This window comes from [Pseudopropionibacterium] massiliense, from assembly GCF_900607225.1.
GTDB classification, from domain to species: Bacteria; Actinomycetota; Actinomycetes; order Propionibacteriales; family Propionibacteriaceae; genus Arachnia; species Arachnia massiliensis.
The window spans coordinates 280,483-338,153 of sequence record NZ_LR027842.1 but is presented as its reverse complement, the minus strand read 5'-3'; the positions used below and the strand labels follow the sequence as shown (position 1 = coordinate 338,153).

Annotated in this window: 51 protein-coding genes, 1 pseudogene and 1 CRISPR repeat array (2 of these 53 only partly in view); of the genes and pseudogenes, 23 read left to right on the top strand and 29 right to left on the bottom strand. The window is 65.5% G+C overall.

The window, feature by feature from the left end:
• A protein-coding gene (locus E0E39_RS01410) for a glycoside hydrolase family 6 protein (protein WP_130873151.1) crosses the window boundary here: on the bottom strand, window positions 1-882 show its 5' portion. 630 nt of this gene lie to the left of the window's left edge; only the first 882 of its 1,512 coding nucleotides appear in the window; it begins with the start codon at window positions 880-882; its stop codon lies beyond the left edge, outside the window.
• Window positions 883-1,113: 231 nt separating this feature from the next.
• On the opposite strand from E0E39_RS01410, the gene E0E39_RS16715 reads away from it, so the two are divergent.
• The 3 genes and pseudogenes from E0E39_RS16715 to E0E39_RS01380 all read left to right on the top strand — a co-directional run bounded on the left by E0E39_RS16715 (window position 1,114) and on the right by E0E39_RS01380 (window position 3,537).
• On the top strand, window positions 1,114-1,326 hold the full coding sequence (locus tag E0E39_RS16715; protein ID WP_425470581.1) for a DUF6301 family protein: 213 nt from the start codon (window positions 1,114-1,116) through the stop codon (window positions 1,324-1,326).
• 277 nt (window positions 1,327-1,603) lie between these two features.
• Window positions 1,604-2,668: pseudogene (locus tag E0E39_RS16225) on the top strand (IS256 family transposase); the annotation flags it as partial.
• Between the two features lie 359 nt (window positions 2,669-3,027).
• Window positions 3,028-3,537: a hypothetical protein gene (locus E0E39_RS01380; protein ID WP_130873147.1), complete on the top strand. Its 510-nt coding sequence runs from the start codon at window positions 3,028-3,030 to the stop codon at window positions 3,535-3,537.
• Window positions 3,538-3,621: 84 nt separating this feature from the next.
• On the opposite strand, the gene E0E39_RS01375 is transcribed toward E0E39_RS01380, so the two are convergent.
• Genes E0E39_RS01375 through E0E39_RS01365 form a run of 3 tightly spaced genes read right to left on the bottom strand, consistent with a single transcriptional unit; the run spans window position 3,622 to window position 6,705 of the window.
• Entirely contained in the window at window positions 3,622-4,749 is a 1,128-nt protein-coding gene (locus E0E39_RS01375; protein WP_130873146.1) for a hypothetical protein, read from the bottom strand.
• 52 nt (window positions 4,750-4,801) lie between these two features.
• On the bottom strand, window positions 4,802-5,548 hold the full coding sequence (locus E0E39_RS01370) for a hypothetical protein (RefSeq protein WP_130873145.1): 747 nt from the start codon (window positions 5,546-5,548) through the stop codon (window positions 4,802-4,804).
• A gap of 56 nt (window positions 5,549-5,604) precedes the next feature.
• Window positions 5,605-6,705 carry a lipocalin-like domain-containing protein gene (locus tag E0E39_RS01365; protein ID WP_130873144.1) on the bottom strand — a complete coding sequence of 367 codons (1,101 nt, stop codon included), beginning with the start codon at window positions 6,703-6,705 and terminating at the stop codon, window positions 5,605-5,607.
• A gap of 132 nt (window positions 6,706-6,837) precedes the next feature.
• Between E0E39_RS01365 and E0E39_RS01360 the strand changes: the two genes are divergently transcribed.
• Window positions 6,838-7,452 (top strand): TetR/AcrR family transcriptional regulator, encoded by a 615-nt coding sequence (locus E0E39_RS01360; RefSeq protein WP_130873143.1) that lies wholly within the window; start codon window positions 6,838-6,840, stop codon window positions 7,450-7,452.
• A gap of 99 nt (window positions 7,453-7,551) precedes the next feature.
• Here the strand turns inward: E0E39_RS01360 and E0E39_RS01355 are convergent, their stop codons facing one another.
• A complete protein-coding gene (locus tag E0E39_RS01355) occupies window positions 7,552-8,511 on the bottom strand; it encodes a bile acid:sodium symporter family protein (protein WP_130873142.1) in 960 nt (319 codons plus the stop codon).
• Between the two features lie 195 nt (window positions 8,512-8,706).
• On the opposite strand from E0E39_RS01355, the gene E0E39_RS01350 reads away from it, so the two are divergent.
• Window positions 8,707-9,561 (top strand): fructosamine kinase family protein, encoded by an 855-nt coding sequence (locus E0E39_RS01350; protein WP_130873141.1) that lies wholly within the window; start codon window positions 8,707-8,709, stop codon window positions 9,559-9,561.
• 274 nt (window positions 9,562-9,835) lie between these two features.
• Window positions 9,836-11,425 (top strand): glycoside hydrolase family 32 protein, encoded by a 1,590-nt coding sequence (locus tag E0E39_RS01345; RefSeq protein ID WP_130873140.1) that lies wholly within the window; start codon window positions 9,836-9,838, stop codon window positions 11,423-11,425.
• A 151-nt stretch (window positions 11,426-11,576) separates the two neighbouring features.
• Here E0E39_RS01345 and E0E39_RS01340 read toward each other — a convergent pair whose 3' ends face one another.
• The 4 genes from E0E39_RS01340 to argS all read right to left on the bottom strand — a co-directional run bounded on the left by E0E39_RS01340 (window position 11,577) and on the right by argS (window position 17,194).
• Window positions 11,577-12,206, bottom strand: coding sequence for an ABC transporter ATP-binding protein (locus E0E39_RS01340; RefSeq protein WP_130873139.1), 630 nt, complete (start codon window positions 12,204-12,206; stop codon window positions 11,577-11,579).
• Window positions 12,207-12,216: 10 nt separating this feature from the next.
• Window positions 12,217-13,461 carry an ABC transporter permease gene (locus tag E0E39_RS01335; RefSeq protein WP_130873138.1) on the bottom strand — a complete coding sequence of 415 codons (1,245 nt, stop codon included), beginning with the start codon at window positions 13,459-13,461 and terminating at the stop codon, window positions 12,217-12,219.
• A gap of 10 nt (window positions 13,462-13,471) precedes the next feature.
• A complete protein-coding gene (locus tag E0E39_RS01330) occupies window positions 13,472-14,794 on the bottom strand; it encodes an FtsX-like permease family protein (RefSeq protein WP_342770207.1) in 1,323 nt (440 codons plus the stop codon).
• A gap of 765 nt (window positions 14,795-15,559) precedes the next feature.
• The gene (gene argS, locus E0E39_RS01325) at window positions 15,560-17,194 is read right to left on the bottom strand and encodes an arginine--tRNA ligase (protein ID WP_130873136.1); all 1,635 of its coding nucleotides are present in this window, start codon (window positions 17,192-17,194) and stop codon (window positions 15,560-15,562) included.
• A gap of 69 nt (window positions 17,195-17,263) precedes the next feature.
• Between argS and E0E39_RS01320 the strand changes: the two genes are divergently transcribed.
• The 3 genes from E0E39_RS01320 (at window position 17,264) to E0E39_RS01310 (ending at window position 19,980) form a co-directional block, all read left to right on the top strand.
• Window positions 17,264-18,094, top strand: coding sequence for an aldo/keto reductase (locus E0E39_RS01320; RefSeq protein WP_130873135.1), 831 nt, complete (start codon window positions 17,264-17,266; stop codon window positions 18,092-18,094).
• Between the two features lie 152 nt (window positions 18,095-18,246).
• Entirely contained in the window at window positions 18,247-19,587 is a 1,341-nt protein-coding gene (locus E0E39_RS01315) for a UDP-glucose dehydrogenase family protein (RefSeq protein ID WP_130873134.1), read from the top strand.
• Between the two features lie 123 nt (window positions 19,588-19,710).
• Complete coding sequence (locus E0E39_RS01310; RefSeq protein WP_130873133.1) at window positions 19,711-19,980, top strand: HU family DNA-binding protein; 270 nt, start codon at window positions 19,711-19,713, stop codon at window positions 19,978-19,980.
• A gap of 134 nt (window positions 19,981-20,114) precedes the next feature.
• Here E0E39_RS01310 and E0E39_RS01305 read toward each other — a convergent pair whose 3' ends face one another.
• The 6 genes from E0E39_RS01305 to E0E39_RS01280 form a co-directional block, all read right to left on the bottom strand.
• On the bottom strand, window positions 20,115-20,849 hold the full coding sequence (locus E0E39_RS01305) for a glycosyltransferase family 2 protein (protein WP_130873132.1): 735 nt from the start codon (window positions 20,847-20,849) through the stop codon (window positions 20,115-20,117).
• Window positions 20,842-21,282, bottom strand: coding sequence for a GtrA family protein (locus tag E0E39_RS01300; RefSeq protein ID WP_165444589.1), 441 nt, complete (start codon window positions 21,280-21,282; stop codon window positions 20,842-20,844). Before E0E39_RS01300 ends, E0E39_RS01305 begins: the two co-directional genes overlap by 8 nt.
• Before the next feature lie 93 nt (window positions 21,283-21,375).
• Window positions 21,376-22,917, bottom strand: a complete 1,542-nt coding sequence (locus E0E39_RS01295) for a DUF6056 family protein (RefSeq protein ID WP_130873130.1) — start codon at window positions 22,915-22,917, stop codon at window positions 21,376-21,378.
• Window positions 22,904-23,893: a Gfo/Idh/MocA family protein gene (locus E0E39_RS01290; RefSeq protein WP_130873129.1), complete on the bottom strand. Its 990-nt coding sequence runs from the start codon at window positions 23,891-23,893 to the stop codon at window positions 22,904-22,906. The genes E0E39_RS01295 and E0E39_RS01290 overlap by 14 nt, the downstream gene beginning before the upstream one ends.
• Window positions 23,893-24,984 carry a DegT/DnrJ/EryC1/StrS family aminotransferase gene (locus tag E0E39_RS01285; protein WP_130873128.1) on the bottom strand — a complete coding sequence of 364 codons (1,092 nt, stop codon included), beginning with the start codon at window positions 24,982-24,984 and terminating at the stop codon, window positions 23,893-23,895. The genes E0E39_RS01290 and E0E39_RS01285 overlap by 1 nt, the downstream gene beginning before the upstream one ends.
• The gene (locus E0E39_RS01280) at window positions 24,981-25,586 is read right to left on the bottom strand and encodes an acyltransferase (RefSeq protein ID WP_130873127.1); all 606 of its coding nucleotides are present in this window, start codon (window positions 25,584-25,586) and stop codon (window positions 24,981-24,983) included. The genes E0E39_RS01285 and E0E39_RS01280 overlap by 4 nt, the downstream gene beginning before the upstream one ends.
• Window positions 25,587-25,812: 226 nt before the next feature.
• Between E0E39_RS01280 and E0E39_RS01275 the strand changes: the two genes are divergently transcribed.
• The 9 genes from E0E39_RS01275 to pknB all read left to right on the top strand — a co-directional run bounded on the left by E0E39_RS01275 (window position 25,813) and on the right by pknB (window position 36,782).
• Window positions 25,813-27,000 carry a type III PLP-dependent enzyme domain-containing protein gene (locus E0E39_RS01275; protein ID WP_130873126.1) on the top strand — a complete coding sequence of 396 codons (1,188 nt, stop codon included), beginning with the start codon at window positions 25,813-25,815 and terminating at the stop codon, window positions 26,998-27,000.
• 30 nt (window positions 27,001-27,030) lie between these two features.
• On the top strand, window positions 27,031-28,011 hold the full coding sequence (locus tag E0E39_RS01270) for an ATP-grasp domain-containing protein (RefSeq protein WP_130873125.1): 981 nt from the start codon (window positions 27,031-27,033) through the stop codon (window positions 28,009-28,011).
• A 50-nt stretch (window positions 28,012-28,061) separates the two neighbouring features.
• Window positions 28,062-29,081 carry a methylmalonyl Co-A mutase-associated GTPase MeaB gene (meaB, locus tag E0E39_RS01265; protein WP_130873124.1) on the top strand — a complete coding sequence of 340 codons (1,020 nt, stop codon included), beginning with the start codon at window positions 28,062-28,064 and terminating at the stop codon, window positions 29,079-29,081.
• A gap of 197 nt (window positions 29,082-29,278) precedes the next feature.
• On the top strand, window positions 29,279-29,986 hold the full coding sequence (locus tag E0E39_RS01260; protein ID WP_130873123.1) for an FHA domain-containing protein: 708 nt from the start codon (window positions 29,279-29,281) through the stop codon (window positions 29,984-29,986).
• A 4-nt stretch (window positions 29,987-29,990) separates the two neighbouring features.
• Window positions 29,991-30,452: an FHA domain-containing protein FhaB/FipA gene (locus tag E0E39_RS01255; RefSeq protein ID WP_130873122.1), complete on the top strand. Its 462-nt coding sequence runs from the start codon at window positions 29,991-29,993 to the stop codon at window positions 30,450-30,452.
• A 5-nt stretch (window positions 30,453-30,457) separates the two neighbouring features.
• Entirely contained in the window at window positions 30,458-31,861 is a 1,404-nt protein-coding gene (locus tag E0E39_RS01250) for a PP2C family protein-serine/threonine phosphatase (RefSeq protein WP_130873121.1), read from the top strand.
• Entirely contained in the window at window positions 31,861-33,249 is a 1,389-nt protein-coding gene (locus E0E39_RS01245) for an FtsW/RodA/SpoVE family cell cycle protein (RefSeq protein WP_245988161.1), read from the top strand. The genes E0E39_RS01250 and E0E39_RS01245 overlap by 1 nt, the downstream gene beginning before the upstream one ends.
• Window positions 33,246-34,673: a peptidoglycan D,D-transpeptidase FtsI family protein gene (locus E0E39_RS01240; RefSeq protein WP_130873119.1), complete on the top strand. Its 1,428-nt coding sequence runs from the start codon at window positions 33,246-33,248 to the stop codon at window positions 34,671-34,673. The genes E0E39_RS01245 and E0E39_RS01240 overlap by 4 nt, the downstream gene beginning before the upstream one ends.
• 63 nt (window positions 34,674-34,736) lie before the next feature.
• Window positions 34,737-36,782, top strand: coding sequence for a Stk1 family PASTA domain-containing Ser/Thr kinase (gene pknB, locus E0E39_RS01235; RefSeq protein WP_245988160.1), 2,046 nt, complete (start codon window positions 34,737-34,739; stop codon window positions 36,780-36,782).
• Window positions 36,783-36,919: 137 nt separating this feature from the next.
• Here the strand turns inward: pknB and E0E39_RS01230 are convergent, their stop codons facing one another.
• The 7 genes from E0E39_RS01230 to E0E39_RS01200 form a co-directional block, all read right to left on the bottom strand.
• Window positions 36,920-37,561 (bottom strand): aminodeoxychorismate/anthranilate synthase component II, encoded by a 642-nt coding sequence (locus E0E39_RS01230; RefSeq protein WP_130873118.1) that lies wholly within the window; start codon window positions 37,559-37,561, stop codon window positions 36,920-36,922.
• A 117-nt stretch (window positions 37,562-37,678) separates the two neighbouring features.
• The gene (locus E0E39_RS01225) at window positions 37,679-38,329 is read right to left on the bottom strand and encodes a hypothetical protein (RefSeq protein ID WP_130873117.1); all 651 of its coding nucleotides are present in this window, start codon (window positions 38,327-38,329) and stop codon (window positions 37,679-37,681) included.
• A gap of 1 nt (window position 38,330) precedes the next feature.
• Window positions 38,331-38,627, bottom strand: coding sequence for a hypothetical protein (locus E0E39_RS01220; RefSeq protein ID WP_130873116.1), 297 nt, complete (start codon window positions 38,625-38,627; stop codon window positions 38,331-38,333).
• A gap of 53 nt (window positions 38,628-38,680) precedes the next feature.
• Entirely contained in the window at window positions 38,681-39,247 is a 567-nt protein-coding gene (locus E0E39_RS01215; protein WP_130873115.1) for a hypothetical protein, read from the bottom strand.
• A gap of 9 nt (window positions 39,248-39,256) precedes the next feature.
• Window positions 39,257-39,514, bottom strand: a complete 258-nt coding sequence (locus tag E0E39_RS01210) for an SGNH/GDSL hydrolase family protein (protein ID WP_130873114.1) — start codon at window positions 39,512-39,514, stop codon at window positions 39,257-39,259.
• A 636-nt stretch (window positions 39,515-40,150) separates the two neighbouring features.
• A complete protein-coding gene (locus E0E39_RS01205; protein WP_130873113.1) occupies window positions 40,151-40,603 on the bottom strand; it encodes a hypothetical protein in 453 nt (150 codons plus the stop codon).
• Between the two features lie 170 nt (window positions 40,604-40,773).
• On the bottom strand, window positions 40,774-41,541 hold the full coding sequence (locus E0E39_RS01200; RefSeq protein ID WP_245988159.1) for a DUF881 domain-containing protein: 768 nt from the start codon (window positions 41,539-41,541) through the stop codon (window positions 40,774-40,776).
• Between the two features lie 90 nt (window positions 41,542-41,631).
• On the opposite strand from E0E39_RS01200, the gene E0E39_RS01195 reads away from it, so the two are divergent.
• The 3 genes from E0E39_RS01195 to lysS are packed head-to-tail and all read left to right on the top strand — an operon-like array spanning window position 41,632 to window position 44,171.
• Window positions 41,632-41,928, top strand: coding sequence for a cell division protein CrgA (locus E0E39_RS01195; protein ID WP_130873112.1), 297 nt, complete (start codon window positions 41,632-41,634; stop codon window positions 41,926-41,928).
• Window positions 41,929-41,931: 3 nt separating this feature from the next.
• Complete coding sequence (locus E0E39_RS01190; protein WP_130873111.1) at window positions 41,932-42,609, top strand: HAD-IA family hydrolase; 678 nt, start codon at window positions 41,932-41,934, stop codon at window positions 42,607-42,609.
• Between the two features lie 41 nt (window positions 42,610-42,650).
• Window positions 42,651-44,171: a lysine--tRNA ligase gene (gene lysS, locus E0E39_RS01185; protein ID WP_130873110.1), complete on the top strand. Its 1,521-nt coding sequence runs from the start codon at window positions 42,651-42,653 to the stop codon at window positions 44,169-44,171.
• A 13-nt stretch (window positions 44,172-44,184) separates the two neighbouring features.
• Here lysS and E0E39_RS01180 read toward each other — a convergent pair whose 3' ends face one another.
• The 4 genes from E0E39_RS01180 to E0E39_RS01165 all read right to left on the bottom strand — a co-directional run bounded on the left by E0E39_RS01180 (window position 44,185) and on the right by E0E39_RS01165 (window position 46,448).
• The gene (locus E0E39_RS01180; protein ID WP_130873109.1) at window positions 44,185-44,649 is read right to left on the bottom strand and encodes a transcriptional accessory protein; all 465 of its coding nucleotides are present in this window, start codon (window positions 44,647-44,649) and stop codon (window positions 44,185-44,187) included.
• 68 nt (window positions 44,650-44,717) lie between these two features.
• Window positions 44,718-45,182, bottom strand: a complete 465-nt coding sequence (locus E0E39_RS01175; protein WP_130873108.1) for a hypothetical protein — start codon at window positions 45,180-45,182, stop codon at window positions 44,718-44,720.
• A gap of 68 nt (window positions 45,183-45,250) precedes the next feature.
• Window positions 45,251-45,667, bottom strand: a complete 417-nt coding sequence (locus E0E39_RS01170) for a cupin domain-containing protein (protein ID WP_207302377.1) — start codon at window positions 45,665-45,667, stop codon at window positions 45,251-45,253.
• Between the two features lie 16 nt (window positions 45,668-45,683).
• A complete protein-coding gene (locus E0E39_RS01165) occupies window positions 45,684-46,448 on the bottom strand; it encodes a Rossmann-like domain-containing protein (RefSeq protein WP_130873107.1) in 765 nt (254 codons plus the stop codon).
• A gap of 107 nt (window positions 46,449-46,555) precedes the next feature.
• Between E0E39_RS01165 and E0E39_RS01160 the strand changes: the two genes are divergently transcribed.
• Window positions 46,556-46,900, top strand: coding sequence for an ArsR/SmtB family transcription factor (locus tag E0E39_RS01160; protein WP_041696745.1), 345 nt, complete (start codon window positions 46,556-46,558; stop codon window positions 46,898-46,900).
• Entirely contained in the window at window positions 46,897-47,907 is a 1,011-nt protein-coding gene (locus tag E0E39_RS01155; RefSeq protein WP_207302376.1) for a cation diffusion facilitator family transporter, read from the top strand. The genes E0E39_RS01160 and E0E39_RS01155 overlap by 4 nt, the downstream gene beginning before the upstream one ends.
• An 854-nt stretch (window positions 47,908-48,761) precedes the next feature.
• On the opposite strand, the gene cas2 is transcribed toward E0E39_RS01155, so the two are convergent.
• Genes cas2 through csb2 form a run of 3 tightly spaced genes read right to left on the bottom strand, consistent with a single transcriptional unit; the run spans window position 48,762 to window position 51,529 of the window.
• On the bottom strand, window positions 48,762-49,046 hold the full coding sequence (gene cas2 / locus E0E39_RS01150) for a CRISPR-associated endonuclease Cas2 (protein ID WP_130873105.1): 285 nt from the start codon (window positions 49,044-49,046) through the stop codon (window positions 48,762-48,764).
• 3 nt (window positions 49,047-49,049) lie between these two features.
• The gene (gene cas4g/cas1g / locus E0E39_RS01145) at window positions 49,050-50,714 is read right to left on the bottom strand and encodes a CRISPR-associated endonuclease Cas4g/Cas1g (RefSeq protein WP_130873104.1); all 1,665 of its coding nucleotides are present in this window, start codon (window positions 50,712-50,714) and stop codon (window positions 49,050-49,052) included.
• 2 nt (window positions 50,715-50,716) lie between these two features.
• Window positions 50,717-51,529: a type I-G CRISPR-associated protein Csb2 gene (gene csb2, locus E0E39_RS01140; protein WP_130873103.1), complete on the bottom strand. Its 813-nt coding sequence runs from the start codon at window positions 51,527-51,529 to the stop codon at window positions 50,717-50,719.
• A 256-nt stretch (window positions 51,530-51,785) separates the two neighbouring features.
• Window positions 51,786-57,671: direct repeats of the CRISPR family, unit length 28 nt; unit sequence GGATCATCCCCGCTCTCGCGGGGAATAC; it runs 860 nt beyond the window's last position.

Here is a 57,671-nt window from a genome sequence, read left to right as displayed (position 1 = left end):
GTCGATCCACGCCTTGTAACTCTCAGCGTTCTTGTGACCACCGGCCGAGAGAGAGCCGCAGTCGCGTTGGGGAATGCCGTACAGGGCGATCTGGGCAACCTGGTTGGCTTCCTTGGCCTTGGCCAGCGTGTTCTTGAGTCGTGTGTCTGCATCTGATGACACACCGTCATACCACACCACGCTGGGGGTGTAACCGATGTTGTAGAAGGCGCGTTTTTTCGCCGAGTCAGTCTCGGACCCATACGCCCAGTAGGCCGCGGTACTGGTCGGCAGATAAGGGGTGCCGGTCGCTGCGGCGGGCTTCCCGTCGCTGGGGGCAGCCGGTGCGCTGGGCACATTCCAGCGAATGGCTGCATTGCCCCACACTGCGCCGGTCGTCGTTGAGGTGTTCGCGCCGTCGGTCGCGGTCTCCCATGTATTACCGGCATCCACGATGGCGTTCTTGATGGTCAAGTCGACACCATTCCCGCCGCTGACCGACTGAACCCACAGGTTCCGGTCTCCGGTCTGGTTCATGGCGTCATTGCCGAAGAACAGGTCAACACTGTCGGTGCTCTTCAGGTCTGCCGTCAGTGAAACCTCGTAAACGGTGTAGTCGGTCGAGTTGACCGTGAAACGGCCTTGGTCGACGCCGTTGACCCTCACTTGGAAATCGGGGCCTGCACCATCGCTGAGAGTTGCTTTCGCAGTCACGCTGAGGGTGGGGGCGGCAGTTGCGGTCGGGGTGAAGACCGGCAGCGCCATGGACACCGTTGAGGAGCCAACCACCGCAACGGCAAGACTGGTTTTTCTGAGGTGTGAAACAGTCATGATGCCATCATGCCTCACGAAGGGTTCATGAAAGTTACTCGACATGCCATGGATGATGAATGGCGAGGTCACACCCCGAAAATTTGGGCACCCAGACGGATGCAACGGGACCGTTGGTGTTGCTGGGGCGGAGGCAGCATAGATTAGAGAGTTCTCATGATTGCCTGTTATCGATCGGCGCCGCGCGGTCGATCGGCCTCCAGCATGGGACAAGTTGGAGGAAATTGATAATTTCACCAAGGAGATCACGGACGGGGCCGTGAGCGGTTGCAGGAACGTGATACCGTCAGCTGGGGAGGTTTGGTGTCAAGTGGTGCTGCCGAGTTGAATGATCATCTCGTGTCCTGCGTGACGGCCGGGAAGAAAGCCTGGGGAGAGCCATTCCTACTGGAGGCCGGGGATGGCCCCGGCGTAACGTGGAGATTCCCCGGAGACATGTTCACCCAAGTAACGAGCGGGAGATGGAGTGTCTTGTCTCAGTTCTTCACACCGGAGGGGCGGAGGCAGTTCCTCTAGAAGACTCGAGTTTCACAAGAGCGCGAGACTCTGGGGTTTGATCGGAATCAGTAACCGACCCCACCGAAATCGCTGCTTCACGTTTTGATGCGATCTACACGTAAAGGAGTTTCACGAACATGACATGGGATGATTTTGAAAAGAAACCGTTTTCGAGGGTGTCGGATGGTTTGCGTAAAAGGGGTTGGGCTGATCTGAAGGAGATTGGCTGTGGCCAAGCCTACTGGGAGCAGTGAGTCGTTCAGCCGGGCGGGTGAGCTGGGGCGGGAGCTGATTGATGATCGGCTGCTGGGGTGAGTTGTTGGCTTCGGCCAGTGAGCGGGGGATCGCTTTGACCGGGGAGGGTGGGTTGTTTCCCGAGCTGGTCAAGGCGGTGCAGGGTACGCGGGATGCAGGCCTGGGTTGACCGAGCACCTGGGCTATGAGAAACACGACCCGGCCGGGCGGGGTTCGGGAATGCTTCCGTAACGGTACCGTGCCGAAGCGGATTGATACCGAGGTGGGGCTGGTCGGGTTGGATCGACCCAGGGACCGTAATGGCTCGTTCACCTCGCGGTTGGTGCCCACCGGTGAGCGGAGGCTGGGTGGTCTTGATGACATTGTCATCAGCCTTTATGCGGGCCGGTGTGACGATCCGTGAGATCCAGCATCACCTCGCCGCGACACTGGGCACTGAGTTGTCCCACGAGAGCATCAGCAACATCACCGAGGCCGTGATGGGCGAGGTCACTCAATGGCAGGACCGGCCTGTGGAGGTGTTCTACCCGGTGATCTTTCTGGGCGCTCTGGTGGTGAAGGTCCGGGACCAGAGCCGAGACGGTGAACCGCCACGCCCACACTGCGGTCGAAGTCGATACCGAGGGTGTCAAACACGTGCTCGGGATCCGGGTCCAGGCCGCTGAGGGTGCGAAGTTTGGGGCCAGCATGTGCTCAGCTGGCCAACCGCGGTCTCAAGGATGTGTTGATCGTCTGCTGTGACGGGTTGACCGGTTTCCCCGAAGCGATCGAGGCCGACCTGGCCCGGATCCCTGGTCCAAACCTGCGTGGTGCATCTGATCCGGGCTTCCATGCGCTACGTCGCCTACACCGACCGGAAAGCCGCCACAGCGGCGTTGAAACCGAACTGGAACGGCTGTTGACGCTGATGCCGCGCTGGCAACCCTGGCCGGTGTTCGCCAACTCGCACCTTGGGGTAGGAAGTACCCGGCCGCGGTAGCGACCTGGGAGAACGCCTCGGTTCCGGTTCATCCCGTTCCTTGACTTCGGTCCCGCCACGAGGGAGGTGATCTACACCACCAACAGCATCGAGTCGTTGAACTACCAGCTGCGCAAGATCACCCAGGAACCGCGGCCAGAGCCCTCAACGAACTCGCCATCCGCTACCCCGAACCAACTAAACCCAACCATTTACACAAACAACTTGACAAGCTCGAACAAGGCAGAAACCCGCGCGCTGATCTCCTCGATCCAATCGTTTATGGCCGCCTACCAGCTACCAGAAGTCATTGTGGTTGCCGATGCCGGGATGATGTCCGATGCCAACCTGAAAGCCTTGGCCGGAGCGGGGCTGAAGTACATCATCGGACACCGGATCCCCGAGGTCCCCCATGTTGTCGAGCAGTGGCAGCACAAGCACCCGAACCGGGAACCCGCTGATCAGCTGGTACTGGCCCAGCCGTGGTCCCGCGGGCCTGCCGCAGGTTGAAAGGCATCGATACGCAGATCCGCAAAGCCCAAGCCGCGATCAAAGGCCGTACCCCGGTCAAGCGCAACCGATTCATCAAACTGGTCGGCGCGACCACATCCCTGAACTTGGAGTTGGAGTACAAGGCCCGCGCTCTGGCCGGATGGAAGGGCTACATCACCACCATCGACAATCCCACCCCGGACTTTGTGATCGGCGCCTACCACCAGCTCTGGCAGATCGAGAAAAGCTTCTGGATGTCCAAGCCCGACCTCGCGGCCCGACCCGTCTACCACCACATCAAAGACTCGATCGAAGCCCACCTGGCCATCGTGTTCGTCGCCCTCACCCGCTACCTCGAAGCCGTCACCGGCACCGCACTGCAGCACCTGGTCCGCAGCCTACGGCGCTACCGCACCATCGGAATCCAAGCCGGCGACCACATCATCACGCCTGAAGACCCTCTCCCACCCGAGATCCAGGCCTGGCTAGACACGATCCACGGCAGGACCCAGCGCACTAAATGAGCCAAGTCGGGTATCACCTCGGCCAGCAGGGCTGAAACGCCCTCTGCGCGGCGAAAAGAAGGGTTCCGCCGCGCATCTGGAGGTTCACAGCCGGACGCGTGGGTCCGGCTTACCGGGGTAGTTGAATTCGTAGATCATGTCCCCGGCCTCCCGGTGGCTGGTCCCGTCCGGACCGGTGACGGTCAGCGTCGCGGTGGCCGTGTAGCGCATGTAGGTGGGCCGGATGCCCAGGGCGTCGTACCTCGCCCGCTGTTCGCGACCCGACATCCCGCCGTAGCGGTCACCTCCCTCGGCGTCGCCGTAGACGTCACGGAACTCGATGACGTCGCGTCGCTCGACCTCGAAGGTCACGGTGGTCCCGTCATCACCGCGGAAGGTGTAACGGCTCCGCTGGGGATAGTCCTTGCCGGTGACGTCGTCGTGGTAGGTCACTGTTTCACGCCGGGCCGGGTCCCGGTTGTCGAAAACCACCTCTCCGGTGGCGTTGTCCATGACGCCAAAGATAGGGACGCTGGCGAACCCGAAGCGTTCGGATGCGGTGAAGTCGTAGATGACCGCCGTGTGACGCTGGCCGTGGAAACGCCCCCACAGCCAGTGGTGCCACGCCGCGAAGGGGTGGATGTTCATCCACTGGTGGTCGTGATAGCCCTCCCCTGCGACGTCCCAGGTCCGTCCTCCTGCGGTCACGGTTCCCGTCACGACGCAGCGGGGCACCGACATGTCCGTGTAGTAGAACTCGTCACCCTCGCCCAGCGCCACGTGGGCGGTGCCACCCGCCCGGTAGGGCTTGACCATGGCGTGATAATGCAGTCTGACGCCGATGCCGTTGACGGGCTCCACGACGACGTCGTAGTCCGTCAAATCCCCGGTGACCGAGTGCGGACCGTAGACGACGTGGCAGCGTTGCGTGGACATCTCGCAGCCGGCGGGGTCGACCTGGATCATGTCGACGTATTCCTGCCCATCGGGCGTCGTGATGTTGACGTTGAGATTGGGGCTGGAGGTTTCCAGCCCCATGTCGGCGGGCATCTTCGGGCGGAACCCGACGACGACGGTCGTGCCGTCGTCCATGGCCGCGTCGAAGTACCAGACCTCGTTGTGCATGGGCAGGTCGGTGTCCCGCCGGCCGTCCTCCCACTGCTGGACGAGCCCGGGAACCAGGCCCAGTGATTCCATGTCGGAGGGCGTGGACATCAGTCGTGCGGTACTCATGGGTGTCTCCTTCGCGCTTGTTCTCCGCTTGTTCTCCGGGTTCGCGGCCCGGTCAGGCCCCAGTGCGACGTGCGGCGGCTGCCAGGCGCGCTCCGTTGCGGAACTCGACGGCGTAGTGGCGCAGGTGCTCCTCGACGTCGGAGGCCGGCGCCGCCTGCGGGTAGAAGATCCACAGGTCCGCGACCATGCCGTCGTCGGTGTCCTTGAACTGCTGGACCACGTAGCTCTGGACCGTCTCGTCGTCATCCAGCAGCCCGCGGCCAACGGTGCTGACGTCGTAGGAGGGGTCCATGTGGCTCCTGACATCCTCGGGGGCCTCCTCCGGGTCAATCACGGACACGTGGGTCAGCGTCGGGGAACCTCCCATCGTCTCGACGACACCGACGCTGCCCGCCGCCAGGCCGTAGTGCTCCGGGTGGCTGGGGAACAGGAACTCCAGGCTCGCCGCCTCTCGCGCCTCGGCCGTACCGCCTGCGTCCTTCATGAGGCGCGAGACCATCGAGAACAGCTCTTTGACGGTGATGCCGGTCAGGGTCAGCAGCACGTGCCCGCCGCGAAAACGGCCCTCGGATTCCGAGGCATAGCGCCTGTAGCGGGAGGTGGACGCGTCCACCTGATCGGCGATGAGATCGAGCATGGGCCTGCCGTTGAGCAGCGTGCGCAGGTTGCCCAAGGCCCGCCGCGAGGCGGCGAGTTCCCAGCCGTCGATGGTCGCGTCGTCAGCGTCCCCGATGTCGGTGGCGGCCCGGACCTGGATGTCCTGGTTCGTGGCCAGGATCTCGTGCACGGGGAGATTCATGATGTGCCTTCTTTCGTCGTTCTTTCTGCGTGTGTTCTTGCGGTTGGTGGTCGCGATCAGAGTCCGGTGTGCTCGGCGAAGGGAGCGGTACCGGGATACATGAACTCGTAGATGAGCTGGCCGCTGCGCTCCTGGACGACGTCCCGGTGGGTGAGGCGCAGCTCACCCGCGGCGCTGTAACGGGCATAGGTCGGGTAGACACCGGCTTTCGCGAGCTTCTCCCAGGCCTCCTGCGGCATGTGCTCGCGAGCATCGAAACGGTCGATGACGCGGTCCGCGCGCAGGTCGTACACCACCTGGGTGCCGTCGTGGTCGAAGACGTAACGCGTAGAACGCGGGTAGTCCTTGCCCGAGGCCTCGTCGTGGTGGATCTCCCGCAGCTCGCACCCAGCCAGCTCACCGGTGTTCTCGAAGACGAGATTTCCCTCAGCGTCCTGGATGAAGCAGATCGGGAACCGGGTGAAGCCGTAGCGCTGGGAGGCCACCAGGTCGAAGACCAGGATTGAATAGTCCTCGAAGCCTTGCCGCGCCCACAGCCAGTGATTCCACAGCGCAAGATAGTTGGTGGTGCCCCATTGGTGGTCGTGATAGCCGCGGCCGTGGACCTCCACGACCCGTCCATCCACCGTCAACGTGCCGCTGACCTCAGCCTTCGGCACGGCACACAACCAGGTGAAGTAGTCCTCGTCGCGCTCTCCGAAACCGAAATAGGCGGTGCCCGGGCGGTAGGGCTTCGACTGGCTGGTCACGTGCAGGTCAGCGCCGACGCCATCAATCGGGTCCACCCGGATGTGGTAGGTGCGCAGGTCCCCCTCGAAGCGGTGCGGGCCGATGCGGACGGCGGCCCGGCCCTCGCCCCAGTCGGTCTCCGTCAGGGGGCGTTCGTCGGCGCGCTGGTAGAGGGTGCCGTCGGGCAGCGTCACCTTGATCGTCGCCGTGGGATGGTCGACGGCGTCGTTGACGGTGTCCTTACTCTTGGTGAAGAACTGGATGACCGTCTGGGTACCGTCGTCCAGGATCGCGTCGAAATACCACCATTCCCACGCTCCCGGCCCGGGTTCACTGCGCCTTTGGTCCTCCCAGACCTGAACCTCACCGGGCTGCACGCCGAGGCGTGCGTAGTCCTCGGGGGTGTCCATGAGTCGCACTGTGTCCATGGCTTGCTCCTCCGTTCAGTCGCACCCAATTTATGAGTGCGGATCGTATCCTCACTAGATACGTATCGTATCTTAATTCGCGTTGGCACGTTCCACAACCCACTACCCTTGGGACCAGCGAGAGGAAGCATCATGACCACGACCACACCGCGCACCCATTCCAGACGCCGCGCCGACGACCTTCTCGCGGCCATCGACCACGCGACCCGCGCCGAGCTGGAGGATCGCGGATACCAGGGCGTCACCTTCGACGGGGTCGCGCGCCGCGCCCGCACCAGCAAACCGGTGCTCTACCGGAGGTTCCCGACCCGCGCCCGCCTGGTGGCCCACGCCATGGCGGCCGAGCTCGCAGCGATCCCTATCCTGGAAAGCTCCGGCTCACTGCGCGAGGACCTGTGCAACGCGTTGGCGAGTCTCCTCGGGCCCGCCCGGAAACTGTCGCCGGGTACGTTGCGCGCACTCCTGGGGGAGGCCGACCCCGAGCTCATGGAGGACATGGCCGCTAGCGGCTCGGCCCCGGTCAGGAAGTCCCTCGGCACCGCCATCGCGGCGGCCCGAGACCGCGGCGAGCTGGGACCGGCACACATCCCCGAGGAGGCGGTGCTCGCCCCGGTCGGCCTGCTGCGCTCCGAACTGCTCCAACGCGACGTCAGCGACGATTTCCTCGACCGCGTGGTGCGCAACGTGGCAGTTCCTCTGTACACAACCCTGTCCCACCGGGGAACGGGGCCAGGCGCTCCCGGATGAACCGAACCAGCCGGGCGGGCCGCCCCGCGTCCACCGCACACGGCGCCGGACCCCACGGGGCACGACGATCACCACGGCGGGTGCTGCTCGTCACCACGCTCACACATCGCCGGGGGTGGCCTCGGGTAGGCGTCGCTGGATCGCCAAGGAGATCAGCGCCGCCGTGACCTGTTGGAACAGGGTGGAGATGATGACGGGAAACATCGTCGCCGCGGGAAAGAAGGCCGCGGCAATCACCGCGCCGGCGTTGATGTTGCGCATCCCCGACCCGTAGATCATCGCCACCGTGACCGCCCTGCCCTGCCCCGTCAGGCGCGCCGCCAGCCACCCGAACCCGTAACCGGCCAGGGAGATCAGGAACATGACGCCCGTGATCACCAGGAGCATCGGATCGAGAGTCCTCACGATCGGCGCGATGCGCGTCGAGGACGCCAGGATCACCACGACGATCCCGCACTTCACCACCATCTGCAGCCACGGAATGACCCTGCCACTCACCCTGCCGCCCGTCGCCTCGTTGAAAACGACGGCCAGCACCGACGGCGCCAGCACCATCACCACCATGCTGCGCATCAGCTCACCGGAATCCACGGAGACGTGGGCGCCGGTCAGGAACTCCACCCCGAAGGGCAGCAGGACGGGGGTCAGCACCGCATCCACGAACACGGCGACGAGCCCGAGCGTCAGATCACCCCCGCAGATCGCGATCCACGCGAACCCCGCGCTCGCCGTCGGCACGAGGAACTCCAGGACCATGCCCGCGGCGATGTCGGGGCTGCCCGCGAACCCCAGCCGGGCCACCGCCCACGCGACGACGGGCATCACGACGTGAAGGATCACAAGAACCAGGAGCAGCGGCAGCGGATGACGAAACGTCTCGACAATGCTCCTGGCCCTCAGGGTCGAGGAGCCGGCGAAAACGATGATGAAGAAAACCGGCGCGATGGCGGGCAGCAGGATCCCGAACTGCCCGGGAAAAAGCACCGCGACGACGATCGCCAGCGGGACGACGAAAGGCATGAACGCCGACAACCGGCGGTTGAGTTGGTGCGATGTCATGATGGTGACCCCATCCTTGCACGCCGACCGCTGGAAGTCGCAGGGGGTTGGAAATGTCGCGCCGGATCCCAGAGACCCGTCGACGGCTCTGCTTGTCGGCCGCCGGATGGTTTCGACACGGGCCGCTCCTTCATCGCAACCCGGCTCAACCGGCTCTTCCCCGGCCTCCCGGGTCCGTGCCGGTAGTTTGGGGGCATGTCGCTACCCGAAGAGCTGATCACCGACCTCGACGTGATCCGAACCACCCCGGTGCACGGTGGGGACATCGCACGGGCCTACCGGCTCGACACCCCCTCCGGGCCGGTGTTCCTGAAGACACACCCCTCCCCCACCCGGCTGCTGTTCGAACGCGAGGCGCGCGGCCTGCGGGCTCTGCGGGAGGCCGCACCACCGGAGCTGCGGGTCCCCGAGGTACTGGCCGCCTCACCCCACGGGTTGGTGCTCGAATGGATCGACGAGGGTGGTCGCGGATCTGCCACCGAATCGGCGCTGGGCGTCGGCCTGGCCCGGCTGCACAGCCTGCCCGCACCCCACTTCGGTGGCCTCGACGGCGACACCTCGGGATATCTGGGTTCCGTCGAGGTGGACCTGACCCCCGCATCGTCGTGGTCCGAGTTCTACCTGGAACGCCGGGTACTGCCACTGACCCGGCGTGCCGTCGCGGAGAAACGGGTGCCGGCCGATGCCCTGCGCCTGCTCGACGTCCTCTCCTGTCGCGTCGACGAGCTGTGCGGCCCGCCCGAACCCCCGTCGCTGGTCCACGGCGACCTCTGGGCGGGCAACCGCCTGGTGGACGTCGGGGGCGTCAACTGGCTCATCGACCCGGCCGCGCACTACGCACACCGCGAGTTCGACCTGGCGATGATGGCGCTGTTCGGCGGCTTCGGCGCGGAGGCGTTCGCCGCCTACGACGAAACCCACCCGCTGGCCGACGGCTGGCAGGAAAGGATTCCCTGGCACCAACTGACCCCGTTGCTGGTGCACGCCATCCTGTTCGGCGGCGGCTACGGCGCCTCCGTGATGTCGACGCTGCGACGCCTCGCCGCCTGAGACGCGGTGTGGACACCCATCGAAGTTGGTTGAGCCGGGCCGCGACGAAGGAGCAGCCCGAGTCGAAACCACAGGAAACCGAACAACACACCCGACCTCAGGTCTTCACGCACAGTCACCATGGTTTCGACACGACCCACTCGCTGACGCTCGCAGGCCGGCTCAACCAGCTTCGGGGCGGGACGGTTTCGACACGACCCACTTGCCGACGCTCGCAGGCCGGCTCAACCAGCTTCCGGGCTCGGTGAACCGGTGGTGGAGTAGACATGGGGACATGATCAGTGGAAAGTACGGTCGTCGCGCCCTGCTGTTCGGTGTCGGAACGACAGCCGGAGCGCTCGTTCTCGGCTCCCGAGGCCAGGATGACGCCACAGCCTCGCCTCCATCCGCCACCCCCACCGCGTCCGGCCCCCTCTCACCGACCCCGACGTCCCACATCCCTCCGGAGGCCACTGCCCAGGCCGATCCCTTCCGTCCCGTGTATCACTACACCCCCGCCAGCGGGAACCTGGCCGATCCCAACGGCCTGATCCTCCACCAGGGCGAGTACCACCTGTTCCACCAGCAGGACGGCACCTGGGCGCACGCCGTCAGCCCCGACATGGTGCACTGGGAGCGGCTGGGCACCGCCCTCGAACACGACGCCCTCGGTCTTGCGATGTCCGGCAGCTGCGTCGACGACGGCGCCAACACCTCCGGCCTGGTTCCGGGCGGGGGAATGGTTGCGATCTACACCTCCACCGAGGGCGGCGAGGCGCAGTCCCTGGCATACAGCACCGACCGCGGCCGCTCCTGGAAACGGTACGACGGCAACCCCGTCATTCCGAACGAGGGACGCAAGGATTTCCGCGACCCGAAGGTCTTCTGGCACGAACCCACCAAGTCGTGGGTGATGGTGGTCTCCCTCGGCGACCGCATCGCCGTGTACCGCTCCGGTGACCTGCGGTCCTGGACCCACGCCAGCGACTTCGGGGAGGGAAAGGGATCCCACGCCGCAGTGTGGGAGTGCCCCGACCTGTTCCCCATCGACGACGTCTCCACCGGGCAGACCCGCTGGGTGCTGACGATGTCGATCGGCGACAACGCCGAGACCCACGGCTCCACGGCCCAGTACTTCATCGGCGACTTCGACGGCTCCACGTTCTTCCCCGAGGACGACCGGATCCGGTTCACCGACGCCGGGCAGGACTTCTACGCGGCCCAGACCTTCGAGAAGGTCGAGGGACGCCGCATCTGGCTGGGATGGATGGGCAACTGGGCCTACCCCTACTCGATGCCCACCGAGGGCTGGAAGAACCAGATGAGCATCCCCCGCGAGTTGACGCTGACCACCCGGGACGGGGTACGGCTCCTGCTGCAACAACCGGTGAAGGAACTGGATGCGCTCCGGGGCCGGGCAGCGGACATCGGCGGGGTGTCCGCCACGGACACGACGACCCGACTGGGCACCGGCCGGGTCGTGGAACTGGACCTGACGCTGGACGTCTCCGGGGCGAGCGACGCATGGCTGAGCCTGTGCCGCGGCGAGATCGACGGCACACTCCAGGATGTGCGGGTGGGGGTGATGCCCGCCGAGGGCATCTTCTACCTCGACCGCACCGCCGGTGGCCTGGCGACCGTTCCGGGACGTGACGGTGGAACGGCACAGTTCGCCCTGAGACGTGAGGTCGCCTACCACCCCGTCGACGGCAGGGTGCGGCTGCACGTCTACGTCGACCACTCCAGCGTGGAGGTCTTCGTCGACGACGGCGCCCCGGTGGGCTCACTGCTGGTGTTCAATGATTCCCGGGCCCAGGAACTCGCCCTGGGTGCGAAGGGTACTGCGACGGTGATCTCGGGGGCCGTGACCCCGTTGTCACTCTGATACGCGTTGATGTGGGCGGCCGGGATCCGGGCAGACGGATCCCGGCCGCTTCCGGTTGCTCGTGGTCCCGCCGCGACGGCGCCAGAACCGAGGATGCGGGGTGGTTCCGCGGTCGGACGATGCCGAGAGCCACCGCGGGAACCACCCACCGTCAGGCCACGAGTTTCCGGTTTCTGAGCCGCAGCACGACGTCGGCGGCCCTGGCCACCTGTTTGCTGTGCGTGACGACGATCACGCATTTCCTCTCGTCGTGTGCGGCGGTCCTGAGGATGTCGATGATGTCCTTGGCGGTGTCCTCGTCGAGGTTGCCCGTCGGTTCGTCGGCGAGGATCACGGGGGCGTCGGAGACCAGGGCCCGGCCGATCGCGACCCGCTGCTGCTGCCCGCCCGAGAGTTTCATGACGTTGCGGTTGATCTCCTCCTTCTCCAGGCCCATCCTCTCCAGCACCTCGGCGTCCGCCCGGTGATTCACCAGTCGGAGGTTCTCCAGGGGAGTCAGGTAGTCGATCAGGTTGTAGTTCTGGAACACCAGCGACACGTTGCGTTTGCGGTGTTTCGGAAGTCCCTCCTCCGAGATGTCCTTCCCGTTGCAGAGGATTTTCCCGCTGGTGGGGACGTCCAGCCCCGCGAGCAGCCCGAGCAGTGTGGACTTGCCCGCCCCGGAGCCACCGAGAATCGCGTAGAACTTGCCCTCCTCGAACTCGATGGTGACGTTTTCGAGGAGTTTCCGTGCCATTTTCTCGTAGGCGTAGTTGACCTTTTCCAACGCGAGAACGCTCATCTGTGAATTCCTAACTCATCTTGGAGAGAATCTGCTTCGGCCTGAGCCGCAGCATCGGGATCATTGCGACCACCGCCGACAACAGGACGACGGCGTAGCCGAGCAGCCAGGCGCGTCCGAGGTCGAACACCGTGGCGGCGGCGAAACCGGGGGGTGAAACGTTGAGACCGGAGCGGCCGTCCTCCGTTCCCGCGGCCTGCCCGACGACGAACTCACCGAGCATGCGGGAGACCTGCCCGGAGGCGAGGGCCCCCAGGACGCCCGCGGCGAGTGCAACCACGGTCAGCTCCATCAGGAACTGCGCGAGCAGCCTTCCCTTGGACGTGCCCACCGACAGTAGGATCCCGATCTCGTGGATCCTTCCCCGCACCCAGAACACGAGCACGAACACCAGGATCGCGACACTCGCGAGGCTCACTCCCGCCAGCATCAGGTTGAGCAGCCCCTCGACGGTGGCGATCCCGGAGAGCACCCCGGCGAAGGATTTGGCGTTGTCCTCCACCTGGAGGGTGTCCCAGGGCAGCGTCAGCCCCTTGGCCCGGGTGATCGTCGCGTTCAATTCGTCGGCGCTCGTGACCAGGTAGTGGGCCTCGGTGAGTCCCTGCCCGGCGGCGAGTTCCCCGCTGGATGCGAGGTCGGTGTAGAAGGTGTTCTCCGCCATTTCCGCCGGCAGCGACGCCTTCTGGTTGGTTCCGGTGAACAGGCCGACGATGGTCACGGTCACGGATTTCCCGTCGCGGTTCAGCGTGACCCGGTCCCCCACCCTGAGGCCGTTCTTCGCCGCCAGTTCCTGATGGACGATCGCGGAGTTCTGGTCGCCGTCGGCGACGTGGCGGCCCTCGACGAGGGTGTACTGCTTGGCGGCGAACCCCTGGATCAGGTCGCTGCGGGTCACCCCGCTCACACCCGCCTCGGGCGCCACGTCACCGGAGAGCTCCACGCCGCTGGTGGGCATCTCGACGAGCTTGAGGCCCGAGGGCGTGGCGGTGAGGTCACGCACGTAGTTGTGGGCGGTGACCCCCTGCACCCCGGCGACGGACTGCGCGTCGGCCGGGCTCAGGTCCCCGCTGCCGGGGCGGACCACGAATCCTGCGGGCACCCCGCGGCTGACGTTTTCCCGGAGGGCCTGCATGGAGCCGCGGACGCTGGCCTCCGCCACCAGGGCGGTGAAGATCACCGTCATGATGAGCAGCAGTACCACGCTCTTCCCGACTCGCCTGCTGACCGACAGCCAGGCGCGTTTCAGCAATGACATCGCAGGCACCTCAGGACAGCTGGGTGAGCAGGGCCTTGGGCCTGGCCCGCAGGACCGGGATGGATGCGATCAGCACCGCGACGCACACCAGCGCCAGCGAGATCCCACACACCAGGGCCCACTGCCCGGTGTCCAGCATCACCTGGACGTGGTCGAGGGTCTTGCCCGACAGGGCCGACTCGTTGTCGGCGCCGAGGCCGCCGCCACCGAGCTGCGCGGCCATTTCCTTCGACGTCGACTTCGCGGCCTGGGAGACCAGCTGGTTGCCGATGAACTGGGCCGCGCCCTGGGCCGCGAACCACGCCGCCCCGAAGGCCGGGATCGCTATCAGCACCAGCTCCAGGATGTGCTGGGTCACGATCCCCGGTTTCGAGGCTCCCACCGCCAGGAGGATGCCGGTTTCGCGCCGCCTCTCCCGGGCCCACAGCCACAGCACCAGGGAGAGCACCACCACGCCGAAGACGACCGTGGCCACGACCATCGTGTCGACGAGCCTGTAGATGCTCTGCACCGTGCCCGTGACCCCCGCGAGGATCTGGTTGGTCTTGGAGAGTTGGAAGTTCTTCCAGTCCACCCCCAGCTGACCGGCCTGCTTCATCACCTCGTCGAGTTTTCCGGCGGATTCCACGAAGAAGGTGGCGTCGGTGTAGATCTCCTTGCCGTCCTCGTACTTGGCGACCTGTTTCGCGGTGGTCACGTCGGTGTAGACGGTGTTCTGCACCAGCTCGACACGCGTCCGGGCGGCTTTGATGTTCTCACCCGAGAACAGGCCGACGATCTCGACCTCCACCTCCTCGGTGGACTTGTTCACGTTGTCGGCGTCGTTCGGGTTCCCCTTCAATTTGAGTTTGTCGCCGATCTTCAGACCGTTCGCCTTGGCGAGGGCCTCGTGAATGATCGCCTTGTTGACGTCGGACTCGTTGACGTGGCGTCCCTGGCTCAGCTTCAGGCTGCCGGAACGGAAGTTCACGTCCAGTTCGGTGTTGTTCTCCCCGTAGCCGCCCACCAGGTTCCCGAAGAGTTTTTCCTTCTGGGCGTCGTAGTCGTGCTGGGAGTTGGGCAGTTTCAGCGGCGTCGCCCCCACCAGGTCGGCGGTCAGCGACATGCGGCGGAGGTGGTCACTCACCCCGGGCACGGCCTTGACGGCGTCGATGTCGGCTGCCTTGACGACACCGTTGCCCCGCGGGGTGCCGGAGTTGTTCTTCCGGTTGTTCTCCAGGGTGAAACCGGCCTTCAGCTGCTGACCGACCTGTGACGCCGCCGCGTCGGTGGAACCCTTCACGGCAATCATGCTCAGCATGACCGTCGCCAGACAGAGCAAAATACCGAACATTATCAACGTCTTCAGTTTTTTCCGCACCACGAAGCGCCACGCACAGGTCAGGGCCCGCATATTCGTTTCTCTCCCGCTCACTCCCGGGTCGCGCGTTTCAGAACGCCCTGATCCACGCGACCTCCATCAGCCGCACAAGTCGGCTCCGACAGATTCCAGATCCGCGTGCGTCTCCTCCACGGACATTCGTCGAATGTGCGCCTCCGGGATTTCCCGGGCATTCTCACATCCCATCGGGACAGAGGAATTTTCTTCGGTCCGCTGACCCGGTCATCCCGCTGGTCGGAATCGCTCACGATCTGGCTGGGAGCCTAGCACCGCATCCGGCTGTCGAATCAGGGACGAATAGAACACCCGAATTGCCTTCTACAACCCAGGTCTTGCCCCGTTGAACCCCGATGAACCGGGGCCCAGCGGCCCCTCGGGGACAGGTCGCCCTCCGTCGCGACCGACAAGGGTCGGACCACGGTCGGAGTCGCCCCGCAAAACCGGGTCGACAGACCGATTCACCACGGCCAGCGGTCGGAGAAGAACATGCGTAGGGCTCGCGAGATTTCACACCACAAGCCGGTCGAACCGGGCCGCGAGCGCCCCTCCCCGAAGCCGGTTGAGCCAGCACGTGAGCGCCAGCGAACGGCTGAGTCGAAACCGCCCGGAAGCCGACAAACAGATCCGACCACAAGCTCCCAGAACACGCGCAAGAGGTTTCGACACGATCAGCTCGCAGAGCGAGCAGGCCGGCTCAACCACCTTTGGGGTGGGACCTCACATGCGGTCGGGAGCCTCGATTCCGAGGAGGTGGAGGCCCTGGGCGAGGACCTCGCGGGTGGCGGCGGCGAGTGCCAGGCGCGAGGAACGCACCTCCCCCTCGGAGCGCAGCACCGGGCAGGCCTCGTAGAAGGCCGAGAAGGCCCCGGCCAGTTCGTAGAGGTATCCGCACAGCTTGTGGGGGGTGAGGGCCCGGGCCACCTCGTCGACGACCTCACCGAAACGGCTCAGCACCAGCGCGAGGGTCTGCTCGGCCGGTTCCTCCAGCACCACGACCGCACCCCAGCCGATGTTCTCCGCCTCGGCCCTGCGCAGGATCTGGCAGATCCGGGCGTGCGCGTACTGCAGGTAGGGTCCGGTGTCGCCGGTGGTCTGCACCATTCTTTCGGCGTCGAAGACGTAGTCCTTGTGGATCGCACCCGACAGGTCGGCGTACTTGATGGCCGCCAGGGCGATCTCGGGCGAGGCCTCCTGCTCCGCCAGGTCGAGCAGGCTCGTCAGCGACACCGTCCCGCCGTCGCGGGTCTTGAACGGGCGCGAATCGGGACCGAGCACCATGCCGTAGCCGACGTGCTGGGCCTCGACGTCGTCGGGCAGGTAGCCGGCCTTCCGGGCGGCCTCGAAGAGTTCCTGGAAGTGCTGCGACTGACGCACGTCGGTGACGTAGATGATCCGGTCGGCCCTCAGTTCGCGCACCCGGTGCCGGATGGCGGCCATGTCGGTGGTGTCGTAGCCGTAGCCGCCGTCCGATTTGCGGATGATCAGAGGCGCGTCGAAACCCTCGACCCACAGCACCAGCGCCCCGTCGTCGACGACGGCGATGCCGCGCTCGGCCAGGTCGGCGGCCACCTCCGGGAGGGCGTCGTTGTAGGTCGACTCGCCCGCCAGGTCGTCGTCGGTCAGCAGCACCCCGAGGCGTTCATAGGCGGCGTTGAAACCTGCCAGGGACACCGCGATCAGCTGCCGCCAGATCGCCAGGGTTTCCTCGTCACCGCCCTGCAGCTTCACGACGCGCGCGCGGGCGCGGGTGGCGAAATCGGGGTCGTCGTCGAAGTGTTTCTTGGAGTCCTTGTAGAGCTGTTCGGCCCCGGGAAGGTCGAGGGCGGTGACGTCGATGCCCGCTTCGATGATGTGTTCGACCAGCATCCCGAACTGGGTGCCCCAGTCGCCGATGTGGTTCTGCGGGATCACCTCGTGTCCGAGCGCGGTGAGGACCCGGTTGAAGCAGTCGCCGATGATGGTGGTGCGCAGGTGCCCGACGTGCATCTGCTTGGCGACGTTGGGCGCCGAGTAGTCGATGACGACCCGCTGCGGGTGCGAGGTGCGGCTCAACCCGTGGTGGGGGTCCTCCAGCACGGCGGTGGCCGCCTGGGCCAGCACGTCGGCGCGGATCCGGAAGTTGATGAATCCCGGCCCGGCGATCTCCAAGGGCTCGCACAGGTCGGAGACGTCGAGCTGCTCGACGATGCCGGCCGCAACCTCCCGGGGAGGGCGTTTCTGCTCCTTGGCGAGGCGCAGCGCCACATTGGACTGGAAGTGCCCGAACTGGGGTTTCGTGGCCGGCCGCATCTCCGGGTCCACCCCCGTAACGGCGCGCAGACGGGCATCGAGTAGGGCAGGCAGCGATTGCATGGGGGACATTCTCTCACCCTTCACCAAGGATGGTGACGCCCTCTTCCACCAAGGTGTTCAATTGGGGTCATGACAAGCGCTCCGCCCATCGCACTGAACGACGGCCACTCCATCCCCCAGCTCGGCCTGGGGGTGTGGCAGATGACCGACGACGAAGCCACCGCCGCAGTCAGCCACGCCCTCGAGGTGGGGTACCGGCACGTCGACACCGCCGCCATCTACCGCAACGAGGTGGGTGTGGGACGCGCGATCGCCGCGTCCTCGCTGCCACGCGACGAGATCTTCGTCACCACGAAGCTGTGGAACAAGGACCAGGGGCGTGACCTGGCCCGACCCGCCCTGGAACAGAGCCTCGAGAAACTCGGCCTCGACCACGTCGACCTGTACCTGATCCACTGGCCCTGCCCCGCACGCGGCACGTACGTGGAAAGCTGGGAACAGCTCATCGACTTCCGTTCCGAGGGGCTGGTCCGCTCCATCGGGGTGTGCAACTTCCTGCCCGAACATCTCGACACCATCGTCGACGAGACCGGCATCACCCCGGTGGTGGACCAGATCGAGCTGCACCCCACCTTCCAGCCCGACGACCTCATCAACCACTGCGCGGACCTGCGGATCGCCGTGGAGAGCTGGTCGCCGCTGGGGCAGTCCGCCGACCTGGAGGATCCCGTCGTCCTCCGCATCGCCGAAAGGCTGGACGCCACCCCCGCGCAGGTCGTCATCCGGTGGCACCTGGACCGCGGGTTCGTCGTGATCCCGAAGTCGAAGACCCCCGAACGGATCGAGTCGAACTTCGCGGCCCTCGACGTGAAACTGTCGGCGGAGGACCGCGCCGCCCTCGATGCGCTCAACGTCGGCAACCGTCTCGGGCCCGACCCCGCCACCCTGGAGATGGTCTGAGGGTCACCCCGGGCCGATCCCCGGCCTGAAGCCGGTTGGGCCGGGCCGCGAGGAACGAGCATGCCGGCTCAACCAGCTTCACGGGGGTTCGACACGACCGTTTCGGGCCCGGCCGTGGAAGCCCTGAGGGCATCACCCGCTACCCTCAGCGCATGCGGATTGCGGTGATCGGTTGCGGCTACCTGGGTGCGGTGCACGCGGCCTGCATGGCGGAGATCGGCCACGACGTCGTGGGACTCGACGTGGACGGGGACAGGGTTTCCCGGCTGGCGCGGGGCGAGGCGCCGTTCCACGAGCCCGGTTTCCCCGAGATCCTGACCCGGGGTGTCGCGGCCGGGCGGCTGGAGTTCACCACCGACCCGGGACGGCTCGCCGACACCGACCTGGTGTTCATCGGGGTCGGCACCCCGCAGCTGCCGGGCAGGCTCGGAGCTGACCTCGGCCAGGTCGACGCGGCCATCGACACCGTCGTCGAACACGTCATCCCCCGGCCCGGCTCCCAGGTGCTGGTGGCGGGCAAGTCGACGGTTCCGGTCGGCACCGCCCAGCGACTCACCGAACGCCTGAAGGCCAGCGGCAAGGATCTCCTGCTCGCATGGAACCCCGAGTTCCTGCGCGAGGGACACGCCGTCACCGACACCCTCCACCCCGACCGCATCGTCTACGGCCTGCCCGAGGACCGCTCGGCCGGGGAGCGCGCCAAGGCGATCCTCGACACCTGCTACGCGCCGATGCTGGCCGAGGACATCCCCCTGGTGGTGGCGAACCTTCCCACCGCCGAGCTGGTGAAGGTGGCGGCCAACGCCTTCCTCGCGACGAAGATCTCCTTCATCAACGCCATGGCGGAGCTGTGCGACGCGACCGGCGGCGACGTCACCCGACTGGCTGAGGCCATCGGTCACGACGACCGGATCGGGGGCAAGTTCCTCCAGGCGGGTATCGGTTTCGGTGGCGGCTGCCTGCCGAAGGACCTGCGGGCCTTCATGGCACGAGCCGGGGAACTCGGCATCGACCAGGCCCTCACCTTCCTGCGCGAGGTGGACGCCATCAACCTGCGCCGCCGCGACCACGCCGTCACGCTCACGGAGAAAGCGGTGGGGGGACGGCTGGCGGGCCGCAGGATCGCGGTGCTCGGAATCACCTTCAAACCCGACACCGACGACCTGCGCGACTCCCCCGCTCTTGACATCACCTCCCGGTTGTGGGCGCGCGGCGCGGACGTGCGGGTCGTGGACCCGGCGGCCGGGCCCGAACTGCGCCGACGCCAACCCGAGATGCGGGTCTGCGACACCGTCGAGGAGGCCCTGACAGGGGTGGATGCGGTGCTGCTGCTCACCCCGTGGAAGGAATTCCTCCGTCTGGACCCGGTGGAGCTGAGAGGAATCGTCGCCTCCCCCGCCATCATCGACGGCCGGAATGTGCTCGACCCCGCGCTGTGGCAGGAATCCGGTTGGAGATATTACGGAATGGGCCGAGGAGTCTCCATCTGGTAACCGATCTGGTGGTTTCCTGCCGTCCGAACGGCCATATCTGAAGGTTTCGGTGCGTCCCGGCTTGACATCCCCCCGAGATCGGTCAAAGTATGTTTGCGTACTCAAATTCTTTAAGGAGACACAATGACCAAGCGTGAACTGATCCAGGCCATAGCGGCCAAGGCCGGGCTCACCAACGCACAGGCCGAGGCCGCGCTCGACGCGTTCGGTGCCGTTATCACCGAGGCGCTCGTCGCCGACAAGAAGATCCAGCTTCCCGGTGTGTTCACCGCTTCCACCACGCAGCGCGCCGAGCGCGAGGGACGCAACCCCTCCACCGGCGAGGCCATGACCATTCCGGCTCGCCGCGTCGCGAAGTTCACCCCGGCCAGCGCTCTGAAGAACGCTCTCTGATTCTTCTTCGCACGGGCTGCATGAAGTGCCCCACCCAGCCGGGTGGGGCACTTCTCATTTGCTTGCTGCACACATCAGCAATGGTTTACGCAGGATTCAGCACCCCAGGCGGCTCGTGAGGACCCGGCCCCCTTTCATGACTCCTTCGCCGTGGCGAGAAATTCCCGGCGACGCCGACGAAGCCGAAGAAGTCCGAATGCCATGTCCCAGACATCCGATGTTCTGATCCGGGTTCTGCCGCTCGCGTGACCGGCGTGGAGAACAACGGGAACTTCGACGACACGTTTCCGGTCCAGCTGCGCCAGGTACACAATTTCCGTGCTCGTCAGATAGCCGCGTTCCCGGAGGAACGGAATACGACGTCGCAACCATTCCCTGTCCACGAAAAGGGTTCCCTGACAGTCCCCCACGGTCATGCCCAGGATCACCCGCCGCAGGAGACGGTATCCCCACGACATGACGGTTCGCGGGAAAGACCTGGGAACAGTGCTGTCCGGGTGGGCCTTCGAACCGATCACCAGGGCAGCCGGGTCGCCGACCGATTCCCAGGAACGAATGTCGGTGACGCCGAAGGGAAGGTCGTCGGCGGTGAGAAGAACCACGTCGCCCCTCGCCTCCGAGACCCCCTTGAGGTAGGCGGCGCCGAGCCCCACATCGGATCGAAGAACCCGGACGGGAAACCCCCAGGAACCTCGGACGAGGTCCTCGGCGACCTCCCAGGTGTCGTCGGAGGACCCGTTCTCCACGATGATGACCTCGATGTCGTCACGGCCCAGTTCCCGCGCAAGTTGCCGCAGCGTCTCCCGCAGGCGCGGACCGCTGTTGTGCGCGGGCACCACGATGGACAGCCCCGGCATGACGTCACTCACCCGCGCCGACCTCCACCGGATCCGACTTTCCCGTTGCGGGCGAGCGCCTCGCATACACCCAGTGTTTGTAGGCGAAGTAGTTCCACGCGGTGGTGATGGCGGTGGCGACGAGCTGGGAGGAACCCAACCCCAGGCCGAGAAGGTCGTGACACACGGTCACGACCAACGCCACGACGACGGAATTGAACGCGACGAGAACCGAATAGCGAAACAATGACGCACGCACCGATGCCTCGGAACGGAAGGCGAACAGACGCTGCAGACAATAGGTGAAGAAGAAGGACGCCCAGAAGGCCAGCAGCGCGGAGAGGCTCGTGGGAAGCCCGAGAAACTCCCGGAAGACGTTCAGGAGCAGAACGTTGAAGGCGAAGGCCAGGCCCCCGGCCACCAAATAGCGCAATGCGCCACTGTTGAGGATCCTGGAAATACTCAAATCAATCCTTCGCCAAGGCCCCCGGCCCGATCTCCCAGCGGAACGACGACCAAGTCTAGCCCAGTCCCACGGACACGGGCCCCGTCAGTCCGATCACGGGTTGGTGATGTGAAGGTCCCGGGGCAGGTCGTGGTAGATCTTCAGGGCCTCCTCGTAGCGGGGCATGAGGAAGGCGAAACCGTAGGACATCTGTGGGGCCGGGAGGTTGGTGGATACGACAACGCTGCTGCCCGGCGCCGCGGCCTTCAGGGGCTGAATGATCTCGGTCTCGACGAAACGCTGATTGGCCTGCAACCCCACCCATGCGCTGTCGGCCCAGATCACCGCGGGCAGCCCCAGCAGCACCCAGGTGACCCCCACCAATCCGGCACGCACCCGACCCACCAGCTCCCGGGTCAGGGCGGACACCAGTGACAGCACGGTGATGAACAGCAGCGCGGCCGGCAGGAAGTGAACCCGATCCCCGGACGCACCGCTGCCGAGGACGAACACGTTGGAACCGACGAATCCCGCCCACGACATCACCGGGACCCACCCGAGTCGTTCGCGATCATGAGCCAGCGCCACCCACACCATCAGGAACACCACGGGCAGGGCCACCAGCAGCAGCGTCGCGAACGGCACCATCCCCGGGGGCAGCATCTGCCCGGCATCATCACCGGCGGGCGCACGATGGGTGTAGAAGCCGACGACCAGACCGAGGAGGCCCACCCCCACGGCCGCCGCCGACGGCACCCGGTGCCGACCTCGCGTGGTCACCGCCAGCCACACCAGCACCACGGCCAGCCCCAGCCAGATCCAGGCCGTGCGGCTCCACAGCACGGTGAAGGAGACGGCGACGGCGTGCAGCAGCTGCTCGACCGTGGATCCCGCCTCCGCGACGGCCGTGACGCGTCCGCTGCGCAGCCACAGACCGGGGGCACACATGTGGGCGGCGAACGCTGCCAAGGAGGTACCGGTCAGCGCCCACGCCTTGCCGGACAGTCTGCCTCGGGCGGTGACGATCACCACGAAGGCCACGGCCGCCAGCGCACCCGAGACGACCTCGTGCAGCGAATCGGTCAACGCCAACCCGGCGGCGGTGAGGATCACCCACCGCCATGGCGGGTCGTCACCGTCGAGGATCCGAACCATGCCGGCCAACCCCGCAGCCGCCGCACCGAGAGGCAGGACGTAGTTCATGGCCCCCGCCGTCCAGAACACGGCGTCGCCGGAGAACGAGGGGTTGAGCCACAGCAGGAAGGGAATGACCAGCAGCCCCACCGGGTAGAGCCATGCGCGATCCCCGCGAGGGCGGGTGGCCGCCAGCCAGGCACCCACGGCCAGGCCGGTGGCTGTCAGCATCAGCGGGGCGAACAGCGGATAGAACCACGGGCCGGGACGCAGCACGGCGCGCAGCAGGCTGTCGGAGGTGCGCCCGTTGACCTCACCCCACTCGTGGGCCAGGAACCTCAGCCAGTCGCCGAACGAGAACCTCCCGGCGACGTCCCCTGCCTGCGTGATCAGGAGATAGTCGTCGCCGGACATGAACCACCAGCGATGCAGCAACCACCAGGCCAGCACGCTGGCCCCGGCCGCCCCTGCGACGAGCCACCGGGACCGGGAACCGCACGCGTCAGGTTCAGCGGACGTCAACGAACTGATTCGTGGCGGCCGACTCGATCATCGCCTCGCAGACCCGCACCACCTGGGCTCCCTGCTCCAGCGTGACGACGTCGGAGTCCCGTCCGAGGACGGCGTCGCGGAAGTTCTCGTGTTCGGTGCGCAGCGGCTCCGGTTTCGCGATGGCGAAACGCGTCACGTCGCCCTCGGAGACGCCGCGGAACTGGGCGATGTCGTCCCACGTGGTGGCGATGCGGCCGTTGGCGTAGAAGGTCAGGTCAGCGGTGAGAGTGTCCGCCTTGAACATGCCCTTCTCACCCGTCACGATGGTCAACCGCTCCTTGTCGGGGGTCAGCCAGTTGACGAGATGGTTGGACATCAGGCCGCCCGACAGCTGGCAGGTGGCCGAGACCATGTCCTCGTACTCGCGTCCCGCCTTGAACATGGTGCGGGCCGCCACCAGCTCGTAGTCGCGCTGCGTGACCCACGCGGTCAGGTCGATGTCGTGGGAGGCGAGGTCCTTGATGACCCCGACGTCCGCGATGCGCGCCGGGAACGGCCCCTGACGGCGGGTGCAGATCTGGTACAGGTCGCCCAGCTCGCCCGCCTCGAGGCGTTTCCGCAGTTCCTGCAGCGCAGGGTTGTAGCGCTCGATGTGGCCGACGGCCCCGACAAGCCCCTTCGACGCGAACGCCCTGACGAGGCGCTGGGCATCCTCGAAGGTTTTCGCGAGGGGCTTCTCGATGAGCGCGTGCACGCCGGCCTCGGCCACCTTGAGGCCGATCTCCTCGTGGTACATGGTGGGAGCCGCGATCACGACGTAGTCGAGGTTCTGCCCCAGCAGGGCGTCGATGTCGGGCAGGACTGGCAGCCCCTCGGCGACGCCGTGCGGGTCGCCCTGGGCGTCGGCCACCGCGACGAGGTCGACCCCGTCGATGGCACGCAGGTTGCGGGCGTGGTGACGCCCCATCATTCCGAGGCCGATGAGGCCGGCACGCAGGTTGCTCATCAGGCACCGGCCTTCGCGAGGGTGTTGACGGCGTTCACGATGCGCTCCAGGTCCTCCCGGCTCAGCGACGGGTGCACCGGCAGCGACAGGCACTCCTCGGCGGCGCGTTCGGTCTCCGGCAGCTCGACGGGCGACTGGAAGGGCTTCAGGCGGTGGTTCGGGACGGGGTAGAACATCCCGGAGCCCACCTGGTACTCCTCCTTCAGGGCCTTCGCCAGGCCGTCGCGGTCCTCGGGGACGCGGATCGTGTACTGGTGGTACACGTGGACGGCGCCGTCGGCCACCGGCGGCGGGGTGACGCCCTCCAGGTTCACCGACAGGAACGCGGCGTTCTCCTGGCGGGTCCTCGTCCAGGCGTCGACCTTCGTGAGCTGCACCCGGCCGATGGCGGCGTGGATGTCGGTCATGCGGTTGTTCAGGCCCACGACCTCGTTGTGGTACTGCTGCAGCATCCCCTGGTTGCGGTACAACCGGACGTTGCGTTCGATGGTGGCGTCGGCGCAGGAGACCATGCCGCCCTCACCGGAGGTCATGTTCTTGGTGGGGTACAGCGAGAACATCGCGAATTCGCCGAAGGCACCGACCGGGGTGCCGTTCAGCGAGGCGCCGTGCGCCTGGGCGGCGTCCTCGAACAACAGCAGCGAGTGCGAGTCGGCGATGGTGCGCAGCTTGTCCATCTTGGCGGGGTGGCCGTACAGGTGAACCGGCATGATCGCCTTGGTGTGCTCCGTGATGGAGGCCTCCACGGATGCCGGGTCGAGGGTGAAGTCGTCGGCGGAGATATCGGCGAACACCGGGGTGGCGCCGGTCAGGGCGACGGAGTTGGCGGTGGCCGCGAACGTGAACGACGGCACGATCACCTCGTCTCCCGCACCGATCCCGCAGGACAGCAGGCCGAGGTGCAGACCGGAGGTGCCGGAGTTGACCGCGACGCAGGCGCGGCCGAGCTTGAAGTGCTCGGAGAACTCGGTCTCGAAGGCCGCCACCTCAGGGCCCTGGGCGATCATGCCGGAACGCAGCACCCGGTCGACGGCGGCGCGTTCCTCGTCGCCGATGATCGGTTTTGCAGGGGGAATGAAGGACTGGGTCATCGGGCTTCCTTTACGAGGTTGAGGGTCTCGCCCACCTGCTCGAACTCGTCGCCGGTGTGCGGGTCACGGAATGTGTTGGGACCGGTTTCCTCCAGGGGGAAACCGGAGCGGCCCACCCATTTGATGCGCCGGGCCGGCACCCCGGCCACCAGCGCGTGGGCGGGAACGTCACGGGTGACGACGGAGCCGGCGGCGACCGTCGCCCACTCGCCGATCGTGACGGGGGCGACGCACACGGCGCGCGCGCCCACGGAACTGCCGCGCTTCAGGGTCACACCGACCGGCTCCCAGTCGTGGGCGCTCTTCGATGTGCCGTCGGGGTTGACGGCGCGCGGGAAGGTGTCGTTGGTGAGCACCGCGGCGGGACCGACGAAGACCCCGTCCTCCAGGTGCGCGGGTTCGTAGACGAGGGCGTAGTTCTGGATCTTGCAGTTGTCCCCGACGTGAACGCCGCTGCCGATGTAGGCTCCCCGTCCCACGATCACGTTCTCGCCGATCTCGGCGCCGCCTCGTACCTGGGCGAGATGCCAGATCGACGAACCGTCGCCGATCCGGACGTCGTCATCCAGATCCGCCGACGGAAGAATGCGGGGTTCAGCCATGGGGTCCGCCTCTCAATCACGTGTTTCCGGGTTGCAGTCTAGCCTCAGGAACGCTTCCCGATAACCACGTGAACAGCACCGCGGAGACATCTGCCGGCATGCGGCGCGGCATTTCGGCAAACGACCCGGTGTCCCCATCCGGATTGCGCCGCCCCTTGAGGAGGCGCGTCACCGCACTCCGCTCGTAGGATCTTCACAGAAGGAGATCCCCGACGAGGAGACAGCGATGGACGACAGAATCGAGACCCCGGCGTTCGTGGTGGACGAGAACCTGCTGAGGCGGCAGGTGGATTCGTTCCGCGACGCCCTCGACCGCGGCTGGCCCGGGGCCGTCCTGTCCTACTCGGTGAAGACGAACTCGCTGCCGTGGCTGGTGGCGTGGATGGGACGCAACGGTGTGCCCGCCGAGGTGGTCTCCGAGGAGGAGTGGCAGCTGGCGTTGCGCGTCGGACACGATCCCGCCGGGGTGATCGTCAACGGCCCCGTCAAGACCCCCGGGCTGCTCGCGCAGGCCTTCGACGCGGGGGCGATGGTCAACCTCGACTCGCGGCGCGAGCTGCGCTGGGTGGTCGAGCGGGTCGCCGCCGGAAAACGCGTCGATGCGGTGGGACTGCGCGTCAACTGGGACGTGAACCGCGACGCCCCCGACCACACCGCCAGTGGATCGGCGGGGCTGCGTTTCGGTTTCCACGCCGACAACGGCGACCTCGACTCCGCGATCGCCGAGATGCGCGCCGCGGGGGTGCGAATCGCGGGCCTGCACCTGCACGTCACGTCGCTGACACGAGCGCTCGACACCTACGTCTCCGCCGGCCACACCGCCCGCCGGATCATCGCGGAACACGGCCTGGATCTCGACTGGATCGACATGGGCGGCGGGTTCTTCGGCGGCGACTCGGACCGTTTCCCGACCCCCGACCAGTACGTCACCGCCATCCGCGACGCCCTGGGGGAGGCCGTCGATCCGGCCCGGACCCGGCTGATCATCGAACCGGGCGCGGCCCTGGTCGCGGTGCCCTTCGAGCTGCACACCAGCGTCATCGACACCAAACCGGTGCAGGACCACGTCATCGTCGTCACCGACGGGTCGCGCACCAACCTCGATCCGTTCCTGCGCAAATCGGCCTACGAGCACACCATCCACGGCGACGGTGAACCGTGCCCTGCCCCGCAGATCGTCTCCGGGTTCACCTGCCTCGACAACGACCGGCTCATGACCCTCACCGACGCCCCGCGCCTGCGGGAGGGCGACCGGATCGTCTACCACAAGGTGGGGTCCTACACGATGACCTTCAATCCGTTGTTCATCCAGTACCTGCCGCGGGTCTATGCTCGGCACGCCGATTCCTCGCTGAGCGTCGTCAGGCAGCGCTGGGGGGTCGATGAATACCTGGCCGGCAACACCTGGCAGTGACCGGAGACGAGACGAAAGGGAAACCGGGGCATGAACGTCCTCATCCTCACCGCGGGCAGCCGCGTCCAGACCGTCACCTACTTCAAACGTGCCCTGGCGGGTCGCGGTCGCGTCATCACCACCGACGCCTCCGAACTCGCACCCGCGCTGTACGCGGCCGACGGCCACCACGTCGTGCCCCTGATCACCGACCCCGAGTACCTGCCCACCATCCTGCGCATCTGCCGTGACGAAGACATCTCGGTGGCGCTGTCGCTGCTGGATCCGGAGTTGAGCCTCCTGGCGGAACACGTCGACGACTTCGAGGCGGTCGGCACGGCGGTGATGATCTCCCCCGCCGAGGTGGTGGAACGGGCCTTCGACAAGTGGCTGATGTACCAGTGGCTGACGGCGGAGGGGTTGCCGACCCCGCGGTCCTGGATCGACCTCGGCGCCTGCCACGCCGACCTCGACGCGGGGGTGGCGCAGTTCCCGCTGTTCGTGAAGTCACGGACGGGTTCGGCCTCGGCGGGGATCGCGCGGATCGACTCGCGATCCGACCTCGATGCGGCCTTCGCCGCCACTCCGGGGTTGATCATCCAGGAGTTCCTGCCCGGTGAGCCGGTCGACGTGGACGTCTACGTCGACATGGTCTCCGGCCGGGTGGCGGCCATGTTCGCGAAGAAGAAACTACGGATGCGGGCCGGCACCGCAGACAAGTCGGTGTCGTTCAAGGACGACTCCCTGTTCGCCCTCGTGGAGGACTTCGTGACGCGCTGCGGTTTCCGCGGCACCATCGACGTGGACCTGTTCTCCACCCCCGAGGGCTGGTCGATCCTGGAGGTCAATCCGCGCTTCGGCGGTGTCTACCCACACGCCTACGAGTGCGGCGTCGACTTCCCGTCGATGCTGCTCAACAACGTCGAGGGCAGGGCGAACGAACCCCGCATCGGCGACTACGAGTCCGACTGGGCGATGCTCGGTTACGACGGCGTCATCATGCACCGTATCGAGGGCCTGTCGGAACGCTGACCCGTCCCCGGGCGCGTTCCCCGACGGGACCGGGGGATAGGGTGGCTCCCATGCGGAATCTCAATGTGGCGGAGCTGGCGGCCAAGGTCGTTGAGGGATCCAGGGGCCATGTGGCAAGGGCGATCACCCTGGTGGAGTCGACCAAGCCCGAACACCGGGCGCAGGCCCACGAGCTGCTGCAGCTGATCAATCCGTACACCGGAAGGGCGTTCCGCGTCGGCATCTCGGGTGTGCCCGGGGCCGGCAAGTCGACCTTCATCAACGCGATGGGCATCAAGCTGATCGAGGAACGCCACCACCGGGTGGCGGTGCTCGCCGTCGACCCGTCGTCGACCCGCACAGGCGGTTCCATCCTCGGCGACCGCACCCGCATGGGTGACCTCGCGATGCGGGAGGAGGTGTTCATCCGTCCCTCGCCGTCGGCGGGGCACCTGGGTGGTGTGGCACGCGCCACCCGCGAGTCGATGCTGGTGCTGGAGGCCGCCGGTTACGACGTCGTCCTGGTCGAGACCGTGGGTGTGGGGCAGTCGGAGGTGGCGGTCGCGGGCATGGTCGACACCTTCCTGTTCCTGCACGTCGCCCGCACCGGGGACCAGCTGCAGGGCATCAAACGCGGCATCCTCGAACTCGCCGACGTGATATCCATCACCAAGGCCGACGGCGACAACGAGGGCGAGGCCCGGGTCTCCGCCCGTGAACTCAGCATCGCCATGAAACTCATCTCCAGCGACGCGTCGAGACGCCGCCCCCCCGTTCTGACCTGCTCCTCCTACACCGGGGCGGGTCTCGACGAGGTGTGGGAGGCGGTCACGAAGCACCGCGCCGACCTGGAGAAGGAGGGGGAACTCGTCAGCCGACGCCAGTCCCAGCAGCGCGCCTGGCTGTGGAACATGGTGGAGCAGGAGATCATCCAGTCGCTGCGCACCTCCCCCGAGGTCCGCGAGGTCGCGGCCCGCGTCGAGGCGGACCTCGCGGCCGAGAGGATCAGTGCGGTGGAGGGATCCACCGAGATCCTCGAGGCCTTCGCCCACACCTTCCGCCACCCCTTCCCCGGGACAACCGCCGGGTGAGGACCTCCGGAATCCGTCACCGGCACCCCGACCGCGAACGCCCCTGGGCCAACGGGTAGGTTCTCGTTGGCCTCTGTGAACCGGCCGCAAGGGCCACCCCACAGCACCTCCGGGCCCGTTTCACGGCCCGAGGGCAGGCGAGTCAGGTGACCACGATTGGCCTGTCCTCTAAGCTGGTCCCGTTGAGAGGAGGGTGAATGGGCGTGTTCGACCGCGCTGAGAAGAGGATCGGCGCCGCCGTGGACAAGGTTTTCGCCCGCGCCTTCAAAGGCGACGTGCAGCCCGTCGAGATCGCCGCGGGCATTCAGCGGGAACTGGACTCCGAGGCCAAACTCCTCAGCCGCGACAAGCGGCTGGTACCGAACGTGTTCACGGTTTCCCTCTCCCCCCACGACTACAACAGGCTGTTCCCCTACACCAAGACCCTCAACTCGGAGATCATCCCGGAGCTCAGGGCACACGCCGCGGAACGCTCCTACGTGTTCAACGGTTCCATCCAGATCCTCTACATACTGGAGCAGTCGCTGCCGACGGGACAGTTCCGGGTGACCAGCCAGGCCGTGGCGACGGCACCGGACCAGCCACCAGCGCCCCGGCCCCGTGCATCACAGCAGCTGGTGCTGGAGGTCGCGGGGGTACGTCACCCGCTGGTGCCCCCGGGCCTGGTGATCGGCCGCGGCTCGAACGCGGACCTGCGTGTCAACGACCCGGGGGTGTCGCGTCGCCACGCCATGATCTCGGTCTCCGGGCCGCTGGAGAACCGCTCCATCCGCATCGAGGACCTCGGCTCCACCAATGGCATCGTCGTCGACGGGTCCCGGGTGCAGGCCGCCCAGCTCAGGGACGGCTCCCGCATCGAGATCGGCAACACGAGGATGCTGGTGCATTCGCTGTCGGAGGCGTGAGCCCATGTCCGATCTCGTCGCAGCGGCGATCAAGATTGTCTTCCTCGCCCTGCTCTGGGTGTTCATCGGCATCCTCGCCGACGTGATCCGCAAGGACATGTTCGGCCGGAAGGTGTCGGCCTCCGACCTGCCCGCCAACGAACAGGCCCCGGCGAGACGCGGCAGGGCGAAGCACCAGCCCACCCGGTTCGCCATCACCCAGGGAGCCCAGCAGGGGCTCTCCATCCCACTGGAACCGACCATCAACCTGGGCCGCACCTCCGATTCCACCATCCTCCTCGACGACGACTACGCGTCCTCCCGCCACGCGCAGCTCGTCCAACGCGACCCCGAGACCTGGGTGGTGACCGATCTCGGATCCACCAACGGCACCTACGTGAACGGCAAACGCATCACCGAACCCACCCCGATCGGGATCAACGACATCCTCCGCATCGGCCGCACCATGATGAAGCTGGAGGTGTGAGGCCGATGTTCTCCCTCGACTTCCGCATCCGCTCCGAGGTGGGGCGGGTCCGCAAGAACAACCAGGACGCCGCCTTCGCCAGCCCGAACCTGCTGGTCGTCGCCGACGGCATGGGTGGCGCGGCCGCCGGGGACCTGGCCTCCGCCGTCGCGACGCTGGAGGCCCGCGACGGGAATCGTCGCCTCGACGACGAACACCTGCTCGAACACATGGCGGGCATCGTGCAGCGCGCCAACGACAAGCTCGCCGACCTGATCGAGAGCGACCCGGAACTGGACGGGATGGGCACCACCTTCTCGGGGGCGGCCTTCTCGGGAACGTTGCTGGGCATCGCGCACATCGGTGACTCGCGCGGTTACCTGCTGCGCGACGGCGAGCTGAGGCAGCTGACCCACGACCACTCGTGGGTGCAGTCGCTGATCGACGAGGGGCGCATCACGCCGGAGCAGGCGGCCACCCATCCGCACCGGTCGCTGATCCTGAAGGTCCTCAACGGGGCCGGGGACACGGATCCGGATTTCTTCGAACTGCACGTGCGCAAGGGCGATCGGCTGTTGTTCTGCTCAGACGGCCTGTCCGGTCTGATGACCCGGGAGGAGCTGCACGAACTGCTGGGCCTCGACGACCTCGACGAATGCGTCTCACGCCTGTCGGCCCTGGCGAACGAACACGGCGGCCACGACAACATCTCCCTGGTGCTAGCGCAGGTGGTGCCGCAGAGCGACGAACTCGACGCCGCCGAACCGCAGCTCGCCGGTTCCGCCCTGGAACGCGAGATCCCCGCCATCACGCACGAGGAGGAGGGCCCGGGCTATCCCGAACCGGAGCCCGTCGAGGATCCCGACCACGACTCGGCGGAGAAGGCGCGCTACGCCCCGCAGGAGAACAAGGACAAGCGCCGCTGGCCCACGGTCGTTGTGGCGCTCCTGACGAGCCTGATCGTCGTGGGCGCGACCTTCTGGGGGGTGCGGGTCTACAGCTCCTCCCGGTATTTCATCGCCTCCGCCGATGGGTGGATCGGGATCTACAACGGCCTCCCGGGAGCGCTGCTCGGCCACGAGATGAACACCCTGGTGGAACGCCGCGGAACCCGGGTCGCGGATCTTCCGGTGTTCTTCCAGCGCCAGGTGGCCAACACGATCGGGTTCTCCGACCTCACATCCGCCAATGACGCGGCGAACATCCTCGACGGGTACGCGAGCCGCTGCCTCGACGCGCGCCGGAAGCGTCTCAGCACCGTCACGCCACCGAGCGAACCCCAACCGAGTGAGCCGACGGGACCGGGTCTTCCCGTGGAAACCAGCTCCACCGCACCGCTGTCCCACTCCCCCGGACAGACGAACTACCCGACGATACTCGCCCCGATGAGCCCGACGGCCGCCGAGGAAGCGGATCCGGAGGCCTGCTGATGTCGGTCGCACAGCAGCCCTCGGCGACGGGCGAGTACATCATCTACCGGCAGCGGCGCGGGGTCGAACTGGTGCTGACCCTCATCGCGTGCACATTCGGTGTGGTGGGCTGGGTCGTCTCCTACCTGAATCTCAAGGGTGCGCCCCCGGACGGTCTGATACCCGGCACCCTCGTCTGGTTCGGCATGGCACTGGCCGCGCACTTCGTCATCAGATGGCGCATCCCCTACGCGGACCCGGTGATCCTGCCGAGCGTGTTCCTGCTCAACGGGCTCGGCCTGGCCATGATCGCACGTCTCGACAACGCCAAGAACGCGCACGCCGCCACGAACCAGCTGCTCTGGACGGGGCTCGGTATCCTGCTGTTCGCCGCGGTCGTGATCTGGCTGCTCGACCACCGCAGGCTCCAGCGTTTCCCCTACCTGCTGTTCCTGGCGGGCATGGTGTTGCTGCTGCTGCCCCTGGTGCCGGGGGTCGGTCGCGAGCTGAACGGCGCGCGGATCTGGATCGGGCTCGGCCCCTTCAGTTTCCAGCCCGCCGAGGTGGCCAAGATCCTCCTGGCGCTGGCCTTCGCGGCCTATTTCTACGAGAAACGCGACCTGCTGGCCCTGGCCGGCAGGCGCTTCTTCGGCCTCGAGTTCCCCCGAGCCCGCGATCTGGGGCCCATCGCGGTGATGTGGTTCCTCTCGCTGGGCATCATGGTCTTCCAGAACGACCTCGGCACCGCCCTGCTGTTCTTCGGTTTGTTCACCTTCATGATCTACGTCGCGACGCAGCGCCCGGCCTGGCCGATCCTCGCCGGTGTCGCGTTCGTGATCGCGGGGCTGTTGGCGTGGAGGTTCACCAGTCACGTGCCCCGCCGGGTCAATTCCTGGTTGAACCCGTTCAACGACTACGACGCCAACTACCAGATCATCCAGGCCCAGTTCGGCTACGCCTGGGGCGGGCTGTTCGGGCGCGGCTGGGGTCAGGGTTCGCCGTGGCTGACGCCCATGAACGAGAGCGATTTCATCGCCGCCAGCCTCGCCGAGGAGATCGGGATCGTCGGCATGATGGCGATCGTGCTGCTGTACGGGTTCATCGTCGCTCGCGGCATGAAGACCGCTCTGATCTGCCCCGACGGTTTCGGAAAGCTCCTGGCGGGCGGTCTGGCGTTCACCTTCGCCCTGCAGGTGTTCTCGATCATCGGCGGCATCACCCGTCTGCTGCCCCTGACCGGCCTGACGACGCCGTTCATGTCGCAGGGCGGTTCCTCCCTGATCGCGAACTGGATGATCATCGGCATCCTGCTGGTGATCTCCCACCGTGCGCGCATGCCCCAGCGCGCCACGGCAACCCCGCAGGAGTTGATGACTCCTGCCCAGTCGACGGCGGTGATTGCGAAATGAACGGTCCCCTGCGGAAGGTCAGCATCTTCATCTCGCTGCTGATGGCGGCGCTGCTGGTGAACATCACATGGCTGGCCGTCGCCAGGTCGGAGGACATGCTCAAGGACCCACGAAACGTGCGCGTCAGGGATGCCGAGTTCAACACCAACCGGGGTGCGATCCTGGTCGGCAACGATGCGATCGCGATGTCGGCGCCCGCGTCGGGGAAGTTTCCGTGGCAGCGCACCTTCCCCCAGGGCGAGACGTACTCGTCGGTGACCGGCTGGTACTCGTACTCCTACGGCAAGCAGGAGCTGGAGCGCAACTGGAACGCGGAACTGACGGGCACGGCGTCGTCGCAGACGATCCCCCGGATCATCGACCTGTTGACGGGCAAGAAACCGCAGGGCGCGAACCTGAACACGACGCTGAACCCGAAGGCCCAGGCCGCGGCGCTGAAGGCCCTGGGCAAACAGCAGGGAGCGGCCATCGCCATCGACTACACCACCGGTGAGATCCTGGCCCTGGTCTCCACCCCCACCTACGACCCCAACCTGCTGGCCGCATCTGATCCCTCGACGGAGAAGACGAACTGGGAGACGCTGATCAACGATTCCGCGGAGCCGCTGAAGAACCGCGCGGTGCGGGAGATCTTCCCCCCCGGCTCCACCTTCAAGCTGGTGACCGCGGCAGCCGCTCTGGAGGCCGGGTACAACCCGTCATCCACCGTCGCCTCCCCGACCAGCTATCAGGCCCCCGGCTCCAGCCACGGCATCGGCAACTCCACGGACTGCGGAGGCACGGAAACCACCCTCGAACACGCGCTGGCGATGTCCTGCAACACCGCCTTCGCGAAGCTGGGCGTCGAGCTGGGGCAGGAGAAGATGCTCGATGCGGCACAGCGTTTCGGTTTCAACTCGGCCCCCGGCGTCGACATGCCGACGACGGCCTCCAAGTTCCCCACGCAGATGGATCCGGCCTACCTGGCGCAATCCAGCATCGGACAGTACGAGGTGGCCGCCACCCCGTTGCAGATGCTGATGGTGGCCTCCGCCATCGCCAACAACGGGGTGTTGATGAAACCTCACGTGGTCAAGAGCGTCACCGGAAGCGACCTCAAGGTGATCCAGACGATCCAACCCGAGCAGGCGAGTCGCCCGATCAGTGAGGGCACTGCCAAACAACTCAAGCAGATGATGGAGAATGTGGTCAGCGACGGCACCGGCTCGCCCGCGCAGTCCCACGGACTGACCATCGGGGGCAAGACCGGTACCGCCGAGTCGGCTCCCGGCCGTCCCCCGTACGCGTGGTTCGTCGGTTACGCCACCGAACCGCACGTCGCTGTTGTGGCCTTCGTGCAGAGCACGTCGGTCGAACGCAACGACATCTCGGGTGGCAAGGTCGCCGCGCCTGTGTTCAAGGCGGTCGTGGAGTCCCTCCGATGAGGGCGGGCAGAAACCGCCCCGATGGGCCACAATGGTTCCCGATCAACCGAAAGGACCAGTGCGATGACTGAGCGCGGCACCCTGCTGGGCGAGCGTTACGAGCTCGACCAGATCATCGGGCGTGGCGGCATGGCCGAGGTCTGGCGGGCCCGTGACCTGCGACTAGTCCGCGACGTGGCCATCAAACGCCTGCGCATCGACCTGGCCAGCGATCCCACCTTCCAGGCCCGGTTCCGTCGCGAGGCCCAGTCCGCGGCGGGTCTGAACCACCCGAACATCGTCGCCGTCTACGACACCGGCGAGGAACGCGACACCAAGTCCGACGTGATGGTGCCCTACATCGTGATGGAGCTCGTCGAGGGCGTGACCCTGCGGGAAGTGCTGCGTAACGGCCGCAAGATCGTGCCCGCCCGCGCACTGGAGTTCACCGCGGGCGTGTTGGACGCGTTGTCGTACAGCCACCGGGCCGGGATCATCCACCGCGACATCAAACCGGCCAACGTGATGCTCACCCCCGCCGGCACGGTCAAGGTGATGGATTTCGGCATCGCCCGTGCCGTCGCCGACACCTCCGCGACGATGACGCAGACCGCCGCGGTGATCGGCACCGCGCAGTACCTGTCGCCGGAGCAGGCGCGCGGGGAGAAGGTCGATCAGCGCTCGGACCTGTACTCGGTGGGATGTCTGCTCTACGAGCTGCTGTGCTCGGAGCCACCGTTCAAGGGGGACTCCCCCGTCTCGGTCGCCTACCAGCACGTCCGGGAAACGCCCGTGCCGCCCAGCCAGCGCGACCCTGAGGTGACCCCGGCGATGGACGCCATCACGTTGAAGGCGTTGGCGAAGTCACCCAACGACCGCTACCAGGACGCCCGCGAGTTCCGTGAGGACATCCTGCGGGCCCTGAACGGACAACCCGTGATGGCCGCCTATTCCTCCCCGGTCGAGATGCCGACGACGGTGATGCCCTCCCCCGCCCGGCGCGCGGCCCCGAGCGCCGTGACCACCCCCGCGGATGCGAAGGCTGCGGAGGCCACGTCCGTGAATGGCGCTGTCGGCACCGTGGAGCCCGTGGAGGCCGAGGAGGAACCGAAGAAGAAACGCAAGGCCCTGGTGGTCGTCTCGGTGCTGGTCGGGCTGCTGGTGATAGGCATTGCGACGGCCGTCTACATGGTGCTCAACTCGGGGCCGAAGCAGGTCGCGGTGCCGAACGTCGTCGGGGCTCTCCAGGCCAGCGCGGAGGCCACGTTGAAGGAGCAGGGTTTCGAGACGAAGGTGGAGACCGTCGAGTCCGACGACGCCAACAAGGGCAAGGTGGTCGACACCGACCCGAAGGCCGGGGTGCAGGCCACGTCCGGGAGCACCGTGACCCTCAAGGTGGGCGTGGGCCCGAACCAGGTGCAGGTCCCCGACGTGAAGGGCAAGTCCTTCGACGAGGCCTCGAAGGCCCTCAAGGACGCCGGTTTCACGGGCACGATCTCCAAGGCGGACATGGATCCTGCGAAGGAGGCCGCGGACGCCGTGAAGGATCAGGCGCAGGAAACGGAACCGGCCGCGGGTCAGGCCGCCGCCCCGGACCAGGAAATCACCGTGCGGATCGCCACGGGCAAGTCCGCGGTACCTGACTTCAGCGGCATGACCGCCGACGAGGCCCGGGCAGCGGCCACCGAGAAGGGGTTCAGGAACAGGGTGAGCGTGGTGGAGAAGGAGAGCACCGCGCAGGCCGCCGGCAAGGTCTTCGAGCAGGATCCCGAGGAGGGAACGGCGTTGGAACGCAAGTCGGGGAAGATCACCGTCACCATCGCGAAGGCTGCCCCGACCACCGCGAAGATGCCGAACCTGGTCGGCATGGATGAGAACCAAGCACTTCAGGCCTTCAAGAGCGCTGGTTTCACGTCCAGTCTGCGCATCACGAAGGTGCAGACGAGCGAGCACCCCGCCGACAAGGTGTATTTTCAGAGCTCCCCAGAGAACACAGAATTGGACAAGAACGCGGAGGTTTCGGTCGAGATCGCCATTCCGCCTCAGCAGAACCAGCCCACGGCCAGTCCGAGTGGACAGCAGACCTCCAAGAACCCGGCCCCATCCCCAACCCCGTCGAAGACCGGCTGAGGAGAGATTTCACTGGTACAGGCTGGCCAGGGGGAGCTTCCCGAAGCCGGTTGGGCCGGGGCGTGAGCGAAGCGAACGGCTGAGTCGGAACCACCCTCGCGCGGGTTCCTGCGCTGGGTCCGGGAGAAGCGGGTCCCCTAAACGTCCATGTCGACAGCGACCAAGGGGCTGAGGCGGGCTGCCCGGGCCGGCGCCTCGGTGTCGCCGCAGGTCACGAGCCAGTTCGCGAGCATCTGATAGCCGCCCTCGGTGAGCACTGATTCGGGATGGAACTGCACCGCTTCCATGGGCCATTCGCGGTGACGGATGGCCATGATGACCCCTGTTTCGGTGCGGGCCGTGACCTCCAGTTCCTGAGGAAGCTTCTCCTCGAGGGCCGCGAGGGAGTGGTAGCGGGTGGTGCGCAGCGGCGATGGCAGGCCCGTGAAGACCCCCTTGCCGTCGTGGGTCACGGGCGAAACCTTGCCGTGCAGCAGTTCGCTGGCCCGGTCGACGACGCCACCGAGGGCGACGGCCATCGCCTGGAGCCCGAGACAGACCCCGAACAGTGGCGTGCGGCCACCGAGCCGCCGGATGACGTCGACGCACACACCGGCGCGTTCCGGGGTGCCGGGGCCGGGTGAGAGCAGCACCCCGTCGAAGGCCGCCTCCCAGCCGGTTTCCGCGAACCGTGGGTCGTCGTTGCGCCACACCTCCACGTCGGCACCGATCTGGGCCAGGTAGGAGACGATGTTGTAGACGAACGAGTCGTAGTTGTCGATGACGAGGATGCGTGCCACGGGCGCAATTCTGTCACGCTGCGGCAACCGACGCGCCCGCGCCGCGGCGTCTCCTCACCGGCCCCGACAGAAAAAGCCGTTGGGCCCGCAGGAAGGACCCAACGGCTTTGGCGTCAACTACCCGGCGCTGTATCCGGTTCGGGGCAGTCCAGGTTTGACCGGCGACCTACTGGGCGGGGCCGAGGTCGGTGACGGCAGTCCCGTCGGCGGCGACACCGTGGGGGTTGCCGATGGTGGCCGGGGAGGATCCGGTGGCACCGTCACATCTCCGGAGCCGCTGGCGCTCGGCGACGAGCTCGGGAATTCCGAGATCGTGGGTGAAACGCTCGGCTCGCCGCTCGGAATCGGTTCCGCGGTTGGGGAGACGGTCCGGGTCGGGGAGACCGTGGGACTCGGCGACTCCGACGGAGCGACGGAGGGCGTCACGGTCTGGGTGGGCGATGCCGAAGGGCTCGGTGTCGGGGAGGGTGAGGGCGGAGGGAGGAAATGGTCGGGATCCTCGCACTCGTCCCCGATCCAGTTGCCGTCGATGTCCTGCTGGTTGGGATTTGCGACATCCGGACAGTTGTCGTAGGCGTCGGGTATGACGTCCCCGTCCCGGGTGATGTCCAGTTTGGTGGAACCCACGGAGGTTTCCCCCTTGGCGTCGGTGACCCTCACCATCACGTGACCGCTCACCTCCTTGTCGTAGCGGTGGACGACGATATCGGCGGTGGTGGTTTCATCGAAGGTACCGTCGCCGTCGAAGTCCCACTCGTACTTCTTCACCTCACCACTGGGTGAGCTGGCTGGCCCGGGCGTCCAGCCGAACCTCGGAGCCAACCTTGGCGACATAGGGCCCCTGAAGCCAGGCGAAGGGTTTGTCAGCGGATCCCTCGGTCATGTCATTGGCGATGTCCTTCGGCGTTTTCCCACTCGTGCCGTCGGGGATCGTCCTGCCACCCGTGGCCTCGGCGAGTTCCGCCAGTCCTTCACCCATCGCGGCGGGATCGCCGGCGGGAGCCAACTCCACTTTGCCGAGCGCGTTCAGAACATCTCCGGGATTTTCGGTGAAATCTTGATCCACCCGCGATGGATAATTTCCGGCCACACCGCCGCCTTCCGGGTGGTCCTGATATGTCACGAGAGCGTACCGGGTGTCGCCACCGAAGAAGGAAGGGAGCATGGCCGTTTTAATCGACGCCACCGTCTCCAACCATTTGTCACGCATGGACGAGGTGGCATCAACCACGAAAACCACGTCCCGCTTGGACTGATGCCCACTGAGCAATGGAGCATTCTGCGACACCCCGAGGATTGGATCAAACTGCCCATATTCCGATGTCCAGCAATGTCCGGATGCCAGAAATTCGTGTAGGTGACAGAGAACTTGGACTTTATCTTATCGCCCTCGCCATAGTCCCCCTCCGTCTCCAGGAACTCATTCAGCCAGCGCTGGGGATTTGCTATCTCCCCCTTCCACCAGTTACCGTAGGAAGGGTCCGGCTCATGCCCGGCGAAAGCCGCGGGGGTCTGTTCGACGAATTTCACTCTACCCAGATATTTCATGTTCAAACGCTGCACGAGTTGCTTCTGGTGCTCCACTGCTCTCATGCCCAGTTCACGCACGGCAGCCGAGGCGTCGTACTGCCCCGAGTCGGTCTTGACGAGGTGGGGCTTGTCCAGCGACAGCAGGGGATAGCTCATGAGAATCACCTAGGAAGAAGGATTACCGGACATCTTCTCGGAGAGAAGTCTCTCAATATTACCCTCAACATCTTTCATAATTTCCGACAAGTTAGCACCCGCCCATTCGATGCGCGCCTTGCAGTCATTTCCATTTCCTCCCCCGTATTGGGGCAGCCCCACAGGCACGAAGCAGCTCAGAATTATGTCAGCGAATCTGGCATCATTCCCCCCCATTGCCATGAGCACCAGATCGGTGCTCTTGTCCACCGAATCGGCCTGCGGCACGAGGGTCAGTTTGCACCGATAGGTAAGAACTGAACTCTTTCCGATTCGGTTGATCTGGTACTCGACCCCGATGATGTCATCGCTCGATTTGACGGAGCAGGCGCCCTCCTATTCCAAGCGGGCACGCACATCATCCTCGGAGTTCCCCCTGGCGAAACGCTGGTATTGTTCCTGCACTGTCCCGGGCCCAAAGATGTCCTCGAGTACCCCTCCCGAGCAGGCCCGGTTCACGTAGGTCGCATCGATACCGAGGAAGTTTGCCGATTCCACGAAATTTTGACCCCAGTTCTTGGCGCTGCGTTCGCACCACGCCGCACCGTAGCAGGATCCTGCGCCATTCCCGGCCGAGAATGAATCACCGAGTTGAACGACCGACAGCTACTTGGGAAACGGACGTGGAGGCTCCATCACCTCATCGGCATTCGCCACCGCCGGATGCGATATCCCCGAGGCGGCAAACAGCGCCGCCACCACAACCAGTCGAATTAATTTTCTCAAAACTCCTCCAAATTGTTTCACAGAGGCTTATTCGCAGTCATCCTCAAGCACGCTCTGACTAGCAGTTTCACTGGTCAACACGTCGCCTGTGATTAAGCCTCACAGTTTTGAAATCATCCGAATTTCACCCACCCCCGCTCACGGCTCCTCAAGAACCCTGAGCATGATTATCAGATCGGCCGCGTCATTGTCAGCAATAAAAACACCACAATCACGTCGAGGGTTCTTTTTCTGACCATCCCATACCATCCTGGGCGGCAGACCACTCTCGTACTCCTTCTCCCAACCCGCCTCCTTGGCGAGGGCAACCGCCCGATCAAAAACCTCCTGACGATCATCATCACCCAAGGAAAACACCCTCCTCACCTGGGTGAACCGGGGCTTACCCAAAGGACGCCCATACCCCTTCTCGGACCCATCCTTCAGAGGCAGACCCAACAGATCCTCCGCAGCCATGGGATCCTCCAAAAGCACCGGCAACTGCGACCGATCCTCCTTCAAATCATTCACAACAGTATAAATAGCCAGCACCAGCGACAGACCCCGACGCAACCACGACATCGGACCACCACGATTCCCACTGCCCATCATGCACCAATCCAACCACACCACCCACCCCCACCAGAAGCAGGCCGATTGGACGACAGAACCCACAACTTCACACGAAAACGAAACCCACCAACACGACCCATTCGGGCTGCCCCTCCACCGCTGCCGCACTTCCTTGCCGGGGGCGATTTCACGAGGGACGGTGTTTCCTGTTACCTGGATTTTGCGTGGGTGATTCCCAAGGCGCCCTGGAACGCGGGGAGGGACAGGGAGGATTCCACGCTTTCCCGGTATCCCAGGCCGTATGCGTCGGCGTACTGCCGGTAGACGGTCAATGCCCGGGAATCCCTCAGGGCCGCGGACATGCGCTTGCCGTCGCCGATCGCCTCGATCACGTAGGGCGGCGCATAGGGAATGCCGTGGAGGACGACGGAGTTGCCGACGCACTTGATTCCCGACGTGGAGATGATCCGCTGCCCCTGGATGCTGATCGCCTCCGCCCCTCCCTTCCACAGGGCATTGACGACGGCCTGGATGTCCTGCTGGTGCACCACCAGGGCGTCGTCGTCGACCCCTGCGGGTTTCACGTCGGTGGGGGCGTCGGTGAGGGTCACCCGCATTCCGGGACCGGTGACGGGAACGGTCGCTGCCTGCTCCGCGACCACACGTTGCTGCTGTTCCAGCTCGGGGGATGCACCCTGCTGGTGCCCGAGCTCCTCCACCTCGGCCCGAACCTCGGCGACTTCGCCTCGCAGTTGCTCGTTTCGCTGGGCCTGTGTCGTGACGAGACCACGCAGGTCGGTGTTGCGGTCGGATCGCAGGTCGGTGCCGCGGGCCGCCAGCGCGGACGCGGTGAGCATCGCACCCGCCAGGACGCAGATGATGCCCGTGCCCACCCGACCCCGGAGACTGCGTGGCTTCTCGTCGTCGCGGGGGCTTCTGATGCGCCTCAGGAGCCGGGCCAGACGGGTCTCACTCATGAAACAACCCTACGCGGCACGAACCTCGGATGTGTTTCCGGCCGGTCGACTCCACTAATCTTGGTCGGCAGATGCGAAAGGAGGGGCGCGGTGCCCGAGTCCAAGGTGCGCAAGGAAGCCAAGAGCAAGACGCGCAAGAAGCAGTCCGAAGAGCTCGAGAAGGCTCGCAAGGAACGCAGGGATCGCAAACGTCTGGCTGCCAACACCGAACGCAGGTGGGTTCCTTGGGTCTTCATCCCGGTCGGGCTGCTGGGTGTGCTCTGGATGGTGACCTGGAACCTGGCCGGGGTTCACATCGAATTCATGCGGGCGCTGGGTGACTGGAACATCCTGATCGCCCTCGGCCTGATCATCGCCTGCTTCAGCCTGATGACGCTCTGGAAGTAGCCGATGGGCTGGGAACGCACCGGCGGTGAGGTCGTCGGGTTCTTCGACGCGGTGATCCTGGACCACGACGGCACCATCGTCGATTCCCACGACGCCATGGTCCGCGCCTACACCCGGTGGGGTGCGGAGTACGGCGTCGACGTGAACGAGATGCCGAAGTACATGGGCATGCCGAGCCGCGCCCTGACGGAGGCGCTGGTTCCGGACGCGGCACGCTGGGACGAGGCGGCGGACCGCATCGAGGAACTGGAGATCACCGACACCGCGGGGGTGATCCCCATGCCGGGGGCCGTCGACGCCTTCCGGGCGCTGCCCGGTGACGCGGTGGCGATCGCGACCTCCTGCACGCAGTCCCTGCTCGACGCCCGGTTGGACGCCGCCGGGCTGCCCCACCCCCGGGTCGTGGTGACCCGCGACCAGGTGGAGCACGGCAAACCCGCCCCGGATTCGTTCCTGCTGGCCGCGAAGCGGCTCGGCGTGGAGCCGTCGCGTGCACTCGTGGCGGAGGACGCCTTCGCGGGCATCGCCGCGGCCCGGGCCGGTGGTTTCCCCACGCTCGGGATCCTCAGCACCCACACCGCCGACGCCCTCCGCGCCGACGTGCACGTGACGGATCTGTCGCAGGTGACCTGGGACGTGAGCGGCGAGGGCATCCGCGTGATCGTTCACGACGCCCGCTGACGATTCATCCGCCCCGGCCGTGACCGGTAGAATTCCCTGCCGTGACTGAAGCGCGTACGCCGGCAATCGAACCCACCGACTCGGAGCAGACGACGGTCCGCAAGGAGAAGCGGGCGCGGCTGCTGGCCGCCGGGTCCGAGCCCTACCCCGCGGACCTGGTCCGCAGCCACACCCTCCTCCAGGTGCGCGAGGGCTGGGGTCACCTGGAGGCCGGGGAGGAAACCGATGACGTGGTGCGGGTCGGCGGTCGCGTCGTGTTCATCCGCAACACCGGGAAGCTGGCTTTCGCCACCCTGCAGGACGGTTTCACCCCCGGGGACAACGGTGAACGTCTCCAGGTGATGCTGTCGCTGGCGGAGGTCGGGGCGGAGGCCCTGGCGGCCTGGAAGTCGGACGTCGACCTGGGTGATCACGTCTGGGTGGAGGGTCGAGTCATCTCGTCGAAGCGCGGCGAGCTGTCGGTGATGGCGAAACGGTGGCGGATGGCGTCGAAGGCCCTGCGTCCCCTCCCGGTGCTGCACAAGGAACTGTCCGAGGAGAGCAGGGTGCGTCGCCGCTACGTCGACCTGATCGCCCGCGAGGAGGCGCGCGCTATGGTGCGCAACCGCGCCGCCATCACCCACGCCATCCGCGACACCCTGTACCGGCAGGGTTACATCGAGGTGGAGACCCCGCAGCTGCAGCTCGTCCACGGCGGTGCCGCGGCCCGGCCGTTCACCACGCACCTCAACGCCTTCGACATCGACATGAGCCTGCGCATCGCGCTGGAGCTGCACCTCAAGCGCACCATGGTCGGCGGCGCGGATCGCGTCTACGAGATGGGGCGGGTGTTCCGCAACGAGGGTATCGACTCGTCGCATTCCGCGGAGTTCACGATGCTGGAGGCCTACCAGTCGTGGGGCGACCAGAAAACCATCGCGCAGCTGATCCAGGACATCATCGTCGCCGCCGCCGACGCCGTCGGTTCCCGGCAGGTCGAAACCGATCAAGGAACCATCGACCTCGACGGTCAGTGGCGATGGTTGCCGTTCTTCGACGGGTTGAGCGAGGCCACCGGTCGCGAGATCACCGTCGAGACCTCCCTGGAGGAGCTGAGGGCCGTCGCCGACGAACACGGCGTGGAGTACGACCCGAAGTGGAATGCGGGCAAGTTGTCGTTGGAGCTGTTCGGGGATCTCGTGGAACCCGGGCTGATCCAGCCGACCTTCGTCCACGACTACCCGTCGCTGGCGCAACCCCTCGCCCGCCCGCACCGTTCCGAGCCCGGGAAGATCGAGGCCTGGGACCTGATCATCGGCGGCATGGAACGCGGCACCGGTTTCACCGAACTCATCGACCCGGTGATCCAGCGTGAGGTGCTGGTGCGCCAGTCCCTCGCCGCGGCCGCCGGGGACCCGGAAGCGATGCAACTCGACGAGGACTTCCTCGAGGCCCTCGAGTACGGGGCCCCGCCGATGGGCGGCCTGGGGCTCGGCATCGACCGCCTGGTGATGCTCCTCAACCCGGGAACGGGCATCCGGGAGACGATTCTCTACCCCCTGCTACGTCCCTCCGCGGGCTGAGAAGCCATCGACCTCAGCGGAGCGCAGTCGAGAGCGCCCCGAAAAATATTGCCACTCCCGCACCGACTGCGAACCACTGCATCGGGATGTAGAAAAGGGTGTGGATGTTCTTGAGATGACTGAACACCTCGGGGCTCTCCGCAGCGATCATCTGTTCGACCTGGGCGTAGCCCTCCTCCCTGGAGGCAGGGGCCTGGACGCCGGGGGCCATCTGGAACTGGCCCGCATCAACGCGGGCGCGCAGCTCGGCGCGTCGCTGTTCCTGCCACTGGGCGACCTTGGCGCGGGGACGTATCACATTGAGCCATCGCCCACACAGAAAACCCAGGGCACCACCGACGAGCGCACCGAGAGCGACGAAGATATTGGCAATCGCGCTCTTGTCCCCATACAGACTCATCGGTAGGGCACCGATGGCGAACGCGGTCAATACAGGGATGCCAGCCCCCAGAAGCCCCCAGCCACGAAAAATGATCATGCCCGAATGTTAAGGGGTTTCTCGGCCCCGTGGCGAGCAGTTCTGATCTCTTCAACAAGACTTCGGGGTCACGAGGTGAAGAAGGACGCGATGAAACCTCCCAGGGTCAGTACCCCGATCACCAGACCCACCATGTGGAGCGGCACTCCGTAGAGGGAGTGCTGGTTGAGCATCCTCGGCGACAGGTCCTGGGCCTCGCGCTCCAGCAGCTTTTCCACCTGCGCGTAGCCCTCCTCCTTGCTGGTGGGGGCAGGTGCGCCGGGAGAGATCTGGAACTGTCCCTGATCCACCAGGGAGCACAATTCCACGCGCCGCTGTGCCTTCCATTCCTCCAGTTTGACGAAGGGGCGTTTCTGGTTCAGCCACCGCCCCAGGAACCACGCCCCCACGGCACCCAGAAAGCCCCCGACGAGGGCCAACTTCAGAAACATCGCGTCGGACAGTTTGAGCGACGAAGCGATCGCCAGCATGATGCCGGCCCCTAGAACGGGCAGAACTATGCCCATTCCTCCCCAGCCCCTGTAGATGATCATGCATGAACTTTAGTCAACGGGGGCGACGCTCATTTCTCCTTTGGAAAATCCGGGGCAGACAGCTGTGGTCACTGGTGGCGTTCCCCCGTCAGCATGGTCAGGATCAGGACGTTTTTCTCGGGGGCGTCGGCGGGGCAGTCGACGCGGTGCGTGAGGTGACTGGTCAGGTGCAGCACGATCCCCGGCCCCATCTCCACCACGTCGTCGCCGCAGGTGAACAGCAGCCTGCCCTGTGTGCACTGCACCAGGATGGGGTGTGCCGCTTTGTGGTCGTCGAGGCACTGGCCCGGCGCGAAGTTCATGAGGATGACGTTGGCCCCGTCACCTTGGAGTTGCCTGCGCACGCCGGGGCGTGGGCGCGACGGATCGGTGTGCGGGGCGGATGCGACGGAGTCGATCACGGTCATCGTCCCGCCGCTGCCCGCCACCTCCGGGGCGCCGAAGACGTCGGGGGTGTTGACGGGAACCTGGTTCTGTTCGGCCATGGGATCTCCTTGCTGATCAGGCGGGGCGATGCTGGTGGACACGGTACCCGGCGGCGAACATGCCCTTCATGTTGACGCCGGCCAGTGCGCGGTCGAGCTGCTGCGGATTTGGGGAGACGAACCCGGTGATGGTGTCGACGCCGTGGTCGAACAGCACCGGGTTGAGCGGAACCGATGGGCCGACCAGCACGGTGTGGGCGTCGCGCGACAGTTCGATCAGGCGCGGCGCGGTCTTGTTGACGAAGGCGGAACCGGAGATGAACACGTAGTCGCATTCGGGCAGGAGGTATTCGCAGGCGGAATCGGGGTAGTCGCCGGGCTGCGGGTTGCGCTCCAGGCAGATGTAGTCCCCCGCAGCTTCGAGGGCCTTCTGCGCGAAGGGGAAGTGCCCGACCACCGCGACCCTCTTGCCCGCGACGTCGGTGGCGTAGGGGTCGAAGACCATGCCCCAGTTGATGCCCTGCCCGGTGGGGACGAAACCGTTCGCCTCCGCAGTTTCCGGGCGGCTGTGCCAGGAGTTGATGGCGGCCTGCCCGATGGATGCCTCCGCCAGGTTCCAGCTGCGGATCAGGCCTGCCGCCTCGCGCAGCGGGATGCCGTCGAGGGTGACCCCCGGGAAGGTGTCGGGGCGGGTCTTGACGTTCATGGTCCACGCCATGCCGATGCCATCGGCCGAGTTGATGACCCGGGTCCACTGGGCGCCGACGTTCACCGTGGTCAGGGTCACCTCCTCCGGGATCGCGTCGATCAGGGCGTCGTAGATCTCCCAAGGGTGTGCCATGCCGTTCTCCGTCCGACCAAGGTGTGGCTTACCCATCGGAGAGTACACGGCGGATTTCGTCGCCAAAACCCCTTGGCATCATCGTCGCAAACCGTTATCATCGTCTCATGACGATGAAAGAGACGGAAACTTCCGACACCGAGATGGCAGCGACGCTGTTCCGGTCCCTCGCTGACCCGAACAGGCTGGCCATCGTCAAGCACCTGATGCTGTCGGAGCACCGGGTGGCCGACCTCGTCGGGCACCTGGGGCTGGCGCAGTCCACGGTGTCGGCCCACGTCCGGGGATTGCGGGACAGCGGACTGCTGACCGCACGGGTGAGGGGCCGCGCCACTTTCTATTCACTGGCCGAACCAGAACTGACGACGAATCTCCTAGCCGCCGCCGATGACCTCCTGGTCGCAACCGGCGAGGTCCCAGTCATCTGCGAACCGGAAGTCGAAGCACCATGAGCGAACACCACGACCACGACACCCACGAACACGAGCACCACGACGAGTCCCACGGCCACGATCATCACGGGCACGGCCACGGGCACGGGCATGGCCACAGTCACAATCACGCGCACGGCTCGACGAACCGGACCCGCCTGGGGATCGCGCTGGGCATCACCGGCTTGATCTTCGCCGCCGAGGTGATCGGCGCGATCGTGACGGACAGCCTGGCGCTGCTCGTCGATGCCGGACACATGCTGACCGATTCCCTCGGCCTGGTGGTGGCGCTCATCGCGGCGACGTTGATGAAACGTCCCCCCTCGGAGCGTCACACCTGGGGTTGGCAGCGCGCGGAGGTGCTGTCCGCCGGGGCGCAGTCCGCGATCCTGCTGTGCGTCGGAGGGTACGCCATCTACGAGGGTGTGCTTCGCCTGTTCTCTCCCCCGGAGGTGGAGGCGGGCGGCGTGGCCGTCATCGGTGTGGTCGGCCTGCTGGGCAACGTGGCGTCGCTGCTGGTGCTGCTGGGCGGCAAGGACAGCAACCTGAACATGCGGGCCGCCTTCCTGGAGGTGTTGAATGACGCCCTCGGGTCGGTGGCGGTGATCGTCTCCGCGGTGGTGATCGCCCTGACGGGGTGGACCCGCGCCGATACCGTCGCTGGTCTTCTCGTGGCCGCTCTGATCGTGCCGCGCGCCTTGAAACTGCTGCGGGAATCGGGATCAATCCTGCTGGAGGCCACTCCCACCGAGCTGGATCTGAGCAAGGTGAGGCAACACCTGATGGAAAAGCCCCACGTCAAGGAGGTCCACGACCTCCACGCCTCCGTCGTCTCCACAGAGCTTCCGGTCCTGACGGCCCACGTGGTCCTTGCCAACGAATGCTTCACCGACGGGCACTCGCAGGAGATCCTCGCCGAAATCCAGGAATGCCTGATCACGCATCACGGAATCAGCATCGAACACTGCACTCTTCAGCTGGAGTCGGAAAAGGTCGCGGAAAAACACAAGGAGCACCTGCACGCGTAGAGATTGTGGAAGCGGCAGGACGCACCCTGCCGAAAGAAATTCCAAGCTCGTTCACGGGCAGCTCCGATCAGTAAACAGACTTGTTCACAGCCATTCCCAGAGCACGCTCCAGCCGGGGTTTCGCCGGCCGGAGTGCGACCTGTGAGAAAGCCCTTGCGATCCAGAAGCTGACGCGACCCGCCGACCCCACCAAGGTCGCGCACACCCCCATGGAATCCGGCTCATAGAGGATTATTCACAACCCCCGAAGCTGATTGAGCCGGACCGCGACGAAGGAGCAATCCGAGTCGAAACCACCAGAGCCCACCACAATTCCCAGGACACGACCACCAGAGGATTGCGTTAGCCGGCGCACCGCCTGTGAATAAGCATCCTTATCGCTGTTTTGCTGGCTCTAATCCTGTTTTGCTGGGCTTGTTCACGTTTGCTGGCTTCACAGCGCAGGCAAACGTGAACAAGCCCAGCAAAACATTGGTAAGGCCAGCAAACCGCTGAAGTGGGGACAAGTCGGCCCATCTCGCATCCCGTGAATAAGCCTCAATGAGTAGTAATGGCGTATTTCACTACCGAATTACGTGTCTCAATGAAGTCCGGTCTGGAAGACCGGAACAATTGCAGGAATGTACTTTGAATCCGCATTTGACGAGTCTCAATGAAGTCCGGTCTGGAAGACCGGAACAATGGCTCGCCTCGGAAGGCGGTCCTGATAAGGAACTTTACCAGCCTCTGCGAGCGCTCCGTCTCGCGGGGCTCCGCAACAACACCCTGTTGAGTTGTCAGGGGGTAAAACACCTAGTCAAACCCCTGCGAGCGCTCCCCGGGGGAGACGACACGACCGGAGGTCTCGCAGCGGCTCACACCACCACGGGCCCCTCGTCGGGCAGCTTACGCGGCACCCCAAGCATACGGATGTCGGCGTCTTGCGGGGCACCGAGGTCGATCACTACCACCGAATCATAGGCGAGCGCGATCACATCGCGGATGTCCCGTTCCCACAGCGCGAGTTCAGCCTTGCTCAGGTCACACACGAACACCGAGTACTGAAGCCACTTCCCGTAGCCCTTCATGAGCTTGAAGGTGGCTCGCAACCGTTTGGGATCCGATATGTCATAGGAGATGAGATATCTTCGTCGAGCCATGGGTCACCTCGTCATCAAAGGGGTATAGGAATCCAGCTCGCCCGTGAAGGAAGCCGCCAGCACCCGTGCCTGAAGATCCAGCACCCTCCGATAGGACACCTGATATCCGAACAACGGGTGTTTCAGCTCCGCGTCGAGGCGGCGTTCGTGCGCCTGGATGACGGCACGTCGCCCATCGGTGGTCAGGGCCACCCCGAGATGTCCCCGCATGAAACTCTTCTCGTTGACTTCACCATTGTTGAGGCACTGCAACGCGACGGACTCCGCCACGAGGGCACGGAACTCCTCGGCCAGGTCGAGAGCGAGAGCCGGCCTGCCGTAGCGGGGCTGGTGGAGTACCCCGAGGAAGGGATCCAGCCCCACCCCGGTCAGCACCGCCACCAGGTCCTTCGTCAACAAGCTGTAGCAGAACCCGAGCACCGCGTTGACGGGATCGGGCGGCGAACGTCGTGCCCTACCGTGCGCCTGAAACTCGGCCGCCACCTCGAGTCGGGGGGACAGCAGTTTGTGGAACTGCCCGAAGTACAGTCGCGCTGCCGTGCCCTCGATCCCGAGCAGCGTCTCCAAGGATGCGGCGGACTCGGTTTTCGTCTCCAGTTCCTTGAGCTGTTCCAACACCGAGGCGTCCAGCGGGACCTTCGCGTTGCGACGCAGCAACACACGCTGATTGTGGATCTTTCCCCGAATCATCTGCTGCGCGAACCGCAGGCCGTGGACACTCGCCAACACCTGACGTCGCCTGAGCGTCACATGACCGTTCATCGGGCCCTGCGACCACCCGTCGAGCCAGCCCCCGTAGCTGAGCCAGATCACCACCACACCCCTGCGCCACAATGCCCGGAGTGCCTGGGTGGTGATCTGTACGTTTCCCACCACGCACACCTGGGAGACGTCGAGAAGTCGCCGCTCAGCCACCGTCTCACCCTTGACCGCCACCAGCAGACGAGCGCCGGAAACCTTCACCGACGCGCCCTGCGTGTTCACGTACACGGGCCTGGCATCGGGATTCCTGACGATGATCCGACGCGGTTGTTCACCGGAGCGTTCGAGCAGATAGTTCGTCTCATCGGGCATGCACAGCGGCGCCAGCGAACACCGGGGACAGCGCGAATCGTTCAGCAACGGCGGGGGCGGGAGTTCCTGCGCGGCCACCTGCCGCGCCAGCGCCACCAGCTCCCGCACCTCCGTCTCCGCGTCCTCCCCCACCTCGATCGAAGCCCTGTGGTGCGATCCCAGATAGGAGATGTCGGCGCGGTTTACCGAATATCCAGCATGCCGCAGCAGCACCGCCTGGGTCAGGACCTGCACCCGGTCGGCGGGCCACATACCGCCGTCCCTGGGTCCCGAACCCTTCTTCATGTCGACGGGACTCGACGACCCGTCCTCGTGATCCACCCGGTCGATGACGGCCGTCACCCCGAGGTCCGGATCCGACAACGCCACCTGGATGGATGTGAACGGCTTCTCCTTCTCGTCGGGCGCGGGCATCCGGCCGGAACGGCGATCCGTCGCGTCGTGGGCCACCGCCCCCTGGATCGTGTCGTCGTTGTGTGCCCAGCGGCCGTCCACCCATTCGAGGTGGAACAGCCGCTGGCAGTACACCAGTTCGTTCAGCATTCTCGCGGGCACCAGCTGTGGTCCCGCCGAGTACTCCCCCTGGACAGACATGGCTATCGCTCCGCAGGCCGGAACAATCCGAAACCGAAGTGCGAGAGGGACCCGAGCACCAGGGGTTCCGGGCATCCCCGGGGGCCCTTCGGCAGGGGTTCGTCGAAGTCCAGTTGCAGCAGCATTCCCCGGCGACGTTGCGCCATCGATTCGCTCCAGCGGTATCGGCGAAACCTCACCACGTCCCGGTCCTCCCAGTCGGCGCGCAGTGTCACCCTCACCGACGGTGTGCCCTGGGGGTAGCGGAAACCAAGTTCGCGCTCCACGAGTTTCTGCGCGAACTCCTCCCGCGGTTTGTTCAGCTTGGGGAAACGATCGGTCAGGAACGGGGTCACGGAAACCCATCTCGTGGCCTCGGAGCTGACGTATTCGTGCATCACCACGTCGACGGGGCCCATCAGCTGCAGGTGCAGTTCGGCACCGGAGCGATACTCCTTGGGTGCGTTGATCCAGCGCGGCAGGTATCTCGCCCCGGCCAGCCGGGAGAGCGTGTCGGCGGGTATCCCGTCGGGCACCCACAGCACCAGGTCCTCCACCTGCCCCGTCCGCGTCTGCTCACCGGCAGCATTCGATGTCGGCAGCCAGAGCCAGTGGGGATGCCGGTGCTGGGGACCGTCACCGAAGGAGTCGTGGTGCCCGGCCAGCGCCTCGACCCCGCTGCCCTGCTCACGCAGGTCCGTGTTCTCCTTCTTGGTGCCGAGGATGCGCCCCCGGAGCCCGTGAGCGGCGAGAATGCCGTCCTCGAAGCGGAAGGGGGCGGTGGGTTCCAGCCGCCACCGAACGGTCGTGGGCTGAATAACGAGGGATCCGGACACCGGACACTCCTTTTAGAACCACCGGCCAGTCTCTGTCAGACTGACCGCACTTACAGAGAACAATATCGGATATCATAAATCCCGCAACCCTTACCGCCGTTTGACCGCTCGTTGAGGCTTATTCACAGCCGCTCTCAAACATTTCCCGACTAGGGATTTTACTGGCCCGTGCGCCGTCTGTACATAAGCCTCACAGGAGTCGTCCTCCTTTTGCGATGAATGCGGGACATGGCGGCCTTCCCAGAATTCTACTGTGAGGACATCCCCGCTCTCGCGGGGAATACCTTGGCGGAGGCGCTCGAGGGCCCGGGTGGCGAGGATCATCCCCGCTCTCGCGGGGAATACCGCGTCCACGTCCGACGTATCGAGTCGGACGCAGGATCATCCCCGCTCTCGCGGGGAATACTGCGGAGCGTCTGCGGTCCGCGAGGGTTGGACGGGATCATCCCCGCTCTCGCGGGGAATACCCTTACCCAATGCCTCCGACACCCACTTACGAGGGATCATCCCCGCTCTCGCGGGGAATACTTGTCTTACCCATACCCCCAGAATACAGCAGAAGGATCATCCCCGCTCTCGCGGGGAATACCATTAGAGAACCTCCTGCACAAGAATATACGCTGGATCATCCCCGCTCTCGCGGGGAATACGGGCTCAGAATGACGGCCTACGATCTCATCTCCGGATCATCCCCGCTCTCGCGGGGAATACTCACCGGCAGGGCCCGCAGGTCCGGTGTCGCCCGGATCATCCCCGCTCTCGCGGGGAATACAGGGAGTAGGTGCTACCCGGAAAAACCGCGCAGGGATCATCCCCGCTCTCGCGGGGAATACAGAGGCATGGTGGCTGAGCCAGAGCCAGGGGTGGGATCATCCCCGCTCTCGCGGGGAATACACCCCATTGAGCCACTGCACCACGGTGTCCCAGGGATCATCCCCGCTCTCGCGGGGAATACAGGAGTTACGAGTGGGTATTGATCCGAGGGACAGGATCATCCCCGCTCTCGCGGGGAATACCAGCTTCGACCCGTCCAAACCGGACAGCACCACGGATCATCCCCGCTCTCGCGGGGAATACTGGGACTGGATCAGCTCCACGATCTCCGGGATCGGATCATCCCCGCTCTCGCGGGGAATACCCCTTCGGAAGAGATCATGGTTTCATCCTCAAAGGATCATCCCCGCTCTCGCGGGGAATACTTTGTTCTTGTTGCTGTTGTTTGTCAGGAGGTGGGATCATCCCCGCTCTCGCGGGGAATACTTGACCTATTGTTGGCTCCGAAACGTCCACGCCGGATCATCCCCGCTCTCGCGGGGAATACGACACGGCGTCCGCGAACAGCACCTTGGGGCGGGGATCATCCCCGCTCTCGCGGGGAATACGAGGGCCTTTCGTGTCAGCTCTCCGTCCGGGTGGGATCATCCCCGCTCTCGCGGGGAATACTGAGGCCACGCCTCATCCTCGTCATCCGCGAAGGGATCATCCCCGCTCTCGCGGGGAATACCACGACAAGCCGTCCTTGGACACGTAGCCGAGGGGATCATCCCCGCTCTCGCGGGGAATACCAGGCCATGCGTATCCAGTGGAACCGCGCCGGCGGATCATCCCCGCTCTCGCGGGGAATACTTCGCCGCGTGTTCCTCGGCCTGCTCCGCGGCTGGATCATCCCCGCTCTCGCGGGGAATACTCGATCACCGACTGGTCGGCGGCCTCGAGGTCCGGATCATCCCCGCTCTCGCGGGGAATACACATGGGTATGACACTGTGCCGGGTGCTGTGGCGGATCATCCCCGCTCTCGCGGGGAATACCCAATAGGACACTATCGTGAACAGTCGCCACAAGGATCATCCCCGCTCTCGCGGGGAATACCCATCGGCTCCGGAGCTACTTTTTCCCGGCGCTGGATCATCCCCGCTCTCGCGGGGAATACTAGGTTCCGCTCTGAGATAGCTCGGATACGCGACGGATCATCCCCGCTCTCGCGGGGAATACGTATCGTCGATAACTCGGTGTGGCGCACATATAGGATCATCCCCGCTCTCGCGGGGAATACCTGGGAGAACTCTGGCAGAGTATTGTCGACGGAGGATCATCCCCGCTCTCGCGGGGAATACTACATGAAAAACCGCGCAGTCGAAACTGCGCGGGGATCATCCCCGCTCTCGCGGGGAATACCGATTCTGAGGCTTCTGAGGGGCACAGGCCGAAGGATCATCCCCGCTCTCGCGGGGAATACGATTTTTTTCTTGGCCTCAATCCCCGACGTGCCGGATCATCCCCGCTCTCGCGGGGAATACAGATCGGCAACGGTGGAGCCAATTTTCGAGTACGGATCATCCCCGCTCTCGCGGGGAATACCCACAGCCATGCTGTCTACCCTCCGGAGCACATGGATCATCCCCGCTCTCGCGGGGAATACCCTCACTGCCGACTTGGTCCAGCCGGACGGTGGGGATCATCCCCGCTCTCGCGGGGAATACCCGCCGCATCAAACCCTCCCAGGGGGCGTGATGGGATCATCCCCGCTCTCGCGGGGAATACGGTCCGTTTCGAGGCTTGCGTGACGGCTGTTGAGGATCATCCCCGCTCTCGCGGGGAATACTCCCGCCACTGAGGCGCCCGGGGAATGACAACGGGATCATCCCCGCTCTCGCGGGGAATACCGGGGAAGGAAACCCGGCGGCCAGCAGGCGGGGGGATCATCCCCGCTCTCGCGGGGAATACGTCTTCCGTCATGGCCTTGGATTCTCCCACTGGGGATCATCCCCGCTCTCGCGGGGAATACTCATCAGCGGAGTTCGCCGCCTTGACTATGACGGGATCATCCCCGCTCTCGCGGGGAATACCGTACTGGCTGTACGGATCGACTGCCCGGAAGAGGATCATCCCCGCTCTCGCGGGGAATACGGGATGTAGAACTGCGCGGTGACCTGCTGGTCAGGATCATCCCCGCTCTCGCGGGGAATACCTGTGGACCGTGTGGTGCAGACGATTGGGTGTCGGATCATCCCCGCTCTCGCGGGGAATACCGTAGATGTCTACCTCCCCTTCGGCTGTGGAGGGGATCATCCCCGCTCTCGCGGGGAATACACTCCGGACATAATTGTCTGCTATCGAGGGGCGGGATCATCCCCGCTCTCGCGGGGAATACTGGCTAATGCCCGAAAGATGCACTTGAGGCATAGGATCATCCCCGCTCTCGCGGGGAATACTCGTGGCCGCTATTGGCCTGCTGGCCGCCGGTCGGATCATCCCCGCTCTCGCGGGGAATACCTGGTCGCCCTGATCAGGCTGTGACCGGTGCGAGGATCATCCCCGCTCTCGCGGGGAATACTGATGCGGTCGCAAAAACGGCGGATGGCCGCACGGATCATCCCCGCTCTCGCGGGGAATACGCCAGCATCGCAGCATCAGTGAATACATCCCAAGGATCATCCCCGCTCTCGCGGGGAATACCGGGTATCGGTCGTCACATCGAGGGATCCCAGAGGATCATCCCCGCTCTCGCGGGGAATACGATCCGAGCGGTTCCAGAGCCTCCAGAGCCCGGGGATCATCCCCGCTCTCGCGGGGAATACCTACCGTGCGAATAGTTGATGACAGTGGAATAGGGATCATCCCCGCTCTCGCGGGGAATACCTGATAGTTTTGTCAAACGGTTCGATACCGTGGGGATCATCCCCGCTCTCGCGGGGAATACGGCAGAGATTGAAGCAGTTCGGTCAACAACTAACGGATCATCCCCGCTCTCGCGGGGAATACGGTTTTGGGGTGTTCGTTGATGCACTTGCCCCAGGATCATCCCCGCTCTCGCGGGGAATACGTTTGAGTTGAATGGGAGTCTTTGTTTGTGTTGGGATCATCCCCGCTCTCGCGGGGAATACCGTGCTCTACAGCCTCATCGGACGGCTCCACACGGATCATCCCCGCTCTCGCGGGGAATACATCCTCCGCTTATCGACCATCGTGGTGATCCGGGGATCATCCCCGCTCTCGCGGGGAATACGTCACCACACCGCAGCCCTGAGTGACCACAATAGGATCATCCCCGCTCTCGCGGGGAATACGCAGCCGATGTCAGCGTGATCCGGCCGTCGGGAGGATCATCCCCGCTCTCGCGGGGAATACAGGTAGCGGCTGATGTAGACCTCGTCGGCGACCGGATCATCCCCGCTCTCGCGGGGAATACTGGGTGCCTCGATGCGGCAGCGCAGTGGCACGGGGATCATCCCCGCTCTCGCGGGGAATACTCGATCTCCCCTGCCTTGATCAGCTCGGCGACCGGATCATCCCCGCTCTCGCGGGGAATACTGTTCCGCGGCCTCCCAAGCCCGTAGTAGGGCGGGATCATCCCCGCTCTCGCGGGGAATACTCGCATCAACCCGCTCACCGGCAACGCCATCACGGATCATCCCCGCTCTCGCGGGGAATACCATGGCAAGTCTCCTGCGTAGGCGACTGAGAGGGATCATCCCCGCTCTCGCGGGGAATACCGCGGGGACGAACTCGTCCCGAGGCACGTCGAGGGATCATCCCCGCTCTCGCGGGGAATACCAGTCCGCCGCCACGGCGGGTGACGGCCGGAAGGGATCATCCCCGCTCTCGCGGGGAATACAAACATCCACCAAGTGGCTTGCGAAACGGTAACCGGATCATCCCCGCTCTCGCGGGGAATACGCGGGTGTGTGGTGTAGGTCATGATGTTTTCCCGGATCATCCCCGCTCTCGCGGGGAATACCCTCGCTTCTGCCTGGTTGTGTTTCCTTCGCAGGGATCATCCCCGCTCTCGCGGGGAATACATCACCCAGCTCGCCGCCACCCTCTTGGGCGGAGGATCATCCCCGCTCTCGCGGGGAATACAAAGTGCTGGACTGGACGGCCGGGCCATGGGCGGGATCATCCCCGCTCTCGCGGGGAATACTCAACGCCGGCCATGATGTTGGCCTCCGTGTAGGGATCATCCCCGCTCTCGCGGGGAATACGGGGGCATCCGAAACCGTGCCGCCACGTAGCGCCGGATCATCCCCGCTCTCGCGGGGAATACGGAGGTGACATGGAAGAACCCCGCGTTCGCGTCCGGATCATCCCCGCTCTCGCGGGGAATACGCTCTGGTCGAAGTCCGACCCGGGTTTTGGATGGGATCATCCCCGCTCTCGCGGGGAATACCTTGACGCCTACACGTCGGCGGAGCTGGTGACAGGATCATCCCCGCTCTCGCGGGGAATACCGGGTCGCCCGGGTCGCGTCGGGGCGCGACTACGGATCATCCCCGCTCTCGCGGGGAATACCAGTCGGCTGTCCCCAAGAACGGGTCGGGGGTGGGGATCATCCCCGCTCTCGCGGGGAATACCGGTCGCCGCTCTGGAACCGTTGACGATCATCCGGATCATCCCCGCTCTCGCGGGGAATACAACCGTGCCGCCACGTAGCGCCTTCCGAAGGGCGGATCATCCCCGCTCTCGCGGGGAATACCTGAACTTGGAACTCCCGTCGTGGGTGCGCGACGGATCATCCCCGCTCTCGCGGGGAATACTGGGAAGCGCTGTGGAACAACGTTCTGGCGTTCGGATCATCCCCGCTCTCGCGGGGAATACGCCACCGCGCCACTCGGAGATTCTGCTGCGCGGGGATCATCCCCGCTCTCGCGGGGAATACTGTTCCGCGGCCTCCCAAGCCCGTAGTAGGGCGGGATCATCCCCGCTCTCGCGGGGAATACGTGACGAACACGGTACGGGTAGGGCACTCGATGGGATCATCCCCGCTCTCGCGGGGAATACCTGGTGCGGCTCTTTCTGGTGGGTACGCAGCGGGGATCATCCCCGCTCTCGCGGGGAATACTTCATCCCCGCCCTCGCGGAAACCGCCCGCTGGGGATCATCCCCGCTCTCGCGGGGAATACACGCCCCACAAGGCGCAGGTCACGATGCGTTTCGGATCATCCCCGCTCTCGCGGGGAATACGCCATCCGCCACACCCCCCGCGGTGGCATCCACGGATCATCCCCGCTCTCGCGGGGAATACCCCCACAGTCGAACCAAACCGGAAAGGAACACCGGATCATCCCCGCTCTCGCGGGGAATACCCGCTGCCCCCATGGGAACTGATGGGGGGGGGTCCGGATCATCCCCGCTCTCGCGGGG

Coding starts and splice junctions, on each gene's coding strand:
- E0E39_RS01290 (WP_130873129.1), bottom strand. CDS start 23,893: ATGAGCAACCTGCGTGCCGGCCTCATCGGCCTCGGAATGATGGGGCGT.
- E0E39_RS01205 (WP_130873113.1), bottom strand. CDS start 40,603: ATGATGGGCAGTGGGAATCGTGGTGGTCCGATGTCGTGGTTGCGTCGG.
- argS (WP_130873136.1), bottom strand. CDS start 17,194: ATGCAATCGCTGCCTGCCCTACTCGATGCCCGTCTGCGCGCCGTTACG.
- E0E39_RS01180 (WP_130873109.1), bottom strand. CDS start 44,649: ATGATCATTTTTCGTGGCTGGGGGCTTCTGGGGGCTGGCATCCCTGTA.
- E0E39_RS01350 (WP_130873141.1), top strand. CDS start 8,707: ATGTCGCTACCCGAAGAGCTGATCACCGACCTCGACGTGATCCGAACC.
- E0E39_RS01255 (WP_130873122.1), top strand. CDS start 29,991: ATGTCCGATCTCGTCGCAGCGGCGATCAAGATTGTCTTCCTCGCCCTG.
- E0E39_RS01165 (WP_130873107.1), bottom strand. CDS start 46,448: ATGGCACACCCTTGGGAGATCTACGACGCCCTGATCGACGCGATCCCG.
- E0E39_RS01260 (WP_130873123.1), top strand. CDS start 29,279: ATGGGCGTGTTCGACCGCGCTGAGAAGAGGATCGGCGCCGCCGTGGAC.
- E0E39_RS01160 (WP_041696745.1), top strand. CDS start 46,556: ATGACGATGAAAGAGACGGAAACTTCCGACACCGAGATGGCAGCGACG.
- cas2 (WP_130873105.1), bottom strand. CDS start 49,046: ATGGCTCGACGAAGATATCTCATCTCCTATGACATATCGGATCCCAAA.
- E0E39_RS01240 (WP_130873119.1), top strand. CDS start 33,246: ATGAACGGTCCCCTGCGGAAGGTCAGCATCTTCATCTCGCTGCTGATG.
- E0E39_RS01200 (WP_245988159.1), bottom strand. CDS start 41,541: ATGAGTGAGACCCGTCTGGCCCGGCTCCTGAGGCGCATCAGAAGCCCC.
- E0E39_RS01375 (WP_130873146.1), bottom strand. CDS start 4,749: ATGAGTACCGCACGACTGATGTCCACGCCCTCCGACATGGAATCACTG.
- E0E39_RS01370 (WP_130873145.1), bottom strand. CDS start 5,548: ATGAATCTCCCCGTGCACGAGATCCTGGCCACGAACCAGGACATCCAG.
- E0E39_RS01330 (WP_342770207.1), bottom strand. CDS start 14,794: ATGTTCGGTATTTTGCTCTGTCTGGCGACGGTCATGCTGAGCATGATT.
- cas4g/cas1g (WP_130873104.1), bottom strand. CDS start 50,714: ATGTCTGTCCAGGGGGAGTACTCGGCGGGACCACAGCTGGTGCCCGCG.
- E0E39_RS01275 (WP_130873126.1), top strand. CDS start 25,813: ATGGACGACAGAATCGAGACCCCGGCGTTCGTGGTGGACGAGAACCTG.
- E0E39_RS01285 (WP_130873128.1), bottom strand. CDS start 24,984: ATGACCCAGTCCTTCATTCCCCCTGCAAAACCGATCATCGGCGACGAG.
- E0E39_RS01315 (WP_130873134.1), top strand. CDS start 18,247: ATGCGGATTGCGGTGATCGGTTGCGGCTACCTGGGTGCGGTGCACGCG.
- E0E39_RS01345 (WP_130873140.1), top strand. CDS start 9,836: ATGATCAGTGGAAAGTACGGTCGTCGCGCCCTGCTGTTCGGTGTCGGA.
- E0E39_RS01245 (WP_245988161.1), top strand. CDS start 31,861: ATGTCGGTCGCACAGCAGCCCTCGGCGACGGGCGAGTACATCATCTAC.
- E0E39_RS01190 (WP_130873111.1), top strand. CDS start 41,932: ATGGGCTGGGAACGCACCGGCGGTGAGGTCGTCGGGTTCTTCGACGCG.
- pknB (WP_245988160.1), top strand. CDS start 34,737: ATGACTGAGCGCGGCACCCTGCTGGGCGAGCGTTACGAGCTCGACCAG.
- E0E39_RS01280 (WP_130873127.1), bottom strand. CDS start 25,586: ATGGCTGAACCCCGCATTCTTCCGTCGGCGGATCTGGATGACGACGTC.
- E0E39_RS01215 (WP_130873115.1), bottom strand. CDS start 39,247: ATGAGCTATCCCCTGCTGTCGCTGGACAAGCCCCACCTCGTCAAGACC.
- meaB (WP_130873124.1), top strand. CDS start 28,062: ATGCGGAATCTCAATGTGGCGGAGCTGGCGGCCAAGGTCGTTGAGGGA.
- E0E39_RS01360 (WP_130873143.1), top strand. CDS start 6,838: ATGACCACGACCACACCGCGCACCCATTCCAGACGCCGCGCCGACGAC.
- E0E39_RS01320 (WP_130873135.1), top strand. CDS start 17,264: ATGACAAGCGCTCCGCCCATCGCACTGAACGACGGCCACTCCATCCCC.
- E0E39_RS01335 (WP_130873138.1), bottom strand. CDS start 13,461: ATGTCATTGCTGAAACGCGCCTGGCTGTCGGTCAGCAGGCGAGTCGGG.
- E0E39_RS01175 (WP_130873108.1), bottom strand. CDS start 45,182: ATGATCATCTACAGGGGCTGGGGAGGAATGGGCATAGTTCTGCCCGTT.
- E0E39_RS01250 (WP_130873121.1), top strand. CDS start 30,458: ATGTTCTCCCTCGACTTCCGCATCCGCTCCGAGGTGGGGCGGGTCCGC.
- E0E39_RS01155 (WP_207302376.1), top strand. CDS start 46,897: ATGAGCGAACACCACGACCACGACACCCACGAACACGAGCACCACGAC.
- E0E39_RS01170 (WP_207302377.1), bottom strand. CDS start 45,667: ATGGCCGAACAGAACCAGGTTCCCGTCAACACCCCCGACGTCTTCGGC.
- E0E39_RS01270 (WP_130873125.1), top strand. CDS start 27,031: ATGAACGTCCTCATCCTCACCGCGGGCAGCCGCGTCCAGACCGTCACC.
- E0E39_RS01340 (WP_130873139.1), bottom strand. CDS start 12,206: ATGAGCGTTCTCGCGTTGGAAAAGGTCAACTACGCCTACGAGAAAATG.
- E0E39_RS01365 (WP_130873144.1), bottom strand. CDS start 6,705: ATGGACACAGTGCGACTCATGGACACCCCCGAGGACTACGCACGCCTC.
- E0E39_RS01310 (WP_130873133.1), top strand. CDS start 19,711: ATGACCAAGCGTGAACTGATCCAGGCCATAGCGGCCAAGGCCGGGCTC.
- E0E39_RS01355 (WP_130873142.1), bottom strand. CDS start 8,511: ATGACATCGCACCAACTCAACCGCCGGTTGTCGGCGTTCATGCCTTTC.